General features: G+C 43.7%; 60 protein-coding genes, 2 pseudogenes and 1 riboswitch (1 of these 63 only partly in view). Of the genes and pseudogenes, 17 read left to right on the forward strand and 45 right to left on the reverse strand.

What is annotated here, in order from left to right; all coding sequences use genetic code 11:
* A partial coding sequence (locus HLM86_RS11330) for an Ig-like domain-containing protein (protein ID WP_171831452.1) occupies positions 1–1,104 on the forward strand: 1,104 nt, incomplete at its 5' end.
* Positions 1,105–1,444: 340 nt separating this feature from the next.
* Here the strand turns inward: HLM86_RS11330 and HLM86_RS11335 are convergent.
* The 9 genes from HLM86_RS11335 to HLM86_RS11375 all read right to left on the reverse strand — a co-directional run bounded on the left by HLM86_RS11335 (position 1,445) and on the right by HLM86_RS11375 (position 9,496).
* Positions 1,445–1,861 (reverse strand): hypothetical protein, encoded by a 417-nt coding sequence (locus HLM86_RS11335; protein WP_170882866.1) that lies wholly within the window; start codon positions 1,859–1,861, stop codon positions 1,445–1,447.
* Positions 1,862–1,926: 65 nt separating this feature from the next.
* Positions 1,927–3,063 (reverse strand): hypothetical protein, encoded by a 1,137-nt coding sequence (locus HLM86_RS11340; protein WP_170882867.1) that lies wholly within the window; start codon positions 3,061–3,063, stop codon positions 1,927–1,929.
* Positions 3,064–3,471: 408 nt separating this feature from the next.
* A complete protein-coding gene (locus HLM86_RS11345; RefSeq protein WP_076590784.1) occupies positions 3,472–4,011 on the reverse strand; it encodes a GNAT family N-acetyltransferase in 540 nt (179 codons plus the stop codon).
* 158 nt (positions 4,012–4,169) lie between these two features.
* Complete coding sequence (locus tag HLM86_RS11350) at positions 4,170–4,568, reverse strand: nuclear transport factor 2 family protein (RefSeq protein ID WP_076590783.1); 399 nt, start codon at positions 4,566–4,568, stop codon at positions 4,170–4,172.
* 95 nt (positions 4,569–4,663) lie between these two features.
* Positions 4,664–5,170, reverse strand: coding sequence for a peptide deformylase (def, locus tag HLM86_RS11355; protein ID WP_076590782.1), 507 nt, complete (start codon positions 5,168–5,170; stop codon positions 4,664–4,666).
* Positions 5,171–5,372: 202 nt separating this feature from the next.
* On the reverse strand, positions 5,373–5,903 hold the full coding sequence (locus tag HLM86_RS11360) for a GNAT family N-acetyltransferase (RefSeq protein ID WP_076590781.1): 531 nt from the start codon (positions 5,901–5,903) through the stop codon (positions 5,373–5,375).
* A gap of 207 nt (positions 5,904–6,110) precedes the next feature.
* Entirely contained in the window at positions 6,111–6,839 is a 729-nt protein-coding gene (locus tag HLM86_RS11365) for a substrate-binding periplasmic protein (protein WP_076590780.1), read from the reverse strand.
* A 246-nt stretch (positions 6,840–7,085) separates the two neighbouring features.
* Positions 7,086–9,014: a methyl-accepting chemotaxis protein gene (locus tag HLM86_RS11370; RefSeq protein WP_170882868.1), complete on the reverse strand. Its 1,929-nt coding sequence runs from the start codon at positions 9,012–9,014 to the stop codon at positions 7,086–7,088.
* Positions 9,011–9,496 (reverse strand): hypothetical protein, encoded by a 486-nt coding sequence (locus HLM86_RS11375; RefSeq protein ID WP_076590778.1) that lies wholly within the window; start codon positions 9,494–9,496, stop codon positions 9,011–9,013. Before HLM86_RS11375 ends, HLM86_RS11370 begins: the two co-directional genes overlap by 4 nt.
* A 221-nt stretch (positions 9,497–9,717) precedes the next feature.
* On the opposite strand from HLM86_RS11375, the gene HLM86_RS11380 reads away from it, so the two are divergent.
* A complete protein-coding gene (locus tag HLM86_RS11380) occupies positions 9,718–9,897 on the forward strand; it encodes a DUF6435 family protein (protein WP_076590777.1) in 180 nt (59 codons plus the stop codon).
* Between the two features lie 96 nt (positions 9,898–9,993).
* Positions 9,994–10,233, forward strand: a complete 240-nt coding sequence (locus HLM86_RS11385) for an RNA recognition motif domain-containing protein (RefSeq protein ID WP_076590776.1) — start codon at positions 9,994–9,996, stop codon at positions 10,231–10,233.
* Between the two features lie 266 nt (positions 10,234–10,499).
* Here the strand turns inward: HLM86_RS11385 and HLM86_RS11390 are convergent, their stop codons facing one another.
* From HLM86_RS11390 to HLM86_RS11430, 9 genes are all read right to left on the reverse strand, one after another.
* On the reverse strand, positions 10,500–10,892 hold the full coding sequence (locus HLM86_RS11390) for a TM2 domain-containing protein (protein ID WP_076590775.1): 393 nt from the start codon (positions 10,890–10,892) through the stop codon (positions 10,500–10,502).
* A complete protein-coding gene (yidD, locus tag HLM86_RS11395) occupies positions 10,892–11,116 on the reverse strand; it encodes a membrane protein insertion efficiency factor YidD (RefSeq protein WP_170882869.1) in 225 nt (74 codons plus the stop codon). The genes HLM86_RS11390 and yidD overlap by 1 nt, the downstream gene beginning before the upstream one ends.
* A 2-nt stretch (positions 11,117–11,118) precedes the next feature.
* Positions 11,119–11,334, reverse strand: a complete 216-nt coding sequence (locus HLM86_RS11400; RefSeq protein ID WP_170882870.1) for a DUF4177 domain-containing protein — start codon at positions 11,332–11,334, stop codon at positions 11,119–11,121.
* Between the two features lie 463 nt (positions 11,335–11,797).
* A complete protein-coding gene (locus tag HLM86_RS11405) occupies positions 11,798–12,133 on the reverse strand; it encodes a 5-carboxymethyl-2-hydroxymuconate Delta-isomerase (RefSeq protein WP_076590772.1) in 336 nt (111 codons plus the stop codon).
* A gap of 86 nt (positions 12,134–12,219) precedes the next feature.
* Positions 12,220–12,777 (reverse strand): GNAT family N-acetyltransferase, encoded by a 558-nt coding sequence (locus HLM86_RS11410; RefSeq protein WP_076590771.1) that lies wholly within the window; start codon positions 12,775–12,777, stop codon positions 12,220–12,222.
* A 135-nt stretch (positions 12,778–12,912) separates the two neighbouring features.
* A complete protein-coding gene (locus HLM86_RS11415; protein WP_170882871.1) occupies positions 12,913–13,389 on the reverse strand; it encodes a GNAT family N-acetyltransferase in 477 nt (158 codons plus the stop codon).
* A 105-nt stretch (positions 13,390–13,494) separates the two neighbouring features.
* Positions 13,495–13,887 (reverse strand): ribosome recycling factor family protein, encoded by a 393-nt coding sequence (locus HLM86_RS11420; RefSeq protein WP_170882872.1) that lies wholly within the window; start codon positions 13,885–13,887, stop codon positions 13,495–13,497.
* A gap of 24 nt (positions 13,888–13,911) precedes the next feature.
* Positions 13,912–14,652, reverse strand: coding sequence for a chromosome partitioning protein ParA (locus HLM86_RS11425; protein WP_076590768.1), 741 nt, complete (start codon positions 14,650–14,652; stop codon positions 13,912–13,914).
* A gap of 18 nt (positions 14,653–14,670) precedes the next feature.
* Positions 14,671–14,829 carry a hypothetical protein gene (locus HLM86_RS11430; RefSeq protein WP_170882873.1) on the reverse strand — a complete coding sequence of 53 codons (159 nt, stop codon included), beginning with the start codon at positions 14,827–14,829 and terminating at the stop codon, positions 14,671–14,673.
* A 255-nt stretch (positions 14,830–15,084) separates the two neighbouring features.
* Between HLM86_RS11430 and HLM86_RS11435 the strand changes: the two genes are divergently transcribed.
* Positions 15,085–15,423: a YggL 50S ribosome-binding family protein gene (locus HLM86_RS11435; protein ID WP_076590767.1), complete on the forward strand. Its 339-nt coding sequence runs from the start codon at positions 15,085–15,087 to the stop codon at positions 15,421–15,423.
* Positions 15,424–15,527: 104 nt separating this feature from the next.
* Here HLM86_RS11435 and HLM86_RS11440 read toward each other — a convergent pair whose 3' ends face one another.
* On the reverse strand, positions 15,528–15,770 hold the full coding sequence (locus HLM86_RS11440) for a hypothetical protein (RefSeq protein WP_076590787.1): 243 nt from the start codon (positions 15,768–15,770) through the stop codon (positions 15,528–15,530).
* 471 nt (positions 15,771–16,241) lie between these two features.
* Positions 16,242–16,348, forward strand: a riboswitch (glycine riboswitch).
* A 110-nt stretch (positions 16,349–16,458) separates the two neighbouring features.
* Between HLM86_RS11440 and HLM86_RS11445 the strand changes: the two genes are divergently transcribed.
* A complete protein-coding gene (locus HLM86_RS11445) occupies positions 16,459–17,832 on the forward strand; it encodes an alanine/glycine:cation symporter family protein (protein WP_076590766.1) in 1,374 nt (457 codons plus the stop codon).
* A gap of 48 nt (positions 17,833–17,880) precedes the next feature.
* Here HLM86_RS11445 and HLM86_RS11450 read toward each other — a convergent pair whose 3' ends face one another.
* From HLM86_RS11450 to HLM86_RS11480, 6 genes are all read right to left on the reverse strand, one after another.
* Entirely contained in the window at positions 17,881–18,498 is a 618-nt protein-coding gene (locus HLM86_RS11450; RefSeq protein WP_170882998.1) for a LysE family translocator, read from the reverse strand.
* A gap of 646 nt (positions 18,499–19,144) precedes the next feature.
* Positions 19,145–19,732 (reverse strand): TrmH family RNA methyltransferase, encoded by a 588-nt coding sequence (locus HLM86_RS11455; protein ID WP_083949396.1) that lies wholly within the window; start codon positions 19,730–19,732, stop codon positions 19,145–19,147.
* Positions 19,733–19,891: 159 nt separating this feature from the next.
* On the reverse strand, positions 19,892–20,260 hold the full coding sequence (locus HLM86_RS20445) for a zinc ribbon domain-containing protein (RefSeq protein WP_367947046.1): 369 nt from the start codon (positions 20,258–20,260) through the stop codon (positions 19,892–19,894).
* A 123-nt stretch (positions 20,261–20,383) separates the two neighbouring features.
* Positions 20,384–20,833 (reverse strand): hypothetical protein, encoded by a 450-nt coding sequence (locus HLM86_RS11470; protein ID WP_170882876.1) that lies wholly within the window; start codon positions 20,831–20,833, stop codon positions 20,384–20,386.
* A gap of 121 nt (positions 20,834–20,954) precedes the next feature.
* Positions 20,955–21,236, reverse strand: a complete 282-nt coding sequence (locus HLM86_RS11475) for a hypothetical protein (protein WP_076588893.1) — start codon at positions 21,234–21,236, stop codon at positions 20,955–20,957.
* 107 nt (positions 21,237–21,343) lie between these two features.
* Positions 21,344–21,955 carry a hypothetical protein gene (locus HLM86_RS11480; protein WP_170882877.1) on the reverse strand — a complete coding sequence of 204 codons (612 nt, stop codon included), beginning with the start codon at positions 21,953–21,955 and terminating at the stop codon, positions 21,344–21,346.
* A 359-nt stretch (positions 21,956–22,314) separates the two neighbouring features.
* Here HLM86_RS11480 and HLM86_RS11485 point away from each other — a divergent pair.
* Positions 22,315–23,270, forward strand: a pseudogene (locus HLM86_RS11485) (IS110 family RNA-guided transposase).
* A 31-nt stretch (positions 23,271–23,301) separates the two neighbouring features.
* Here HLM86_RS11485 and HLM86_RS11490 read toward each other — a convergent pair.
* The 4 genes from HLM86_RS11490 to HLM86_RS11505 form a co-directional block, all read right to left on the reverse strand.
* Positions 23,302–23,652: a cupin domain-containing protein gene (locus HLM86_RS11490; RefSeq protein ID WP_038483440.1), complete on the reverse strand. Its 351-nt coding sequence runs from the start codon at positions 23,650–23,652 to the stop codon at positions 23,302–23,304.
* Positions 23,653–23,788: 136 nt separating this feature from the next.
* A complete protein-coding gene (locus tag HLM86_RS11495) occupies positions 23,789–24,277 on the reverse strand; it encodes a GNAT family N-acetyltransferase (RefSeq protein ID WP_170882878.1) in 489 nt (162 codons plus the stop codon).
* A 447-nt stretch (positions 24,278–24,724) separates the two neighbouring features.
* Positions 24,725–25,165, reverse strand: coding sequence for a GNAT family N-acetyltransferase (locus HLM86_RS11500; RefSeq protein WP_170882879.1), 441 nt, complete (start codon positions 25,163–25,165; stop codon positions 24,725–24,727).
* Positions 25,166–25,317: 152 nt separating this feature from the next.
* Positions 25,318–25,602: a hypothetical protein gene (locus HLM86_RS11505; RefSeq protein WP_143678208.1), complete on the reverse strand. Its 285-nt coding sequence runs from the start codon at positions 25,600–25,602 to the stop codon at positions 25,318–25,320.
* A gap of 346 nt (positions 25,603–25,948) precedes the next feature.
* On the opposite strand from HLM86_RS11505, the gene HLM86_RS11515 reads away from it, so the two are divergent.
* A complete protein-coding gene (locus HLM86_RS11515; RefSeq protein WP_170882880.1) occupies positions 25,949–26,905 on the forward strand; it encodes an IS110 family RNA-guided transposase in 957 nt (318 codons plus the stop codon).
* Here HLM86_RS11515 and HLM86_RS11520 read toward each other — a convergent pair whose 3' ends face one another.
* The gene (locus HLM86_RS11520) at positions 26,906–27,757 is read right to left on the reverse strand and encodes a DUF4238 domain-containing protein (RefSeq protein WP_170882881.1); all 852 of its coding nucleotides are present in this window, start codon (positions 27,755–27,757) and stop codon (positions 26,906–26,908) included.
* Between the two features lie 220 nt (positions 27,758–27,977).
* Here HLM86_RS11520 and HLM86_RS11525 point away from each other — a divergent pair, with 220 nt between their 5' ends.
* The gene (locus tag HLM86_RS11525; protein ID WP_170882882.1) at positions 27,978–28,340 is read left to right on the forward strand and encodes a helix-turn-helix domain-containing protein; all 363 of its coding nucleotides are present in this window, start codon (positions 27,978–27,980) and stop codon (positions 28,338–28,340) included.
* 441 nt (positions 28,341–28,781) lie between these two features.
* On the opposite strand, the gene HLM86_RS11530 is transcribed toward HLM86_RS11525, so the two are convergent.
* The 3 genes from HLM86_RS11530 to HLM86_RS11540 form a co-directional block, all read right to left on the reverse strand.
* Positions 28,782–29,276, reverse strand: coding sequence for a hypothetical protein (locus HLM86_RS11530; protein WP_170882883.1), 495 nt, complete (start codon positions 29,274–29,276; stop codon positions 28,782–28,784).
* A 574-nt stretch (positions 29,277–29,850) separates the two neighbouring features.
* Positions 29,851–30,543 carry a T3SS effector IpaJ family cysteine protease gene (locus tag HLM86_RS11535; RefSeq protein WP_254868797.1) on the reverse strand — a complete coding sequence of 231 codons (693 nt, stop codon included), beginning with the start codon at positions 30,541–30,543 and terminating at the stop codon, positions 29,851–29,853.
* Positions 30,543–30,968, reverse strand: a complete 426-nt coding sequence (locus HLM86_RS11540; RefSeq protein ID WP_076586810.1) for a bifunctional diaminohydroxyphosphoribosylaminopyrimidine deaminase/5-amino-6-(5-phosphoribosylamino)uracil reductase RibD — start codon at positions 30,966–30,968, stop codon at positions 30,543–30,545. Before HLM86_RS11540 ends, HLM86_RS11535 begins: the two co-directional genes overlap by 1 nt.
* Positions 30,969–31,118: 150 nt before the next feature.
* Between HLM86_RS11540 and HLM86_RS20250 the strand changes: the two genes are divergently transcribed.
* The 3 genes from HLM86_RS20250 (at position 31,119) to HLM86_RS11555 (ending at position 32,366) form a co-directional block, all read left to right on the forward strand.
* Positions 31,119–31,361, forward strand: coding sequence for a hypothetical protein (locus tag HLM86_RS20250; protein ID WP_254868798.1), 243 nt, complete (start codon positions 31,119–31,121; stop codon positions 31,359–31,361).
* Between the two features lie 459 nt (positions 31,362–31,820).
* Entirely contained in the window at positions 31,821–32,063 is a 243-nt protein-coding gene (locus HLM86_RS11550) for a type II toxin-antitoxin system Phd/YefM family antitoxin (protein WP_076586812.1), read from the forward strand.
* A gap of 6 nt (positions 32,064–32,069) precedes the next feature.
* Positions 32,070–32,366: a type II toxin-antitoxin system RelE/ParE family toxin gene (locus HLM86_RS11555; protein ID WP_076586814.1), complete on the forward strand. Its 297-nt coding sequence runs from the start codon at positions 32,070–32,072 to the stop codon at positions 32,364–32,366.
* A gap of 698 nt (positions 32,367–33,064) precedes the next feature.
* Here the strand turns inward: HLM86_RS11555 and HLM86_RS20110 are convergent.
* Both HLM86_RS20110 and HLM86_RS11565 read right to left on the reverse strand, forming a co-directional pair.
* A complete protein-coding gene (locus HLM86_RS20110; RefSeq protein WP_217702167.1) occupies positions 33,065–33,226 on the reverse strand; it encodes a hypothetical protein in 162 nt (53 codons plus the stop codon).
* 137 nt (positions 33,227–33,363) lie between these two features.
* Positions 33,364–33,960 carry a TrmH family RNA methyltransferase gene (locus HLM86_RS11565; protein WP_170882884.1) on the reverse strand — a complete coding sequence of 199 codons (597 nt, stop codon included), beginning with the start codon at positions 33,958–33,960 and terminating at the stop codon, positions 33,364–33,366.
* 521 nt (positions 33,961–34,481) lie between these two features.
* On the opposite strand from HLM86_RS11565, the gene HLM86_RS11570 reads away from it, so the two are divergent.
* Together HLM86_RS11570 and HLM86_RS11575 are read left to right on the forward strand one after the other, a co-directional pair.
* A complete protein-coding gene (locus HLM86_RS11570) occupies positions 34,482–36,443 on the forward strand; it encodes an S-methyl thiohydantoin desulfurase domain-containing protein (protein ID WP_170882885.1) in 1,962 nt (653 codons plus the stop codon).
* A gap of 362 nt (positions 36,444–36,805) precedes the next feature.
* Positions 36,806–39,661, forward strand: coding sequence for a hypothetical protein (locus HLM86_RS11575; RefSeq protein WP_170882886.1), 2,856 nt, complete (start codon positions 36,806–36,808; stop codon positions 39,659–39,661).
* 58 nt (positions 39,662–39,719) lie between these two features.
* Here the strand turns inward: HLM86_RS11575 and HLM86_RS11580 are convergent, their stop codons facing one another.
* The 7 genes and pseudogenes from HLM86_RS11580 to HLM86_RS11610 form a co-directional block, all read right to left on the reverse strand.
* Complete coding sequence (locus HLM86_RS11580) at positions 39,720–40,265, reverse strand: thiamine phosphate synthase (protein ID WP_170882887.1); 546 nt, start codon at positions 40,263–40,265, stop codon at positions 39,720–39,722.
* A gap of 193 nt (positions 40,266–40,458) precedes the next feature.
* Entirely contained in the window at positions 40,459–41,187 is a 729-nt protein-coding gene (locus tag HLM86_RS11585; RefSeq protein ID WP_170882888.1) for a DUF3726 domain-containing protein, read from the reverse strand.
* Positions 41,184–42,920 carry a hypothetical protein gene (locus tag HLM86_RS11590; RefSeq protein ID WP_170882889.1) on the reverse strand — a complete coding sequence of 579 codons (1,737 nt, stop codon included), beginning with the start codon at positions 42,918–42,920 and terminating at the stop codon, positions 41,184–41,186. The genes HLM86_RS11585 and HLM86_RS11590 overlap by 4 nt, the downstream gene beginning before the upstream one ends.
* Positions 42,921–43,008: 88 nt before the next feature.
* Positions 43,009–44,508: pseudogene (locus HLM86_RS11595) on the reverse strand (BCCT family transporter); the annotation flags it as partial.
* 207 nt (positions 44,509–44,715) lie between these two features.
* Positions 44,716–45,705 (reverse strand): membrane dipeptidase, encoded by a 990-nt coding sequence (locus tag HLM86_RS11600; protein ID WP_076586831.1) that lies wholly within the window; start codon positions 45,703–45,705, stop codon positions 44,716–44,718.
* Between the two features lie 49 nt (positions 45,706–45,754).
* Positions 45,755–47,215 (reverse strand): aldehyde dehydrogenase family protein, encoded by a 1,461-nt coding sequence (locus tag HLM86_RS11605; RefSeq protein ID WP_076586833.1) that lies wholly within the window; start codon positions 47,213–47,215, stop codon positions 45,755–45,757.
* Between the two features lie 77 nt (positions 47,216–47,292).
* A complete protein-coding gene (locus HLM86_RS11610) occupies positions 47,293–47,691 on the reverse strand; it encodes a RidA family protein (RefSeq protein ID WP_076586836.1) in 399 nt (132 codons plus the stop codon).
* A 155-nt stretch (positions 47,692–47,846) separates the two neighbouring features.
* Here HLM86_RS11610 and HLM86_RS11615 point away from each other — a divergent pair, with 155 nt between their 5' ends.
* Complete coding sequence (locus HLM86_RS11615) at positions 47,847–48,719, forward strand: LysR family transcriptional regulator (RefSeq protein ID WP_170882891.1); 873 nt, start codon at positions 47,847–47,849, stop codon at positions 48,717–48,719.
* A gap of 61 nt (positions 48,720–48,780) precedes the next feature.
* Here the strand turns inward: HLM86_RS11615 and HLM86_RS11620 are convergent, their stop codons facing one another.
* Positions 48,781–50,031 carry a sensor histidine kinase gene (locus HLM86_RS11620; RefSeq protein WP_170882892.1) on the reverse strand — a complete coding sequence of 417 codons (1,251 nt, stop codon included), beginning with the start codon at positions 50,029–50,031 and terminating at the stop codon, positions 48,781–48,783.
* On the reverse strand, positions 50,028–50,717 hold the full coding sequence (locus HLM86_RS11625) for a response regulator transcription factor (protein WP_076586843.1): 690 nt from the start codon (positions 50,715–50,717) through the stop codon (positions 50,028–50,030). Before HLM86_RS11625 ends, HLM86_RS11620 begins: the two co-directional genes overlap by 4 nt.
* Before the next feature lie 441 nt (positions 50,718–51,158).
* On the opposite strand from HLM86_RS11625, the gene HLM86_RS11630 reads away from it, so the two are divergent.
* Both HLM86_RS11630 and dld read left to right on the forward strand, forming a co-directional pair.
* Positions 51,159–53,525: a hybrid sensor histidine kinase/response regulator gene (locus HLM86_RS11630; protein ID WP_170882893.1), complete on the forward strand. Its 2,367-nt coding sequence runs from the start codon at positions 51,159–51,161 to the stop codon at positions 53,523–53,525.
* A gap of 307 nt (positions 53,526–53,832) precedes the next feature.
* Positions 53,833–55,542, forward strand: a complete 1,710-nt coding sequence (dld, locus tag HLM86_RS11635; RefSeq protein WP_170882894.1) for a D-lactate dehydrogenase — start codon at positions 53,833–53,835, stop codon at positions 55,540–55,542.
* A 77-nt stretch (positions 55,543–55,619) separates the two neighbouring features.
* On the opposite strand, the gene HLM86_RS11640 is transcribed toward dld, so the two are convergent.
* The gene (locus tag HLM86_RS11640; RefSeq protein WP_076586849.1) at positions 55,620–56,588 is read right to left on the reverse strand and encodes a LysR family transcriptional regulator; all 969 of its coding nucleotides are present in this window, start codon (positions 56,586–56,588) and stop codon (positions 55,620–55,622) included.
* 102 nt (positions 56,589–56,690) lie between these two features.
* Between HLM86_RS11640 and HLM86_RS11645 the strand changes: the two genes are divergently transcribed.
* Positions 56,691–57,192, forward strand: partial view of an MATE family efflux transporter gene (locus tag HLM86_RS11645; protein WP_076587564.1) — the 5' end (the start) only. 839 nt of this gene lie beyond the right edge of the window; 502 of the gene's 1,341 nt are visible here — the first part of the coding sequence; its start codon is at positions 56,691–56,693; the stop codon falls past the right edge of the window.

The raw sequence follows: 57,192 nt of genomic DNA on the forward strand, positions 1-57,192 counted from the left end.
TCCCCCTCCACCGCCAACGTCACGCCAACGGGCTTGATCTCCGGTGGTAACGTCGGTATTACAACAATCACCGCCACCAAAGACGGCGTGCCGAGCAACACCGTCAACGTCCACGTAACCATCGCCGTGATTGATGATATTACCATCACGCCAGCGAATGTTTCTGTTGCCAAAGGGCAGACCCAACCGTTAACCGCAATGGCCACCTACAGTGATGGCACCACCTCCGATGTGACCAGCTCTGTCGCGTGGTCTGTGAGTAGACCCACAACCACGAGCGTAGCTACAGTGACGTCTGGGGGTCTGGTCTCCGGCGTGGATATGGGCGTTGTCACCGTCACCGCCATGAAAGATGGCGTACCCAGCAATGATGTGGATATCAATGTGACCGCGGCCGTGATTGATGCGATTAACATCACGCCTGCGAGGCTTTCTGTCATCATGAAAGGGAGCAGCAAACCGTTAACCGCAATGGCGACCTACAGTGACGGCACCACCTCTGATGTGACCAGCTCTGTCGCGTGGCAGTCTTACCCCACCGCCACCGCTAACGTAACACCAACAGGTTTGGTGTCCGGCGTGAAAGTAGGCACTGCTAGCGTTTCCGCCACAAAAGACGGCGTGTCGAGTAACACGATAACGGTGGAGGTATGTACCTTAGCGGATGCGTGTATTGATGTGTTCGACACAGGTAGCGGGAAACTCTTTACCCATTCCCCCTCCGTCAATTACTTATACAGTATTGGTGGTAGTCCAACGGATGGGTTCTTCACCGAAACTGGGTCATCTGGCCCTGCTGGAAAATTCTATCGGTTTAACTGGAGCAATGCGGGGTTACTGTGTGCTAAATATAATACGGAGAGTCTCTCGGGGCGAACCAATTGGCGTTTACCAACAAAGGACGAACTTAAAGTTGAGCTATACGATAAGTCCGGTAACATGTTTACCGCGCGCAGTTGGCCGAGCTCCTTCCAATACTGGTCGGCAACAACTAATACAGGATCTACTTCTACGAGCTATTACACGGTGGGTCTTAAAAACGGCCAAACGAGCTTCGACTACCCAACTTATGCATACTACGTCTCCTGCGTCTCAACGCCTTAGCAGGTAACGTGTAGAGTTTAACGTTGTCCATTTTAAGCGCCAGAATAATGACTGGCGCTTTTTTAACAAATCAACACTTTGTATTGGCCATTAGAATATTCCCCCACGGCGAGACAACGCTCCCTTAGTTTTTTAAATTGTTGGGGTCACAAAATGGTTCCCAGTTTGTTTTTGGGTATAACCACCACTCGCAATGCAGCGACACCTCCAAAGCGGTCGAAACACCAATACCAAAAGTGCAGTGGCAGAGTGAATTTGGCCACCGGATTAGAGGTGTGAATGAGCCATTTTACGATGGCTCACAATAAATGTCCTATTTAAGGACGCGCTACGGCTCTTTTTAGATTTTTACCTCAACTCGCACCTGATTATCCTTAGGGCTTTCTTTAACTGTCATTCCCTTATTTTCAGCTAATTGGCTGAAGGCTTCCATGACATCCTTTTTTTGTTCTGGATTGACTCTGATCAAAACATCGGTTCCATTGACTGAAAGAGTGCCACACCCACTTATTTGGTTCCTTGAGATAACATTTTTGATAGCGCGAAGGCGTGTATGCTGTCCTACCTCTGATGTCCAATTTGTGGTTCTTACTGCTTTTTTTGAAACCAGTTCAGGCGTAGGAATCATGATTCTCAACTCATCCTTTCTGAATCCATTTTCAACCTGTAGCCCCTTAGCGCTTTTTGTGACCTCTTCAAGCGCCTGCTTTGTTTGTCGCAAATTAGAGGGGTTGTCAACTCGCAGTAAAGCGTACATACCGTTTACCGAAACGAGACGACATCCTGCTAGGGCATTATTTTTTAGTAAGGCTTCAACAAAGGTTAACCGGCCTTGTCCGTCTTTACTTTTAAAGGCCTCCGTCCGTTGCAATTTCTTAGATGCGCTATTTTCATCCTGTCTGCTTGAGGTGAATGAACGTGGGTTCTTTGTTTCATTGTAGTTGTGCAGTATTTTTTCTTTTGTTCCAAATTCTCTCTATTCACAACCACTAAAGCGTTTTTGAAGTCCTTACGTTGTTCTGGAGCCATTCCAATTTGATCCTGATCCACAATGACAGGTCCTGCCATACTCACGGTATAGCCCGTGATTTTTTCTAGCCGTTTGAGCGGACTCTCGCTGACTGACTTCAGATCAGCATGTCTCACTTGCCCTAGTGCAACAAAACCTTCCGTGTTTTTTTCAAACTTCCCGGGAAGCGTGTTTTTGAGGTTATGTCCGCCCATGCCAATCGAAACGCTGTTTGCTTTCTCATTGTTGTTTAGCAGAGAAATGGCTTGAGCCAAGATCAGGTTTTTGAGGTCTTTGGGGCTATATTGGCTGATACCATGGTTATCAATCATTGCAATGGTGCCAATACAAAAGTCGCCCTTGTTGTCCTTCCAAAGATTGTAATGGCCGACATAGTTATTAGAATCATTAAATATTTTTACAGAAGTACCTTGAGTAGATAAATATTCAGCCACAGGATAATTGCCGCCCACAGCACCTGGAAAGTCACAATGTTTAGTTTTGCAACTTAGAAAAAAAGGCGCGCCTTTCGCATAGTCTTGTGCATCAAGAGGTTCGGTCTTCAGTTTACCCGCGGTAACCTTTTCTACCTCAAAATCAATCGTCTTTTGACCTACTGAGTCAGTGATTTCTTTTGCCAGTGCCAGAAACCTTCCTTTATCCATAAGGGTTTCTTCTTTACTGTAGAGGTCGGTAAACACCGTATCTTGATGGTGGCTTGTGATTTTTTCTAGCCCCTTCAAATCAAGTTCACTCACTGCAAATCTATCTGGGGTGAGATAATCTTTTTGAAGAGAAACACCATTTTTCTGCAAAGTGCTCAGTATTCCTTGCATATTTTTTTCATAGGCACCGTGGTTACTGGCCACTTTACCACTCTGTCGTTTGGTCCCACCCGTTAGTTTGTCACTAGAATCTAAAGGTTGGTTAAATTGAACGGCATTAATCATTAGTACGCTTCCATCTTACTCATTTTAAATTGAGATCAATGTTAGATAGCCATTGAATTATCTTCATCAGAATTAAAAAGAAATGAATTGAGAAACTGTTGCTAAAAGCTTATTTGATGAGAGAAAAGTTCGACGTTGCGTTATCACTAACTCACAGGGTTTGGCACATTTAGTCAATTAATTTCATTGTGCTTGGAAGAATGGGGTAGACCAACTGAACACCTCTCCACAGCTGAGTGTAACGGTCGTTTTAAACGATTTTTTCGTTGTCTGGGCGCTGCTGTTTTTTCTCCTATGACCAGCCACTTTGTCGCTGCCGAGAAGACCAAAACGTTCGATTTTCTATGCTCGGTTGAAAGGCCCACATTCGGGTTCACCGTTTCTGGAACCTAAAACCGGCACACTGTCTTATGACTTGGTTATGAGCGTCATCGAGATTTCTGATAAGGACTGTCCATCAACCCTATAAAAGTCTTTGACCTCGCCTATCACGCTAAAACCACATTTTAAATAAAGCTGCTGAGCGGGTGTATTGTTTGAAAGAACATTCAGATCAAGCCAGTCAATCGCAGGGCTTTGATGACAAAATTTAATGATGGTTTCCATCAAGCTCAAGCCCACGCCTTGCTGTCGGCACCAACTCGCGACCCCCATACCCAATAGGACTCGGTGAAAACTGTATTGCTCACTGTGATGTCTAAGATCAACGTGCCCACAAATCGCACCGGAATCGTCTTTAGCCAGCCACAATTTTCGCCAAGAAGCGGCCCCCAGAGGCGATTCAAATCCCATTCTGAACTTGCTACGCAGGGACTCCGAGACATGATTGTGTTCCTTAGCAAGAGGTTGAAAAAGCACACCACTCTCCGCCACATTTTCAACCAGCTGTCTATCTAGGTAATTGAAAAAAGAGGTCAAGTCGGTGGGGCTAGCGGTTACTATATTCATGTTTTTTCCTCGTTGTGCCCCCCTACTTTTATGTCGTCAACACCATCTGAAATGAGGAGGCGCTATAAAGTGGTCTTACGACTCAGAGAGAAGTCATACATGATGATCAAATCCTAGAACCCTTGTCCACAGCGGATAAGTGGGTTTCCCAAGTACCGTTATTGACACGCTTCCATAGCAGGTAACACCCTCACCCATTGAGAACGCCACTCTAGCGCCTCCATATCATCGGGCCAGTATTCTTTTTGTCGAGTAATGAGACCATTCACCACCGTATGAAATGTCACTGCTCTTGCGGTTTGCAATCCGTCGGTTACCGTCACATCAGTGACGACCGTTTCATTTTCACACACAATAGAATGCAGGGTAAATTGCCAACGGCCAGTCGTCGGGTAGTGAGTATTGATCTTAACAAAATTATCTCGGCCAACAATAAGCTCTTGAGATTGTGGCCAGTACCCTTCAAAGTCCGTACTAAGCCACTGACTCGCTTTAGCAAAATCATTGGCTTGCATTGCGTCCCAAAAACCGAGGACGACGTCTTTCGTGGTATTCATTGATCTTTCCTTATGAAACTTTTACGTGAAGACACCATGCGAAACACTTTCCAGTAGCCAGCGTTCGACCCATAGTGACACATTGCCAACCTGACTTAACTCATTATGGCTTTATTTTGCTTCTTTACTTTTTTGAGTGCTAGGCGTTGTTTTAACGGTGACAGGTAGTCAATAAACAGCTGACCATCTAAGTGGTCAATTTCATGCTGCATAACAATGGCAAGAAATGCCTCACTTTCTATACAAATGGCGTTACCCTCGCGATCTAAGGCTTCCACCACCACCGAAGTATAACGCGCAACATCCGCGTAATAACCGGGAACGGACAAACAACCTTCCTGCCCGAGAGACTTATTTTTTCCATTAACCACTTTTGGATTAATCATAATAAGGGGTTTATCGCGACTTTCTGATACATCGATGACCACGATGGCCTCTTTTCGGCCAACCTGAGTAGCCGCAAGCCCAATGCCATCTTGAGTCGAGTACAAGGTGTCCAACATGTCATTGATCAACGTCTGCACGGCCTTAATATCCGTCACGGTCTCAGCCTTGACCCGAAGCTTTGGATCTGGAGCGGTCAGTATTTTTAATAGCGCCATATTGCTCTCTTTTCATTCATTTAGTCTGATGACACAGAAACTAAAATAATCAGCACACCATTGATATTTAGAGAAAATTAGATTCAAATTGAGAAAGTAACGTGGCGATATTCAGCCATAGAAGGCTTATCAGTGAACTTTTCAATCTATTGGCCCCTTCTTTCAAATAGGCTCAATATCTCAGTAGATCCTGTCGAACAGGTTATGGTTGGCTTTCCCACTCCGAACGAAGCACCCCATACTTGAGCGAGTCGTAATACTCATTTTTATAGTAACGGACTTTTCTGAGACGAGCTTCCTGCTTGAAGCCCAGCTTGAGAGCGCATGCCATCATACGAGGATTACCTGACCAAGTCGTTAACCCTACCCGCTCAATTTCAAAAGCAGAAAAAAGGTAGGTGATCCACATTGGCAACGCGATACGCGCAATGCCTTGTCCCCAATACTCGGTGTCGTAAATCACAATACCGGCCTCTAGCCACCTCGTTTCTTCGCACTCCCAATAACAACTTACTGTGCCTATCGGTACACCATCAAGGACAATCAATTGCGTAGCTTTCCCTTCAACCAATCGCGAAAATCCGCCGCGGCGGAACGTTTCTTTACTGGGGTGTTCGTAAGGGAAATAAGGGCCATTGAACTGAGTCCACGCCTGATGCAAGGTAATCATACTGTAAATTCTATCAAGTTCATCAGGTTGGGCCGGTCTTATGATGATATTTGCTCTGTCCATTCTCTTTCCTGTTTGGTGAATGTTCTCTCTTGTCGAAAGGGATTAAGCTTATGAATAATATGAAATAAACATCATAATGTCATCCATTTTGGAGCAATCATTGAGTCAACTGTGAACAAACCAACAAACTTCGAAAAGGGGTCGTCTAATGAGCGGCGAAAAAAATCGGCCCGAGCGGACCGATTGTAAAAGCACTCACTGGCATGGTTAATAGCTATTTTTTATTGCATCGAGTTTACCCGATTGAGTGATCATATCTAAGCCTTTCTGTAGCTTCTCGACATGTTCATCAGGGGTATCCGGACTTAAACTATAGAAAAGCTGCCCTGAACTCAGCGTGTAAACAACCTTCAGTTTGGATGGGTCAATATTGCTCGCTTTCATTAAATAGGAGGCAACGGTTTCTTCATAGGCCAACATATCAATACGTCCAGCATCAATTTGCTTAACCAAAAGGTCGGCTCGGGGAGACACTTTCAGGGAAGATGACTTGACGCCCTGCTGTTGTAAAAGCTGCTCACCAATGTCATCACGAACCACGCCTATCCGGTAGTTATTTAGCTCCGACGCATCCTTAATGACGACATCTTTTGCTGAAAATACCACCACTTTGGTATCGATAATTGGGCCCACCCACTTAAATTTGGGTTCGCGTTCTTTTGTTTTTGTGGTTGAAAATAATACAACATTAGGACCAGACAACGCCGACGCATATCCCCTGGCCCACGCCTGTAACTTAACATCCTTGCGCCCAACAGGATCACCGACCGCTTCAGTTGCTGCCTCTAAAACATCGATCGCAATACCTTTGAGTTGCCCCCCTTCTTCATAGTTGAAGGGAGGATAAGATTCGGTAATATACGTCAGTTCTTCCAATTTATTAGCCCAAACAGACGCTGACAGTAAAAGACAAAACACGCTTACCAGCAGTTTCATACTCTATTCCCCATATTTGTTGACATAACCTTACATAGTGTAGAAGGTCTGGAGACTCTCGGTTAGTTGAACACTGTATATTCGCAAAATGGCCGCCTTCAATCTTCTGCCATCATCAAGTCAAATCAACGTCATTCCATTAGACACTGACTGCAAATCCGTTATTCGTTGGCATCTGATCAGGCCCTGGCCGCTGGACACAGCAAGATCGTTAGCTACGCCAACCTCACAAACGTTCTCAACAAATTAACCTGTCTTGAAATGACTCAATTTGGTTTGTTGTTGCTCCGAGAGCGTCGAGAGATAAGAGGCCGTTTCGCTGCTTTGTTTTGCGTAAACCGCAGACTCACTCAGATTATCGTTCATATTGTGGATGTTCTCATTGACCGATGTTAACGCTCGACTTTGCTCTTTGGCCGCCAATGCCATTTCACTGTTCTGGTCCAGCATTTTAGTAATACCGTGGTGCAAGGTACTCATGTCCTGTTCGCTTTCCTCAGCAAGTTGGGCATTCTCTGCCACTTTATCCAGACAAACCGTCACAGATTTCAGCATCTTTTGTGCACCAGATTGCAGCTCATCCACGAGTTCCTGAATCGATGCCGTATTATCCGACGCTTTTTTCGCAAGGACTCGCACCTCACTCGCCACAACGGAAAAACCACGGCCAGCATTCCCAGCTCGTGAAGCTTCAACCGCAGCGTTGAGCGCAAGTAAATTGGTTCGCTCTGCGACCTCTTGAATCAATATCACAAAACCTGTCACTTTTGCAGACATCATTGCCAAATGCTCGGCAGTCGATAACGTTACCTTAAGCCGCTCAATCAGCTCTTCGGAAAAACGACGCCGTTGCTGTGCTGATGTGACTCCTTCGTTCACGATAATAAGCCCTTTCGTCGCATAGCTTTCCGCTTCGGTTGCAACTTGAGTGACCTGATCAGCGCTGCTGATCAGTTGAGTACTGGCCGAGGCAATTCTTTCTATCTGCTTATTTTGTTCACGAGTATTCGTTTCCATTTTATCCATTACCGCCACCAACGCCTTAGCGGATGACATCACTTTTACATCGAGCTGGCTGAGCTCGTTCACGGTCTTTTGCAACCACACCGCCATGTCATCAGCCTGAGAGCATAAACGCCCAATTTCGTTTTCCCCAATCGTATTCGTAGTTTTGGTTAAGTCTCCTTGCCGCATGCTCATCATGACTCGGCTTAACGGCTCAAGATCGCGTTTTATGTGCTCCGCGACCCAAACTGCCAGCATGATGGAGAACACCGACACCAAAACCACCGCAGCAATAAGAAACTCGCTTATGTCCTCAAATTTAGACCATCCAGATGCCATTGAAGCTTGACTTTGTTGCTCAACCTCACCAGATATCTCAGCCAACAGTTGCCTTAGTTTCAGCCCCTGCCGACTGATGAGCACGCGATCTTCTTTAATCAATCGTGAATGCCCTTTCATTTCTGACAAGGCTTCCCCATATTGTGCAAACGTTGCCATTACTCGATTGTTTATGTTCGGTGGCAGTGACGGGACTTCTTTTTCAATGGCCTTTATGTTGAACCTAAGCGTATCGAGTACTGAAGGATTGTAACCCTCCCTAAGCACGACAAGGTATCCGTTAATTTGGCTAAACACTTCATAAAGATTGGCGATGGTTGACAGCCCCGCTGCTCGGTTGTCGTCGCTAAGATAAACGCTGAATGCCGGCCCTTTTGAAAAAGGGGCCAAACTCAGTAACGGCAATGACTTAGAGCGTTCATCCAGCTGGCCAATACTCAGCGCTAGACGAGACTGAGTGCGACCATAGCGTTCCAACACGTCTATAAATCTGGCGATCTTATCTTGTTGAAGCTGGGACTCACTCGCCAAAACTACGTTTAATAGTTGCGACTCTATTATTGGCTGACGTTGTTTATATTCCCTCTGCGCCTTTTCCCAAGCCGTTTTGCGATACGATTCATTAGCTGAGGCTAAAAGCAACTCGGCCACCTGATGTTGCACCAATAATAATGATGCAAGATCTTGCGATTTTCTTTCACTGACCTGAACTTGAATCAGTAAATCACGTAGCTGTTTCTGTGAAAAAAGAATCGATGCCACAAACAGCACAATTGATATCACAACCGGAACTAATAATTGACCTCGAATGGTTAGGTTTTGAATGTTCATTCCAACCACCATTGAGCTTTGTTACTTTCGAGCATCAGTTGAGTTTCTTTAGCCATCACCGCCATGAGCATGAACAATGGCCCATGATGCTTTATTTTGTTGAGACTCGGCACTAGCGAGTGCAAACGCTCCTGAAGCGTTTGGAGTATTTGAATGACATCCTTTGATCGCTGCTGAGGACTTAATGCGATGGCATGCCCCACTATCAACTTGGAATACTGCAACTCCCAAACCGCCGATACAAGTTCTTTGGTTTCCGCATCGAGGACACTTGGTAGGGCCTCATTGAGACATTGCCTGACGACTTGACATGATTCACAGCAACATACTGCGTTTCTATTGAGGGTGCATCTAGCGCTGATTCTATTATCAAAGTCAACCGAGATAACACTGTCAACGACATTAAGGTTTTCTTGTTCGACGATCTTTTTATGGTCTGTGCTGGCACAGTTAAATGCCCGCAAAACGTTATCTTCGCTCATACTATCACCTTGGTTTTTTGACGTATGAGTTATAGCTAGCTCGACTAAGCTCAGAATCACAAGTTAATAATGTATAAATTAAAGCTAAAATGCCTACGAAACTGTTCTTTGTTATGCAGTAAACATGATCGGCATGTTTATGGCTTAATTCAGTCAGGCGAGTAATCCGTTGCTCAATTTGTCTCGTATCAATGTTGATACTTCTTACCAAAGGACATGTTATGTTGTCATTTTTCAAGTCAAACCCATCAAAAAAACTCAGAAAACAGCACTCACTGAAATTGGAACAAGCGATGCTGGCCCAACGTAAAGGCGATATCCGCTCCTACTCTCAATTAACGGCCGATGCAGACGCGCTTTATCAACTGATTCAGGAAATAGAAGAGAAAGAGCGCTCTTAACATTGGCGATCCGTCTTTCATTGGATCAAACTTTGCTTGGTTTGTGAGGCAATAACTGCGACAATTCGAGCGTAATCATTAATTTTTTGGATGTATATGAAACTGTTAGTTCGTAATCTTGCTCGCTCTACGACGGAACACGAAATTCGTACCTTATTTTCGGCTCATGGACGCGTCACAGAGTGCTCGCTAGTCTTAGATCAAGAAACGGGGAAATCGAAAGGGTTTGCTTTTTTGGAAATGCCGGACACCGATGAAGCCAAAACTGCGTTGTCGAAACTCAATATGGCGATGGTTGCTAGCAACAAAATACGAGTAAAAAAAGCCGACAGCTAACATTTATGGCCGCGACCTAATGAGTGTTGGGGCGGCCAATTCGTTGATGATAGGTACAAATAAAGATTTACAGCTCAGCAAGGCCCGTTATAACACAGTTAGTTTGTGTATCATCAACAACGTATTTTAGACGTAATCCGCGAGCTTTTGCTGATAATGCATACGAGTACTGCGCTTTGTTAAATTCAGTGCCACCTTAGAAGAGCGCCTATTCCTTGAATGAATAACTCACTTTCAAGCCCTTACTCTGAAAGTCACGCCAGCGACTACACTTCTTTTCTTACCTCGTTAAATACCTCACATGACAACTGATAATTGTGCTGTCTAGCGATTTTCTGCGCGAAGAACAACTGAGGCAACTCATACAAGGCAATCGCTGCCAAAATTAAACCTGCGCTATAATGACCGTTAGCCAACCCGACAATACCAAGGATAAGAAGGAAAAACTCTATCAGGAACAAGGTGTATTTACCTAAATAACAATGGTGAAAGCCTCCGAAGAAAAACCAATTCAAAGCGGCATAGGTGTCAGGATCTTTTATTTTTTTTGACTGCCTACTGAAATACGCCATCTTTTGTTTTTCTGGTAACGCATTAACTTGTTGCCGAAGTACATTTTCCTTTTGCTCAATTTCATCCAACGATTCAAATATTTTCATTATGGCACCTCATCATAAATTTTTTCAATTATATCCGGTTGGTTACAGCGTTTTATTCGAGACAAACCCAAACGCCACCCCTTAACGGCACCATATTTAACAATACACTGCTTCGTATATTCTGAACAAGTCGGTTCAAAGTTGCATTCAATATTCAACAACTTTTTTGATCCACCGCTCGATTGGTAGCAGTGGATCAGTTTAAGTGAAAACCACCTAATCAAGCTTAACGACCTAAAGTAATGATCACAGCTTCACGTGTCCAAAATAGCATGAAGCGTTTTTTTTCTACCACTTGGAAAACCACTTGCCAACCATCTTGTGCATATTTGTTGATTTCTGCTTCCATTTTTTGTATTGGTAGTCCACTTGCTCCCAGTAATACTGTCCCACAGCCACCTTCGACTACATGGGTGACTTTATATTCTGTAAATTTTGTCATTATTCAACTCTTCTTTATTAATAAAAAACGAACTTTACAACATAAAAACCAATGCATCAACACGGACATAAGAATAAATTAACCATTATTTTTCTAAAATGGGTAACGCTGTACAACACACATTATCAGGAGAGAATGGGCACCCAGCTTATAGAGTTCTGAACAATAGCATCTCCGATTAAACGTCATTATAAGGCCAAGATTTCCCTTTAATTTATATCGTGAATGCCTGTATGGTCGGCATCTCGATACAAAACCAACTGAATTCAATCTAGAGCACTGGTTAATATATCACCTCTTTCTTACTCAGAGAAAGCATCATATTCAGTTCTATCTAGAAGCCGAAATTGACTATTTCATCTCATTAGTAACCTTAAATGACACTATTACTTCTATGTAGAATGAGAAGCAACACTTACACCTTATCAGCTTACATGATCTCTGAAACGCCGCGAAACCTTGATTAAACAACCCTTTTTCTGTAACTGATGCTCTCAATATCGATGACTTCAACCGTTAGTGATACTTCCGTCAATTCAAGGCTGAGCAATTCTGATAATACCGCGTGAGATAGCGCCGCTTTCTGCGACGTGCTGCGACCAGAAAGAATTCTCAATGTCACGTGAACAAAATCGAGTTTATTGATGCCCGTTTGATAATGTTGAAATGAATGACTACGAACTTTTATATCTGCACCATCTGGCTCAAATAAATTGGATGCTTTTACACCCCAAAAGACTTTTTGATTGAGCACGTCACCCTCTAAAGACGATGAATGTTCAACGACACAATGTGGCACATTGACTCCTTTTAAAATAACAAGGCACGCTTAATAAGCAATAAAGATAGACATATAACCATATGTTTTACAAAGCTTAAGAAAGATCAACCTGCCACTTTCATCCACTGATTTTTGGTGATTGAATAGAGGCAATGCCGTTCTAGGATATGACCACGTGTAAGTTTGGGATGGTTAAAGTCGGCGTCAGTATTGAGCATATTAATCTTTGACATCACACGCTGAGATGGCTTATTGAGTGAGGCAGTAAAGGCATAAACACAAGGCGCTGATAGATGTTCAAAAGCAAATTCCAACGCTTTCTTTGCGGCTTCAGTAGCGTAGCCTTTACCCCAAAACTCAGACGCTAATCGCCAGCCTACCTCAATAAATGGCGTAAAAGGAATACCACTGGCTTGATCCTGATGATGCAGGCCAACAAAACCAATAAACTGCCCCGTTGCTTTTAATTCAACAGCCCAAAATCCCCATCCGCGCTCCGAAATTAGTTCAGATATTATATTGGCTTGTTGATTGCTTTCATCTTCATCAAGCGTTGTCGGAAAATATTTCATCACTTCAGGGTCAGCATTTAATTTTGCATAATGTGGATAGTCCTCATCCCGCCATTGTCTGAGGATGAGTCTCTCGGTCTTAATGTTCATCTTTCACCTTATTGATTATCGTCTTTTTAATAAAAAGCCTATAAGGACCAGAATGCTCTCAATAGATGTTGGCTATACGTGTATAGAAGCTGGCAAACATTATAGGAAGGTCGTGGATTTAAATAACGTCATGTACTAGGAAGCGATCGATTTTGACATATTAAACCCAGTAATAATAAAACCAACCTCCTTGTACAATTTCAATGCTCGTTCATTGTTAAACGCCACTCTCAGCTTTATTTGATGAATTCCCATCGGTTTTACTTGTTTTTCCAAAGCAGAAATTGCGAGAGTACCAAGACCAAGGCCTCGATGTTCGCTAGAAATAAAAAAGTCATAAATAAAAGTAGAATTATCCGAAAGATTAACCGAGTGCCATAAGTAACCCACCAAACACAGTTCCCCCCCAACTTCTGTATCTATACACAATAAGGTATGCTCGCTCGTTTCTAATCCATTGGGGAAACAGCGGTTCAGCGCCTTTTGCGCCAGTTCGTTAGCCGTTTCGATAGAATAAGCTTGGTTTTGGACAATGTCTTTACTGTATTCATTAATAAAGTACTGACAATAAACGGGGTATTCCTCTTGACTCATTTCTCTCAGCACGATCATTATAACGCCCTTGGTTCAAATAACATGGGCTTAAATAGTACGGCTTTAAGGCTCAAACACAAGTTAAACCCGTTTATTTTGTCATCACGGCAATTAGACTCCTGTCTATTCCATCATTTCACAATCAAAGCGAATCCGTCTTGCCTGCTGCAATGAACAACCGGTTTTGGCTATTAATTCGCCTAACGTCATACTAGGGTTGTTATTCAATAATAACTTTAGATGGTCTTCGAGAGGAGTGGGGTGTGAGCAAATTGTGTCATTCAAAGCGCTGATTTTATCAACAATGAAAGCCGCCTCGCGGTGTTTTTGCTTCAATCTCTTCGCAAGCGACACAAGATCGGACAAACGACCAATCAGTTGCCAATGCCTAGATCGGCGAACTCGCTTGAGTTCGCAGTGATAAATGTGAGCATCCGTTTTTATAAGTGTGACAACGTCACCACCAACACGACGCACTAGTGAAGGAAGAGCGATAATAACGAGAGCTTCAGCCATAAGATAACCCCCTCAAGCTGAATACTATAAACCTAATTCTTTCGAAAGCGCCTTCATTTGCTTGAGATCCATTTGATGGACCCTAATCATTTGGTTAACTTGGCTTAAACGTGAGTTAGACTCATCTTGTAAATCGCAGGCATTCGATCTCGCGTCCCAAGATTTGCCTTCGAGATACAAATCACACTCTTCTTTCAGGCTACTAATTTTGGGTACTAGCGCTTCACGCTCTTTAGTCAACGACTCTAATTCCTGCTTTACCTTAAGCTCTTGTTGAAAAATTTCTCTTGAACGTTCGAACATGGTCACTTGCATATCGGCCTGACGATTTAGCTGGCCATTTTCTTTGCTTGCCTTATCAATCTGTTGCTTTTGTTGAGTCACCTGCTCTTCCAGTGACATATTGACTTTTTCCAGTTCCGTCACTTGAGCGTGTATATCCGCCAATACTGCTTGGTGCTTCTCTTTCTGAATTTTGATTAATTGCTGAAGTTCCAAGACCGTGGCGCCATCTGCTTTTGCAATCAACGCTTTGTCTTCAAACTCCTGCGCCATTTGCTGCTTTTGTTCAATCAGCATCTGATACTTTGACTCTAACGCTGAATAAGCATTTTGCCATTTCCCTGTCGTCATAAAGGAACCGATAAGTCCTCCCAACGCTAAGCCTAACGCGCTTGCAATGAGGATATAAATGTAACTGCGCTTATCTCTTTCCTCGATCACCACAACATCTTCATTGCTTTCAAGATTGGGCTCGTTACTCACTGTGCTACTCCTACTGAGTTATCGGATTAACTCTGATACCACTAGCGTGGTTGTATAAATTAAAAAACCAGAAATCAGTGTTCCAGCAACGTATTTCTGCAATTTTTCGCTGGTTCGGTAACGTATCAGTACGTAGGCTAGTGCCAACAAAAACACCAACGCGATCAATTTGGTCATACCTTCTCCTCAACACTTTTGCTAATGGCCTTTACGGCCAGCTAACACGCTCATTTATACCATTTTTTCCTTGCCGTGGGTCAGAACTAAGTCTGTTTTATCGGCATTCGGTTTAATTATATACACTGTCAGGGTTCTCCCCGTGTGTTTTGACACAAATGACACAGGTAAAAAACACCAGCTTTCTACAATTAAACTTGGGGTTAACTTTATTTTGAGGTATAAGAAGCCATCCCGAACTGTCCAGGTAAAGTAATGAAACCATTTAAACTAGAGAACAAAAAACGTCGTATTCAGAAAAAGTTGTTTTTGGGCGAGTTCGCCATGATGGGTTTTGAAATCAGTTGTGAAACCACAATCAATGACTTTGAGCGCTATGATAACTTTATTGACAATTTCATTGATTATATTGAGGCACTAGGCCTTAGTTTTGGCGGTGGCGGGCTTGAACAATTTGACGGCTTCATTTGCTGTTCTGAACGTTATCATAGTGTCACCGAGGGTCAGCAAACACAAGTGCTGGAGTGGCTAGAAGCCCGTGACGAAGTCAAATCTGTACAGACCAGTGAACTGGTCGATGCCAATTACTTATAAGATCGGTCCAACACGATAAAAAGGCACGTCACAACCCGAGCCATTTTCGCAGCGCCTATAAAAATGGGCGCTGTTTTCCTCTCATTAAGCAAAACTGGGGTGAACTACCTCACTTCAAGCCCCAAATTATACTGAGCCAAGCAGCGTGTGACGTAACTCACCTTGAGAGCAGCCGCGATCACTATCGTCCCAATGTGCGCCGCTATCTGACTATTGAGGCTAAATAGATGTGCATATGGGTAGGCAATGAGCACACTCACAATCAGGGCCAAAAACGTGATAATCAGACCGATATTTGAAATCGTCAGAAGCGTGTTAAACGTTGCTTTTTTTGGTTGCGTTTGCATAGTGACCTCACCGTATTGTCTTATTTGATACTCAACTAATGCATTCTTCTTGCCATAATTTTTTATTATTATAAATCAAATGCTTAATTTAAAGAATCTCACAAAAAAGTCATAATGACCTAATGAAAATACAGTCAATATGACACCAACATTTTATTAAGACCTCATACTGAGTTGTTTATATCCAGAGCCACAACCTAGATAAGCTCACGTTGACTCTGGCTAATAGCCCTCTAAAAAATACGCGGGTGTCTAGTGTGTAAAAAATCGTTGAATTACACAAAAATAGTGATAGAGTTCGCGTGTCGGTAACACTTGGTGTCATCGACCATCTTTTGCTCTAAAAATGAGCAATTGTTCCGATGAAGACTGCAGGAGAATGGTTATTTCCCACAATTTATTATTTTGTGAGAATAACCTACCGAAGAAGTAAATCTTTCAGGTGCTGTGAATACGGCGAGGACTGTTGTTGGAGGAACCTCTGGAGAGAACCGTTTAATCGGTCGCCGAAGGAGCAAGCTTTGTATTGGCTTATCAAACAAAGTGAAACTCTCAGGCAAAAGGACAGAGGAGTGAAAAGAACCACCCCGCGATCAAAGCATACACGCGCTTAACGCGAGGGAGAGATACTGCATCTTTACCCTTTCACTCTTCTCCTTAGTAATGTGTTATCCATTAAGGGGAAATCATGGAATACCTATATTATTTACTCAACACCATAGACCGTATTGTCTGGGGTCCACCATTATTAATTCTATTGGTTGGCACGGGGGTCTATTACACCGTACGTTTGGGCTTTATTCAGTTTCGACATCTACCTACCGCCCTCAGAATGGTGTTCAGCAAAGACGATAATCAAAAACAGGGCGACGTCTCGAGCTTTGCCGCGTTGTGCACTGCCTTGTCCGCGACCATCGGCACCGGAAATATTGTTGGGGTTGCTACCGCGATAAAACTAGGTGGCCCAGGCGCATTGTTGTGGATGTGGCTTGCTGCTCTATTTGGGATGGCGACAAAATACGCCGAGTGTTTATTGGCGGTCAAATACCGACAGGTTGATAACAAAGGACAAATGCTCGGCGGCCCGATGTACTATCTGCAATATGGGGTAGGCTCAAGATTGCTTGCCGTGTTATTTGCGATATTTGCCTTAGGTGTCGCCTGTTTTGGTATCGGTACTTTTCCTCAGGTCAATGCTATTTTGGACGCAAGCCAGATTTCATTTGGTGTTCCACGTGAAATATCCGCCGTCGTCCTGACCCTTTTGGTGGCGATAGTCACGCTAGGCGGAATTCAGTCAATCGCCAAAGTCGCGGGTAAAGTCGTCCCATCTATGGCGATATTTTACGTGTTGGCTTGTTTAAGCATTCTCATTCTTAATGCTGCTCATCTCACTGAAGCCATCCAGCTCGTTATAGTGTCAGCCTTCACTCAAACAGCCGCCGCTGGGGGCTTCCTTGGCGCAAGTATTATGTTGGCCATTCAATCTGGTATTGCGCGAGGGGTTTTCTCCAATGAATCGGGGCTCGGCAGCGCTCCGATGGCAGCAGCAGCGGCTAAAACAGATTCTTGTGTGCGTCAAGGTCTTATCTCAATGACAGGCACTTTTTTTGACACCATTATCATTTGTACAATGACAGGGTTAGCTCTGATTTTGACGGGCGCGTGGCAAAGTGACTTCGCAGGTGCAGCGATGACAACCCATGCGTTTTCAATTGGGCTGAATCACAGCACACTCGGGCCATTATTGGTGTCCGTCGGTTTGATTTTCTTTGCTTTTACCACCATTCTTGGCTGGAACTACTATGGTGAGCGATGTGTCGTGTTCCTATTTGGGGTCAAAGCAATCTTACCTTATAAGCTGATTTTCATAGCGCTTGTGGCCTCAGGCGCCTTTCTTCATTTGGACATGATTTGGCTCATTGCTGACATCGTCAATGGCTTGATGGCAGTACCTAATCTGATTGGCTTGATCTTACTTCGGCACGTCGTTTTCGATGAAACCAAACACTATTTTTCAGCCAAGATTAAGCGTTCCAAGTCCCCACAACCGCAATACTAACCTTAGCAAGAACAGCGGTCTGGACGACCGCTGTTTCTTTACTTAAGGTTACGCTTCTTCCAGCAAGAGCTTTGTGCCCAGACCAATCAACACTAAGCCGGTTGTCACCTCCATTCTGCGCATGAATGTTGGGCTATTAAGTAACCGCTTTGTAGCGACCAATGTTTGAGCCAACCCACACTGCCAAATCATCGCAATAATAAAATGGATAGATGCCATCGCACCTGATTGCAGCAACGCCGAGCCCTTTGGGTCAATAAACTGTGGTAAAAACGCCAAATAAAACACCGCCGTTTTGGGGTTGAGTATGTTGGAAAGAAACCCTTCTCGCAGGGAACGCGTTATCTCTATGTCTGGCTGACGTATTTCAGAGCCAGAGACCATTGCTTTGGCTTTCCATGCTTTTTTCAGTGTCGATATCCCCAGCCAAATAAGATAACCCGCACCGACCATTTTTATTAGATTAAACCACTCTGCCGACTGGGCCAAAATCGCAGAAATCCCTATTGCGGATAACGCCGCATGAACAAATAAACCCAGACAAATACCAAAACTGGTCGCAAACCCGTCTACTCTCCCTCCTCGGGAAGCGTTACGAATCACTAGCGCCGTATCCAAGCCTGGGGTTAACGTTAAAATAGTAATTGCGATAACAAAGGCTTCCATATTATTGATCACATCCGTGCCCTCCTAGCAACTTAACTTACAGCATTCAATGCCCGTAGATGTCACTTCTATCATCAATTAGCCACCGAATAAACAGCACTGTGCTTTTTTTCAATAGTCATAATATCTACTTGTAAACACTTATTTGGGTATATGTACTCGTAAACGTTCATTGGACTATCAACTTCGTCGGCTATATAAGCGACATCGCTAGCTAACGAGAGGTTTAATTGTTGGGCTACACTACCATCTATTTCACGAGTGAGCTTTATTGCCCCTCTAAGTCACTCGCTTCTTTTTTAGTAAGATTCCTAATATAGTCTTGCAGCGAAGATACTGTAACATTTTCCTTCCGAACGATTAGTTCTTTATCTATCGCATCCGCAACTTCGTTATAAAAATTATATAAACCAACAATACTGACATCGGTTGTATTTAGTTCCAACCATCAGTTTCACTTAAAAGAGCCTCTCTGGGAACAAGTAAAAGAAGTAATACTAATTTCTCCTTACATAGGCTAACGCCCTGCTAAGTGGCTGACAACATACCACGATACACAAACAAACCACCGTAAAAACAGAGCAAACTTTGAACTACATTCGCCGAGCGTTGGCAGTCCGCATTAAGCAGTTTATTAGGTGTGGTATTAGCACCGGCCATATTTTTGATTTTGAAATTCTCGCCGTTGTTTCGTCACTTCATACAACACTATTCCACTTGAAGTGGCTAAATTTAAGCTTTCGATGATACCAAACATAGGAATACTGACACAAAACTCGGATGATGTTATTACATGTTCACTTAAGCCTTTTGATTCATTACCAAACCATATAGCCAAGCGTTTTTGCGTAAAATCACCGTTGCTAAGCTCAACGTTAACCTTACCCTGTATATGAGGAGAAGTTGCAACAGAACAAAACTTATTCGTTTCCAAATGGTCTAGACAAGACTGTGTTGAATCGAACCTTTTTACAAAACTCCACTTAACCGCAGAAACAGATGGCCTTACGAGTGGGTTCCAGTGGCGCATATCCTGCCAATCATCTGGCAAATATCGATTTTCGTCTACGATATAAACTTTCTCTGCACCCAATGCATTTACATTACGTACGACTGAGCCAATATTTTTCAAAGACTTAGGGTTTTCCAGAACTACAATAAGATTTTTACATCTAAAATCTTTTATTTCATCAGCTCTCTTTCGTAGAGCACTCTTATTACTTTGTTCTTTCACTATCTTTCTCCTCAACACATAACGCCCAATTAAGGGGTGAGCAACGCAATACCGATGCCGCCGCATACAACCTTAAACACTAAACGCAACGCAACGCAACGCAAAGTAAAAATGCCACGCGTTGCAAATCCCTCTTGAACAGTTTGTATTATGCCTATGCTAACCACCCAGAAAATCTAGTATTTTTTGTCCAGTACCTAGACCTCGTTTGTAAAACTCGGTGTGACCACAAGTACTGCATGATAAAAAATAAAAACGGTGTTTGTTGTAATTGAAAAATGTACTCCAAAATCCACCACTGGCTCTTAATTCACCAACCTCATATGACTCTGAACCACATTTATCACAGCAGTTGTATTCAAACTCCGATTTCATTTTGTCATTCCCCAAGAGGTGGTTTGCCATCTGCTTATTCGCAAGCTCTTTGCCTAAAGCTCCGCACTTTTCACACTTCACTGATGAGTGTTCATTGCTATGCCCGCACCCAAAGCACTCCCATTTACTATCCATATTTCCTCTTATAGGCATAACGCCCTGCTAAGTGGCTGACAACATACCACAAAACGTAAGCAAGCCACCGTAATCACAGAGCAAATTTTGAAGTAAATTCGCCGAACGTTGGCAGTCCGTCTTAAGCAGTTTGTAAGAAGATTATCTACGCTGTTCTCTGGAAGGGTTATGTGGATAAACATACCCTCCTTCAGTCGCTTCAAAGGTTAAGCCAGAATCAGTAATAATTTTAACAACTACTATATACCGCTTTCCTAGAGACTGTCGCCATAAATGGTAGTTACGGTCATAAGCTGGGTTAAACTGAAATCTAACACATACTGAGCCAACCCACTCAAGCGGTACTTCTTGCGCCTTTACTAACCTTATAAATTCATGGAGCATTGAGTCTGACAAATCTTTTAGTACACCAGAGCAACTTTGATTACTCTGGCTTCCAAACAATTCGAAGACCAAAGTATTTTCCTCACGTTCTTCGGCCAATAAAGAGAGATGACCCACAGCCCAATATCCGGAGTAGTCGTGATTTCGACCATTTAAATACTTGCAGTAATTGATGGCGATTCCTTTAAACTCTTTCCGGCGAGCCATATATCTTTCCTTAATCTTCTAACGCCGCATTAAGCGGACAAAAATAATGGGTTAAAATGTGTAGCGAAGCGAAATGTAACCCACTATTTTTGTTACATTTAAATGCCTTGTTATAACTACGTTACTCTGAACCACGCCATTTAGTAAGCGCAGGAACTACATTGTATTGATCTTTGAAGTTTACTATTTGTCTTTCTGTAAAAGAATCTGGTCTAAATCGAATACTGTTTGCAAGTTCGTTAATATAACTTTTGCCACTAGCTTTATATTGAGAAATTTCGGCATGAGACAGCTCAATTTCAAGCATAAACACGCCTACAGTCCCACAAACAACAGAAAGTAAATAGTCTTCCCTACTCTGAAAAAGTAACCAAGACATATATTCTTCATCTAAAACAACCACATTAGCTCCAGTAGTTATAACGCCTTGCTAAGCGACAATAAAATTGTTGGCTAAAATAGCGAGGAACGAGCAAAAGCCAACTGTTTTTTGTCCGTTTAAGCAACTTGTTAGCAATTTTGTTCAAGCTCACCTATACAACGCATTAGTTCTTTACCTTTAGTCGTGATAAACCATTTCCCTGACACATCATCAATTAACCCCAAGTCTGATAAGTACACATGGTGAAAAGACTTTGGATCGCGAGAAATACCAAGTGTATATGCTGAAGATAGGGTTTTAAACAACATTTTAGTTACGGAAGAGTTTTCAGCATATAACTCAGTTAAAACCATTAAATCAGGGGCTGTTAATTTTGCAAATAATCGAACAATTTCCGGGTGTACACTACCTTCACTGAGTTCTCTAGCTGTAACATTTGCCCACAGGGATCTGATGAAGTCATCACTTTGGCTATCGGAATTTTCTAATACGGTGTAAATAACTTGTGGCTTTACAACAACATTTGTAAAATCAGACTTATTAGCTTTCGAAATTTTATCGGCAGCCTCTCGCAATGTTTGCTCTGCAATTAATTTTTGAACGTCATTTAAAGTAGAGAATTTCTGTTCTATTAGTTTACCAATACCAACCGTAGTAGCGGTTATTGGGTAAATTAATTTGTTGATAACTTCAACCGATGCTCCCCAAACTTCCTTTGGGATTTCTTTTAAAAATTCCATTTATACTCCAGTGTTCGAAATTACGATTAATTGCTAACGCCGCGTTAAGTAGTGAGCAACGCTACCACTGAACCTAACCATACCACCGTAAACACAAAACCCAACGATGGAATGAAAAATGCCAAGCGTTGGGAATCCGTCTTAAACGCTTTGTATGGATAATAAGCACTCCAATCGGGTAAGGTGAGACCCAGACTTTAGCTGCAACTAAAGTTCTTCTATCTGATAGTTCGATTAAATGATGGCTCCTCTATCGAGAGACCGATAACAAGTACGAACGTCAGATAGAACTCCAAGCACCACACTCGAATAGTCTTCTGGGTCTCGAGCCCGCATTTGCAAGCAAGAGTTAGCTTATTATGAATACAAACACACTTCAAAACATTAATGTTGGCGTTGATACAGGTAAGTCACAATTAGACATCTATATCCGTCCACTCGATATTTACTTCACCGTACCAAACACCGATAAAGGCATCAGCGATGCCATCAAAACCATTAAGAAACACAAGCCTCAACGCGTCGTCATCGAAGCTACAGGTCGATTAGAAATGCCATTCATACTTTCCTGTGACAAAGCCAAATTACCTTATGTTGTTGCCAACCCACTACGTATTAAAAGGTTTGCTGAGGCTATTGGGCAACGTGCTAAGAATGACCGCTTAGATGCCGCGCTCATCGCACATTATGCCGAAAGAGTTCAACCCGAACTGACTAAGCTAAAAAGCGAAAACATACGCCTTATGAGTGACTTAGTCACGAGGCGGAACCAACTACTCACCATGCAAACCATGGAAAGAAACCGACTACAAATATTACCTAAAAATATATCATCGACCATTACCCCTATTCTGACCGCTCTAAAAAATCAGCTTGAAAAAGTAGAGGCAAAGATAGAAAAACTGATTGAGAGCAGTCATGAGTATCAAGCTAAGAGCACCATTCTTCAAAGCATGCCAGGCGTTGGAAAAGTCCTAGCCGCCTCCCTAATTAGCAATGTACCCGAACTCGGTTTTATCACTAACAAGCAAGCTTCTTCTCTCATTGGCGTCGCACCTATAGCAAGAGAAAGTGGACGCTTTAAAGGCAAACGGATGATAAAAGGAGGTCGACCTCAAGTTAGAACCGTTATGTATATGGCAATGATGTCTGCCATCCAATGTAACCCTGTTTTTAAGGCTACATATAAAAGATTACTTGCGGCGGGTAAACCAAAAAAATCGCAATCGTTGCCTGCATGAGAAAGATGGTTGTCATACTTAATTCAATGATAAGAGACGGTGTAATGTGGGATAAGAATAGCGCCCCAAATTAGCTATTGACGCCATAGTCTCTTGTATGGCGATTTACTTTAGACTTGCTTGGATTATCAGTAACTCAATTTCATTGTCCGATGTATTAACCAAGCCATGGGTGCCAAAACGTTTATTAACTATCATATCTCCTGAAGCCACTTTTCTATCCTCGCCTTCAATGGTCATAGTGCCTTCACCTTTCAAAATGATATACATTTCTTCGTCATCTCCGTGAGTATGTTCACCCATAGAACTTCCAGGTGGCATAACGACACGGATGGCAAAATCCCAAGCACCATCGAAATCTTTACGTCTGAATGCACGATAGATATCTATTGAACCTTCTCCATCATGGCTATTTTCGTCGACTTCTTTATCACAAGTGTAGAAATTACGTATCATATTTTCCGAATTCCTCTTTGATTATTTTCCGCAGATCTACTGAGCGCCATAACGCTGCACTAAGCTGCCGCAAACATGTGGCTACACTTTTGCGAAGCAAAAATGCCACGTGTTGGAGGTCAGTTTGAGTGCCTTGTTATGTGTGTAGTTCCAGTGTGTAGGTCTGCTCTTCACGCTCACTGCCCCAAAGTACCACCACTTTGCTTGATGTAAGCTTAAAACCAAGATCTTCATAGATACTTAGAGCTAACCCTAAATTACTTTCCGTCCATAATTGAACCTTTGAATAACCTGCTTGTTTGGCAAAACTAATAGACGTTGATAGCAATTTACTACCTATACCTTTACCTCGAAGTTGAGGGGCTAGAATAAACCACCTTAGTTGAGCTATTGAATCCGTATTTTGGCAAATAGCGATTGAACCTAAAACCTGACCTTTGCATTCAACAAGCCAAATTTTCTCTCTATCATTTTGATTCAGCACAAATTGTGATAACGGCTCAGCTACATATGCTTCAAAGGTAAAATCATACCCGTTTTCAACCGCTGCATATTTACCATGTAAAAAGATGACAGATCCTATATCTCCACATAGCATGTTACTCCGAATTACGATGTCATCCATGATAGTTACCTTTTGGTGAAAACACATAACATTCTTAATAACAGGCAGTCTCGTTTTTCTGTCTGCCTGACTTACCATCAACCTATCATAAGCCACTAAAAATTAAAGTAAATGTATCAAACTATACATTCTGTCATCATATAAAAACGAGCGTGTGTGTTATCACTTTACCCATGCGCGTTATCTTAGCAAGAACAGCGTAAATTTCTTTAATAACAATGGCTTATAATACCTTCTAACAGCTAAATGAGACTGGACTGTCGGAAAAACAAGCCAGACTGCAATAAGAGATCTTCAATATGTGTTTGTCGTAAGCCATGCTTAATGACCGAAATGACAAAGCGAAGTAGATAACTTTGTTGTTCGAAGAGCATTGGCTGCTCGCGCAGCCAATAGGATATTATTGCCTATTGACAGGCAGAAGGCTCATATGTGTTAGGCTTCGAGTTAAAGGGATAGAAGCAACTCTATTTCACGCCCTTCAACTAATTGACCTGTTGATACAAAACCACAACTTTCGTAGAAACCTTGAGGACTATCTGAACCTGTAACAACACTTGTGTATAGAGCCGATATTCCGAACTCATTAACCAATGCTGATTTCAACAAATCAATAGCGATACGCCCATAACCCTTTGACTGTTCAGATTTATCGAGCATAAACCGCCAAAGTTCAAACTTACCTGAAACTGTGTCCGCATTTACTAAAACAAAGCCAATTGGATTATTGTCAGAATAGATACCTTTGAACCAAGGAAAGCTCATAAAGTTTGCTTCAGCCAATGAAATCGCATTGCTTTCAACATGATCTAGCTGATTTTGAGCTACCCGTAGTTGGCAAATCTCATAGAAGTTCGCTTTGTCTATACTTCTTAACTCGATGCTCATACTATCAATTTCCTACGAAAACATAACGCCAAATTAAGTAGGAGCAACGCTCCCGCCTAAACTAAACCATTGTGCTGTAAACACTTAAGCTGATTCAAACCGAAAATGCCGAGCGTTGCGAATCTGCTTGAATTTATTGTTATGTGTTTGGTTTAACCAGTTAGCTTCGATTCCAAACTTTTGATTCTATTGGTGCATACCTTACTAAAGCAACCAAGTTCTTTTTCCCACTGTTTATTGCTTATAGGCATAACACGCAAGTCCCCTAAAGCTTTGGGATGGCACCAAGACTTCAGAGCATTCAAAGCACTTATTTGCTCGCTAATATTGTCCTGAGCATATTGATCCCTTAAGCGTTCTAATTCAAATTGCGCCTGCTCATGATTGGATTGCTTAAGTATTTGAATTAGCCCATTTAGCTTTTCGTCCAAAATCATACCCCTAGCCTTCTTAAAACACATAACGCTTTGCTAAGGTGTGAGCAAAGCAATACCTTAGCCTCCGCATAATACCTTAAACACATAAACCAACGCATAGTAAAAATGCCACGCGTTGCGAATCACTCTTAAATGCTTTGTATGGATAATAAGCACTCCAATCGGGTAAGGTGAGACCCAGACTTTAGCTGCAACTAAAGTTCTTCTATCTGATAGTTCGATTAAATGATGGCTCCTCTATCGAGAGACCGATAACAAGTACGAACGTCAGATAGAACTCCAAGCACCACACTCGAATAGTCTTCTGGGTCTCGAGCCCGCATTTGCAAGCAAGAGTTAGCTTATTATGAATACAAACACACTTCAAAACATTAATGTTGGCGTTGATACCGGTAAGTCACAATTAGACATCTATATCCGTCCACTCGACATTTACTTCACCGTACCAAACACCGATAAAGGCATCAGCGATGCCATCAAAACCATTAAGAAACACAAACCTCAACGCGTCGTCATCGAAGCTACAGGTCGATTAGAAATGCCATTCATACTTTCCTGTGACAAAGCCAAATTACCTTATGTTGTTGCCAACCCACTACGTATTAAAAGGTTTGCTGAGGCTATTGGGCAACGTGCTAAGAATGACCGCTTAGATGCCGCGCTCATCGCACATTATGCCGAAAGAGTTCAGCCCGAACTGACCAAGCTAAAAAGCGAAAACATACGCCTTATGAGTGACTTAGTCACGAGGCGGAACCAACTACTCACCATGCAAACCATGGAAAGAAACCGACTACAAATATTACCCAAAAATATCTCATCGACCATTACCCCTATTCTGACCGCTCTAAAAAATCAGCTTGAAAAAGTAGAGGCAAAGATAGCAAAATTGATTGAGAGCTGTCCTGAGTATCAAGCTAAGAGCACCATTCTTCAAAGCATGCCTGGCGTTGGGAAAGTCCTAGCCGCCTCCCTAATTAGCAATGTACCCGAACTCGGTTTTATCACTAACAAGCAAGCTTCTTCTCTCATTGGCATCGCACCTATAACAAGAGAAAGTGGACGCTTTAAAGGCAAACGGATGATAAAAGGAGGTCGACCTCAAGTTAGAACCGTTATGTATATGGCAATGATGTCTGCCATCCAATGTAACCCAGTTTTTAAGGCTACTTATGAACGATTACTTGCGGCGGGTAAACCAAAAAAAGTCGCAATCGTTGCCTGCATGAGAAAGATGGTTGTCATACTTAATTCAATGATAAGAGACGGTGTAATGTGGGATAAGAATAGCGCCCCAAATTAGCTATTGACGCCATAGTCTCTTGTTAGTGCTGATGTTGTACGTATATGCGCAGATTTCATCATCAACCAATAATATTTCTTCCGTTTTGGAGTAAAAGCGCTGGTCAGAAGATAACACTAGCTTTGTATTGGTTAAACCAACTAAATCCTTGGTTGCGGAAAAAACACCTTCTACCATTTCTTCGTTTCTGGCAAGCAGTATTGCCTTACTTGTAATCGGAACACATACCTCGATATTTGAGGTGTTCAGACCAAAGTAAAACCCTTTGCCACCTTCAGGATGGCTCAGAATAAAAGGATTATCCGAGGTTATAACATTAAGGTCATCATCTTCGATTATATGTAATTGATAAAACTTATTCGACAAGCACTCTTGCACAGTATCTATTAGTGTTAACTCTGCCACTATCAAATCAGTTTTTGAGTATTCGAATTCGGCTTTATTAGAGACATTTATATTTTGGCTCATGCTAGCAACGATTTCCTTAGTTCTCCGCATCGGTCTTTCCAAGACTTCTCTATGGGAGGGTGTTCGCAAGTAAAGTGTCGCTAGTAGCAAAATCAAATGCTTCATGTCTTCATTAGGTGGTAGGCAAGAATGAGTATTGATGTGACTAATTGCCTTACTAATATTGGGTTCTATTTGTTCTGCGTAGAAGTTTTCAACGATCAGAGAGTTCTGGTGATCTACGGTATAGTAGTCTCGTTGAGCGCATGCATCATTTGGGCTAGTAGAAAATGGCTTACCATTATTATTTGGTACAGCCCAAAATGGTGAAGAGTTTTCACCACCACTTGTAAACCCCTTCAAGTAGCACTTTGGAATGTAATGGTGTTTTGCTTTTCTGCCCATGCAACCTCCTGTAAGCACTAACGCCTGCATAACACGTTTGCTACTATGCAGATTAAGCCTAAATTTACCACTTAACTCGGTAAACCCAAAGAAATCTAGAATGCCGAATGTAGCAAATCGTGTTGATGCATTTGTTAGCTTCTTTTTAACCGAAGAATATCAATTGATAAGTGATAAGACATGTGATTTACTTTATTAAATATCTAATAAGGGTCGGGTCATGGTTTATAAAAATAAAGGTGGGCAATCACGAGAAAGAACAATGATTGCTGCGTATTCACTAGTAAAAGATTTTGGTGCTAAGCATAAAGATGTAGCTTCAGCTTTAGGTTGTACTCAAAGTACTATATCAAACTGGGTTAAAGATGTAGGCTACCAAAAAGAAATTAGTGGTTTAAAGAATGAAATCGCAGACGCACAAGATTATATTAATGAGTTGCACCATCAACTCCCGCCACCCGAGCCTGAATATATAGAACACGACGATTTCACTCCATGTGCTGAATGTCGAGATCCCGCGACGACACCACAAGGTTTTTGTAGTGATTGCGCCGATGAATTCTTCAGTAATTTAGATACCTAAAGCAATAATACTTTATTTGACAGACTGAAAAACAATAATAATTAACAGTCTGTTTGCTTTTCAAGGGGCACACTAGGAGCTAACATTCTTAATAACAGGCAGTCTCGTTTTTCTGTCTGCCTGACTTACCATCAAACTATCATAAGCCACTAAAAATTAAAGTAAATGTATCAAACTATACATTCTGTCATCATATAAAAACGAGCGTGCGTGTTATCACTTTTTAACCATGCGCGTTATCTTAGCAAGAACAGAAAAAATCCCATTAATAACAATAATTTATAAAAAATTCTAGCTGCTAAACGAGACTGAAATCTCGGAAAAACAAGCCACTTTTCATACTCAAACTGAATCTAACCCCAATAAGCTGTGTAAATGAACAGCACAAAGGCTTAAAGCGACCAGCCCACGCCAAACCTCTATGATTTCGTTGATACCCAATCAACGCGAGACAAGACTTTGCTGTGGCTTGAGCGTCGTAACGATGCATTCGAGCTGACTGTCGGTCAGCGGAAACCAACGGTTGTTCTGGATCTGCGGCTCAGACAACACCTCAAGGAGTGCATCTGGGCTGAGTTTCGCCTTCCCGTACGCCACCAGCTCAATCGGCTGTGCACACAAAGACTGCAAACGACAAATACATTGGTCCACATCTTGGGTAAAACACAAGTTGTAGGCATTTTGGCCCTGCATCTTGACTACACAAAGATCGGGAGTGTCACGAGATGGGGAGCAATGCTCGGTGAAGCGATTGAGTTGCGCTTGTCTAATAAACGCTTCGAGCCAGCTATATTTGGACGTTTGTTTAGGGTCAAATCCATTGAGCAGCGTCGATAGATCACACATATGGGAGCGCATCGACTCAGGCTCAGTGTGAATGCGATAGCAAATAGAATTGAGGACCTTCAGAACGTGATCGGCCGTGAGCTTTGGCATGGTAACCTCCAACAGGAAACATTTCCATCACCACACAGAGACCCCATAACAAAGGGTGGTGAACTGAACAAGGTTGATACTACCGCACACATGGACACGGCCAGCCGAAGCTGCCTCGCCCAGCCCACCGTAATACCGAATCAAAATGCGCATTAAGTCATGCGATTTAGATTTCTACAGATGTGCCTAGGCCGCACATGATGAAGGCTAAAAATCAGCCGGCATCAATGCGCCATGTGTAAGGTGCGGGGTATCAATCCCGACACTGGATTTTGCCAGTGCTTTTGCAGGATATCGCTGGGGTTCAGAAGAGTCAACGCTTTCATCGCGTAGGCCGATTAACTGGTCAAAAATCAGGATCTTGTAGAGGGGCGTGTTAACAATGTGTCGAGTATAGGCTGGGGTTTAGAAAAGTCTGTCACAGAAAACGGTTTCTATTATTTAAGGCAGAGAAGAGATTCAGGACACACCAAAAGGACGCAATAATTTGGCTGGGGCATCACAACGAACGTCAGGGTGAAGTGGCTCATTTATCTTTCTCTTTAATGGTTAGATCCTCATATCATTGATGTGTTCAATACTTAACTCTAATTGATACCCCTAACCAAGATGCACCCTCACGCTTATTAGCTGTAGAGTGCCAACTCTCAATGAAGTCCCACTCAGCACTAGTGCCTGCAATATCTGAGTCAAACCAGTTACCTTTAGCATCATTGAGGATGTAATGTAACGAATCATTTACCAAGATAACTGAAATCAACATTGTTTTGTCTGGCGTTGACTTACTCAACGACAACGTTTTTGTAGAAATACCTAATTTTTTAATTAATTCAAATTCGATAGGGAAAACTCGGCGTAAATATTCATTCGTTTGGGGATCTCGAATCAGAACCTCACACTCTATATCAAATTGACGAAGAACATACAGCATTGCCCCTAGTGAATTGTAGCCAGAGTGTTCAATGTAATCGGGATTCTCGCCGGGAGTAATTATTCCCGTGACTTTATAAAGCTCCAAAGCGAGGTCTTTTAATTCATCTGAAACACTAACTTCAACAGAAGACCCGGTGAATGCAACCTCTTTCGCATTATACTTGCGTAGTTCAAAAGGCGACGCGAAAGGTAACTTATTCAGCCCTTTTAAACATGCAACAATACAATAAGGCCCACAATACAAACTTCCTTCCGGTTGCCTCATATTTGGAAACATACTCACAATACCCTCTCCTCTACATTCAAAAGAACACATAACGCCAAAATATGCCATTACGACTTACCTAAATATGGCTTTAGAAAACAGGCGACTTGCTCTTCACAAAGGCCAACTTCTACTTCAATACCACTTTGTCTTAGAATAGAAATACCTTTGCCACTATTGCGCTCGTCTGGGTCAACTAATGCGACAACAACATGCTTTATACCCGACTTCACCAACGTATCTGCACAAGCAGGAGTTCGACCAACAAAAGAGCAAGGCTCTAAGGTCACATAAGCTGTCACACCATCCATTGAACCTTTGTACGCATTTAGTGCTTGGACTTCAGCGTGTTTTCCACCAATGGCTTGTGTAAAACCTTCAGATACGACGAGGTCACCTTTGACTAAGACGCAGCCAACTGGCGGATTTGGAACACAATCAGGTAATGCTTTCCTAGATACTTCCAACGCTCTAAGCATATATTTTTCTGACATTTTTCCGTATTCCTCATTCGGGCATATAACGCCCGCCTATTACGAACCCCCTCATAATTTCTATATAAAACAATGAGTAGACGCACCTCGCTCATTCTGAGCTAATGGATCTCGCCAAACACAAACCGGATTTGATAGGAAGCCCTAACGATGCTCAATGCTCAATGCTCAATGCTCAATGCTCAATGCTCAATGCTCAATGCTCAATGCTCAATGCTCAATGCTCAATGCTCAATGCTCAATGCTCAATGCTCAATGCTCAATGCTCAAATTTTACAGCAAACTCTTGAGAATCAATGCCCCGACATTCACAAAAAACGACTTAAATCTCTGATACTTGCAACCAGAACAGTACTTGATGGCTCTGACCTCACACTCACCAAAACTGGATGAGCTCTCGGCACTGATACCACGGTAAAACAGGCCATTACACGTATCGACCGATGGCTTGGTAATAGCAATCGACACCGTGAGAAAGAGTCCATATATACATAGCATGCCTCTTTGAGTACCCGTGCCAACCCTTTTCTTGTGGTCCTAGTTGATTGGTCGAATGGTCGTTGACCGATAAATGTCAATGACCCAACCGATAATGGTTGGCAGCGGAGAGACCGCAATATGTGTTTGTCGCAAGCAATGCTTAATGACCGAAATGACAAAGCGAAGTAGATAACTTTATTGTTCGAAGAACATTGGCTGCTCACGCAGCCAACAAGAGGTTATTGCCTGTTGACAGGCAGAAGGCTCATATGTGTTAGTTTACCTTTCGCACAAATCGCACGATTTAATTAAATTGACCATTTCATGCGAATAACTATAATCTTACTATGATTCCAGATTTGGAGAGTAAGCATGCGCACATTAACAGCAAATGATGCCAAACGTAATTTTGGTGAGTTACTTCTGAGCGCTCAACGTGAACCAGTGAAAATTAGCAAAAATAGCAAAGATGCCGTAGTTGTTATGTCGATTCAGGACTATGAAGAGCTAGAGGCAATGAAAACTGATTACCTGAGACATTGTTTCGAGTCAGCTAAGCAAGACTTGGCACAAGGCAATGTGGTTGATGGTGAAGACTTTTTAAACGCCTTATAACCCGTTATGCAAAAGAATAAATATAAGCTAAGTAAATTAGCACAGACTCATTTACAAAAAATCAAAAACTATACGGTCAACAATTTCTCTGAGATGCAGTGGCGAAGCTACAAAGATACCTTATTAACCGGGTTTCAAATGCTTGCTGACAACCCGGCTGTTGGTCGCCGTTGCGATGACATATACCCAAGTGGTTTTTATTTTCCAGTGGGCAAACATACCGCTTACTTTACAAAAGAAGATGGCTTCATTTTAGTTGTTGCTGTACTCGGTCAATCACAACTTCCTCAGAACCACTTGTAATTAAGGTTTCACCCTAGGATTGGATTTAGGGTGATGATCTTCACTAGTAAACTAACGCCTTGCTAACGGGCGATAACGCTATACCACCCGGCTTAAAATTTGTGCCCTAAACACTGAAGCTGATTGGTATGAAAGTGGCCAAGCGTTAGGAGTCCCTGTTAAGCGATTTGTTATGTTTGTCTTTTTCAACCAATGGAATCAATGTTATATACAACATTAAGCCAATTAGAAGAAACAGGATCAATAAGACAGGCAGTAAAACACCCAATTCATCTATAAATTGCATTAAGAAATACATTGGAATAAGGCTCACTAGCCAAAAGCATATGGATGGCCCTCGATCATAGTCCAAGGTACACCCACATTGATGACATTTCTTGTTTGTCATATTGCTGATTAGAAGTAAAGTAAGTGCTTTTTGTGGCTCATTGCACTTAGGACATTTAGACAATTTCAACTCAGTAAATCTCCTTTAAAACATAACGCACGCTTAATCGGCGTAAAATAGCAGGCTAAAACTAGCGACGAAGGAGCGCAAGCCTGCTATTTTGCGTCCTTTGGTTGAAGCGCTTGTTATATTTTCTTATTACGCTGTTGTGCTAGAAATGCAGCATACTCTGATCTAGCCTTGCTGTTTGGTTTTAAACTTCTTGATTCACACCAAACAAGTAATTTACAAATTTTAATTGATATTTTCTTCACTTGCTGGCCATCAGTTCTCTAATAACATTTTCTGCGTTTTGCCGCCACTCTTGGTAAGAGTCGTCCAGCGCCTCAGGATCTTCTACTGTTTCTTTTAACTTTTGCCATTCATCAGGTTCAAACCAAGCAAAGGAATAAACGATTTTCTGTCCACTCATACTGGACTTCTCCGTGAAATATAACGCCAGCTTAAACCGCAGACAACGCACAAAACAAGCCGCTGCATTACGCCTTAAACACTAAATTTACAGCAAACTAAAAATGCCACGCGTTGTTTGTCGGTTTGAAGCTTTTGTTAGGCCTTTTTGTATCTGTGCTTATGCTTTTTATTGAGCTGATACTCACGCCTTTGCTTTGTTACCTCATATAGCGCAATGCCTGAAGTGGTAGCTAAGTTTAGGCTTTCGATCATCCCGAACATTGGTATGGAAACGCAAAATTCACTTCTATCAACAACCGTATCGCTTACACCCCTTGATTCATTACCAAACCAAACAGCAAGCCTAGTTTGCGTATAATCAGCCTCATGCAGAACATAATTGTCTTTGCCCTTAATATGCGGTGAAGTCACGATAGAAATAAAGCGATTTTTTTCTAAGTGGTCGAGACATTCTTCTGTACTGTCGAAGCGTTTAACAAAAGTCCATTTAGATGCTGAAACTGAAATTTTTGAAATGGATTTCCGATCCCTAAGTTCTTCCCAATCATCAGGAAGCGATTTGCGGCTATCTACGACGTAAATCTTCTCGACGCCCAAGGCATTAGCATTCCTTATCACTGAACCTATATTTTTGATATCCATGGGATTTTCGAGAACAGCAACAAGGTTTTTACACTGATAGTCCTTTATCTCATCAGCTCTCTGTCGCATTGTACTTTTTGGTTTTTCCATAATTATTCCTACTAATGCCACTTCAGCCTAACATTCTTAATAACAGGCAGTCTCATTTTTCTGTCTGCCTGACTTAGCATCAACCTATCATAAGCCACTAAAAATTAAAGTAAATATATCAAACTATACATTCTGTCATCATATAAAAACGAGCGTGCGTATTATCTAAGATATGATCCTCACAAATCCCCTAATGAACAATGATTTATTAAATCCTCTCTCGACAAAGTGAGACTAAGCACTCAACAAAACAAGCCACTTCTTCGTACTCAAACCACATTCCAAGCTAATAAACGGTACGGATACACAGCGAGGGAGAGTGGAGAAGGCAAGCAAATTTTTAGAAGAAATTCGACGACACATACGAATGCGAGGTAGCGGTCAACGTTGACTCTCTTGAAACGTGAACCGACCGCTTAATCAATTTAAACAAAAGATACTGACTTGATACTGAAATGATACTGAGCTGCTATGGACAAGCCCCTATTGTTAATTTGCGCATAATTAAAAGGATTTCGACAATGGCTTTGAAAACATTAAACCGCAACGATTTATCAGACATTATCAAAGGCTCACATTTTTATGCCTGTGGCGGTGGTGGGGCTTTAAATAACGGAGAAGCTTTGCTTAAAGAAATTGATGAGATTTTTCAAGCACGTAACTCAGAGGTAACAATTGAGTACATCAACTCAAGTGACGTGAAAAATAATGATAGGCTACCGGTTATGGCGGCGATGGGCGCCCCTCAGAAGTTTCTTGAGAAAGGGTATGGTAAATCTCCGATCAGTGCCTTTGAATACCTTGAAAAGTTGACTAAGACGTCATTTTCTGCGCTCTCCCCCGTAGAAACGGGCCCCATTGCTTATGGCATGAGTTTATTGATTGCGGCAAAGAAAGGCATCCCGATTGTCAATGGTGATGGGGGCGGACGAGCTTTTCCCTGCTTACAGCTCTCTACTTTTGCCAATAACGACCTAAAACACCCTATCGACGTCTCGCCTTGTGTTATTGCGTCAGAAAAGCCGAGAGACGCAGAAGGTGGTGTCGTCGTAATAGACTGCAAATCCAGCGCTGACGTTGATGCAATGACCCGTGGTATCATCAGCAATTCCAATAGCTTTGATGATCGCGCTTCTCTTGCCGCGTTCAGTATGACGGGTACACAACTCAAACAACCTAATGCTTTCGTACCAGACATGTTGCTCAAGTCAAAAAAATTGGGGGCTCATATTCGAGAGTGCTTAGTGAATCAATGTTCCTGTTTTGACGCAATCGAAGCACTGGAGGAATCTCAGTGTGTTATGCGTGGAAAACTAGAAAATATAACGTCGTTCACAGTCAAAGGCTTTGATTGGGTGGTGCAGGAGTATGTGAACCCAAACAATTCAGAGCATTACTTTATCATTTCTCAGAACGAAAATATGCTTTTATGGTCAACGACTAAGCCGACACCGATCGCGATGGCCCCAGACCTAATTTGCTGCTTATCCAGTGACGCGTCTTTGATGAGCAATGATGAAATTCTAAACGCTTGGAACCACAATCACGCTGACCCACGGTTTGATAATATGGCGATCTTTACCCTCACGGCGCCATCGCAAATTGAGCAACCCTGGTTCCATGATAATTTTTCGACAATATTTAAACGCTTTGGTTATTTTGGCTGTTATCACCCGCCAGAGAAAGCACAACCTAGCACTAAACCAGCCGCGGCTCCCATTAAAATTAAGATTGTCATTCCTGTGAACACCGATGAATTCACTAAGCAAATATCAAAAAGCGTAGATAAGTTCAGAAGTAAAGACGTCATTATAGACTTAGAACCGATTAAGCAAGGAACACCATTTATTCAGTCCCGTATTGATCTCGCAATGAACTCGCCGTTCGTCATCGATGAGGTTATTGCCGCTGAGAAAAGTGGCTATGACGGTGTGTTTGTCACGGATATGGACATGTGTGGTGTGGAAGCCGCCAGACAAGCGGTTAAAATTCCCGTGATCGGAGGGTTCAGGCCAAGCTTTTACAACGCGATGTTGTTGGGGCAAAAAGTGTCCATTCTTACGGTGAGTAATGTAGTCGACTTGCAAAATGAGCATGTTAGAGCATTTGGCGTTACACAAAATCTGGCATCCATTCTACCCTTGCAAAAAAGTGTCAATGAATTGAAAAACCCAAACGATGCTAATAAGCAATTGATCCTTGTTGAACTCTTCGAACTCGCCAGTCAAGCCATTCAACAAGACGGTGCGGATAGTTTCATGTTTGGCTGTACTGGGTTTACCGATTTTGCGACGCCTTTAAGCACGTTACTCAGTGAACGATTTGAACAGAATATACCTGTTATGGACCCCAACTGTTGCGCAATTGGCTACCTAATCATGTTGATCAAAAACAACCTTTCACAAAGTGGGCTGAGTTATCCTTATAATCAAATGCCCGAGCTGTGTCTGGACCCTTCAAGTCTTAATTTGGTCTGTGGTTAAGCGACAATAGGCAACCTTGTCTGGTTGCCTATTGCTATTAAAATGATGGGGGGCTACGTTGACTTTGTCATTCTGATAAGAGAAAACGTATCGCAAGGGCGTTGGATTCCTTGCGCCCATCAACCACTTGTTAAGTCGATTTATATACCTGATATCACATCATTTTAAAGCCAATCATCCCCTCACTCCAATGCGTTTTTCTTTTCGATCACTACTACAACGATATTTCTCATCAGTCTCTTTTGGTATCAATTTCAAAGATTCTTGTTTTTTTTGAGTAGGTTATAATTTTCATAATATTTGCAAAATGACCATCTTTGTATAACATAAAAAACTGAGTGCATATAAAATGGAATTTCTGCATGGCAAGTAGCGTCCTAATCAACGGCATGAAATTAAAACAGCTCAGGGAACAACGGGCTTTATCTCAGGAAGGGCTTGAGTATGCTTGCAGTCAAAAAAAAGGGTGCAGTGTCTCCATTGCGACCATCAAAAGGGCCGAGCTAGGTACGCCATTAAGTCGCAGGACAGCGGCTAGGCTGGCTAACTTTTTCTCGGTCTCCATAGACGAACTGATCTCAACACCCATCAATGAACACGATGCCATGCCATCGTTTTCCGAAGAGAAAAGACAAGGAGTTGTCGTTTGGCTGCGATGCAATACAAAAGGTGCGGTGACAGAAATGGCCAACCGAATATCCCTCCTCTGTCCCTTATTTACTCAGAATTTTGGCAATACATTAGTCGCAGCCCTGCCCTATCAGACACAAGAGAGAAAAATCTATCTCTCTCTACAAAGCGCTCTTTTAGATTGGTCTCAGTTCGCCTCTACTTTTACAGCGTTGGTCTCAGTCCAACCCTTATCAACGCTTTCTGAACAGCAATGGTGCCTCGACGACCACCGCCTAAATATCTTGTCAGAATTAAGTTTGCAGATACATCGCCCCTCCGTTCTGGTGTCTGACTCGCTGATCGAGGTCAGTTCTCGATATTTTTCTTATCAGGACATCAGACACCTTTCCGGATACAAGGTACTGCTCCAGCGACAACAGCCCTTTTTTTGCACTACCGTGGCCAGAGAGCACGAACTTTCACTCTTTCGTTATGCGCTTGAACAAGTGGATCGCTATGAAAACCGTTTTCTTATCACGGTATCGGGTGACGAGGGAATGGGCAAAAGTCATATGCTCAACGAGCTCACTCATCTGGCTCAACAACAGGGCTGGCAAGCGATTGATTACGACTTTGAATGGTCACCTCATCCCTTGTTAGAACTTACTCAACAAATCACAGCAAGTCGTCAGCTTGGCCAAACAAAAAGTAGAGCAGAGACCCAATGTGATGTTGCTCTGGAATCTGATATTGCAGCACCTCAGACCCCGATCTTGATATCGATAGACAATGTACACCTGTCAGATCATACCCATATCGCCGATATTAAAAAGATTATGGAAGATCTCCAGAATAGCGCCGCCGTCATTGCTATCAGCTACTTACCGTCACACGTTGACGATGACTGTCTTGAAACGTTACGTTGTACACAGTGGTCAGAACTCCCACTCTCCCTTTCCCCGTTAAACAAACACGCGATGATAATGTTTGCACAACAGCAGGCATCAATACCCAACGAGAGAGAAGATTCATACATAGAACAATCGAACGGTAACCCGTTTTATTACCAACAACTGATCCTATTTAGGCCAAAAAATGGTATCCCTCCCTCGGTGTTTTTACGATCACAAGACATCCTGAACAACCTGCCTCCTATATCTAAACAGATACTTGCCATATTATCACTTGCATTGGCTCCGTTCACGACTGATGACTTAAAGGCAATGCTTCCTCTGTCGGGACCCAGTATTGAAACGTTACTTAACATCCACTTGATTCGTATTAGCCATGAAGACGTGGTCACCCTTTACTCTCCCTTTTTAGCAAAAGTCCTAGTAGAAAACATTGAACCTCAGGATCAATGTCGTATTTATCTTCACCTTGCCAGCCATACTAAGCAGCACGCATCCATATCAGACATCAGCAAGCAGTTGACGTTGGCAGACTATTATACGAAAGGGGAAAGTTGGCATGATGCTTCTCGGACGTTTTTACACTGTGGTCAGCATTGCTTAGAGACCGGTGATTATCCCTTGGCTCAGCACTATCTCAATATTGCACTAGAACACCAACAAAGAGCGCCCCATTTATCATCAAATGGATTGCTTTTGGACATTCGTTTGACTCTAGCAACCTTAGTTCGTGTTACTCATGGATGGGTAAGTCACAGCACTGTGGCCGCCTATCAAAGCTGCATTACCCTTGCTCAGGAACAAAAGTGTGCCAAACGGCATTGTATTTCTTTAAGTGGCTTATGGGTCACTCAATTAATGGCGATGAACTTTGAACTATCCGAAGACACGGCCAAGCAAATACTAGCGCTAGCCGAAGAGTCTGATATACCGAGTGGGAAAGCACTGGCTTACAGTTGTCTGGCCAATTCACAATATTGGCTGGCAAAACACCATCAGGCCATTACTCATGCGCAACTCGCATTTGAATATATGCAAGATAAACAACAGGACGCGATATACGATAAAGTAGGGATAAACCCTATCGCTTTAGCGGGCTGTTTTGGCAGCCTCTCTGCAACCTTATTGGGCCTCGAAGACAAAGTCATTTATTTTCAGAGTTTTAACGGCGACGACTCTATCGTCAACGAGCCCTTCAGCCAAGCAATCGCTTTGCAGGGGGAGGTTTGGGTCGCTTATCATTCCCGTCAATTTCAGCAAGTATTGCAATTGTCTGACCAACTGCTCGATTTAGCAGATACTTATCAGTTTCCTTTTTATCGTGGCATTGCCATGCTCTTTAAAGGCTGGGCGCAGTTTTTCACGTCTAAACAGCAAACTGCACCATCCTTAGCTTTAGTCGAAGAAGGTTACAACCATTGGTTAACGGCCAGTGGCGATCAAATTGCACATTCACTCTACGCGATGATCAAAGCAGAACTTTATATTAAGGTGCAACGGTTGGAGGAAGCCTTAGCATTACTCGAAGAAGGGATAGACACGGCAACACAGAGAAAAGAGTTCTGTTATTTAGCACCAATGTACGCCATGGCAGCGTCGATCCAAACCGATGGAGGTTCCTTCAATCAGATCGCAAGTCAGTTTGCCAAACAACAGGGCGCCACATTATTTATTAGCGAGTATAACTTGGATTAAAACATAGCCTTTGGCCTAGACGTCATCAAAGCTCTGATCGTATCATTAAACGAAAAACTCACCAAAAGTCCGATATTCCGGAAACGCCATAGGCACCAAAACGCTGCGCATCCGCTAACTGTTCCATACTCATTCCACCCAGCGCAAACGTCGGCATAGTGGCTAACGCTGACAGTTGCTCAAAGCGGTGCCAACCGATAGGTACTGCCTGTGGATGGCAACTAGCCACCTCAACGGGTGAGATCGTGACAAAATCACACCCAACGCTGTTCGCTCGTTCAATTTCTTCTTCATTGTGACAAGAAGCCGCTAAATACTGCATTCCTTGCTGACGCAACTCTCTGATTAAGGCGTTATCTCTCGCATCACTGGATGTGAGATGAAGACCATGAAAAGGCGCTAAGTGACTTCCGTCGTAGGACGTTGAGTTCAACAAGACAATCCCGTTAAGATGTGAACCTAATGCTTTTTTTAATGTACTCAGTGGGTGAGATTTCACCCTGACCTGACTCATATCGTTGGCTGTCTTTCGATCCATCATCTGCGCAATCACACTCAAGTTCTCTTGGACGCCAGTAATGGCATATTGTCTGGGCAAAATCATGATATTCTGTTTCTGACCTCTTTATTAGCAAATTCATTGCTTTAGAACGTATGACTTGACTTTATCAACGCCAAATCATACTCACTGATCCCCCTATGCCACCCAAACAATGTTAATGCGATAAAAATATCGCATTCTGACTGGCAACGCGGGGTATCACAAATGAGAGGGACGACACGATGATGCTCACTGTTTAAGCCAGTTCGCCTGCTCCTTTTGCAGAATGCTCATTGGTTTCAACCAGAAAATGCCGAGCTGAACGCTTTAGTTGGGACCATTGATCATCCTCGACCACAATACCATTTTGCCAAGACAACTTCTGAGCCTCATGCAATTGCTGGGCGTCAATATGAATGGAATACCCCCGAGAACTCTGGAAAAGGTCAAAATCATGTGCGGACAATTCAATGATCATCGAGCAGTCGTCTTGCTGGGTATGATTAAGTTTATCAGAAAAGAAGATATCTGGCGCGATGCACCCTCGGTTTAACACATAAAGCACACGCTTAGGGCTACTTCCGTTTACCCATTGGGCCCGACAAGCGATGCCTTTGGCCGCTAGCTTCATCAATTCACTGTATGCAAGCCAACGATTGTGACACTGCTTAAGAAGTACAGTGATCGATTTATTTTTTACCATCTGTTCGACCGAAAAATCCAATATTGCGGGAAGATGGCACGCAATACTGTTGTTGAGCTCAATCACCACACGTTCGTCACTACAAGAAATAAGAGTCACGCCACCATCGTTTTCTTGACTCAAAAACTGACTTGCCTTGTTGAAATGGGCCACACCATTTAGCCCGGCCATCTGTAAATCAGCGACCATGGTTGCGATGGCATCGGCTTCACCACAAAGACGACCTGACCCCAAAAAAGCTTTCTGGACCGCGCTAACCAATTCGTTGTGCGAAACAATCATCCTCGTTCTCCTTGCCTGCCTATTCGTTTCTGGCCTTTTTCCGCACGGTCAGATACGGGTATCAAAGGGAATATCCAGCTATCCCAACATTCCGATTTGCCAATTTCATCCAGCAGCGGTGCGCCCTGAAACAACGTGACACGTACCCATCTATCGGAACGTGGGTCAAACTTTGTCGCGCCGAACATCGCCAGCTTGCAACGCAGCAAAGACATCGGCGAAGCATCCAAGCGAAGTACATTGATTTGAATGTCGCCCATCTCACAATGGCCTAAAGTCCAAACACGCTTTGCGATGGTTCGATATTGAGGTTTCTTCAACAAGAACTCCGCTAGCGGGGTTTCTCGTTGCTGTTTTGCAACAGCGTGGAACAACTGATTGACCTGTCGGCCAATATCGAGTGGCAACGCTTTTTCTTCACCAACATCAAGGCCTCGAATTCCTAATCGCGGCTCTTCTTTATCTTGCGACCGATACCAAAACCAATAATTATTATCCGGCAAAGTATAGTCGGTCTCGATAGCCCACCGGTACTTACACGTCAAGACATCTAGCAAGTCCCCGACACATTGACCCGCAGAAATCGACAGCATTTCTTCGCCATTAATCTGATCTTGAAATCTATCCACCTGATGTGGATACATCTCCATTAAACAGGAAAGGAAAACTTCTTGAGCTTCCAACGACATACTATTGGTCTTTTGTACCACGTGTTGCCAGTCGAGGCATTCATCCATCCATTCAGATAACTGATGCTTCACTGCTGCAATATCCACGATCGCTTGTTGATTGAGATGACTTTGTTTTTCATTGATCGTTTTTGCCTGCTCCAAATGAAGAGCGGCTTTATCCAGAAGCTGTCTGAGGGGTTGATAAAACTGGGCATCACATGGCATGGCAAGGACTCGAGAGAGGGCTCTTTCGCGTGTCGTCATCCATTGATCAACGATCCGAGGGTGGTTGATCAGAAACGGAGCCATCCCCAGTCCAGTGGCGTTGCCAACGCCAAGATAACGTTGTAAACCGAGATCCAATTTAACCGCCTTGCTTCCCCCTTTTTGCTCCGCCAGATAGTGGACCCAGTCCAAACTAAATTGACGTAACAAATAGACCGCACACATTTGTGCACGAAATGAAAAACGAAAGTCCGGATTGCCTTCCAGTTGTTTAAAATCCGCAATACCAAATTTTCCATTGCCATAAACCGCAGTAGTGCGAAGGATGTAACCCACGTCCACCAACTCTTTCGAATTGGGCTGGCAACCTTGAGATAACGCGTTGATAAGGTGTTCGAATATTCGGACACTCTTGTTTGCCCGAGCTAACACCAAGACATTATTGGGATTACGCCCAGCTTCCTGCAAGGGAACATTGGCCCTTAGTCTTTCGAGCAAGGCCACATCAACCATTCCCTGAACCAGCGCAAACGTCACATCCCACTTTTGTGCAATCACCCGATCATTGCGCTGTTCACTGTTTAACTGGTCACAAAAAACAATCAGATGATAGGTCTGTTCAATCGTCTTAAGCTGATAGATGACATGACCATAGCCTTGCGGACACAGTTGCCACTCATGTTGGTTAACTTGCCACTTTTCAGTAGCCATTTTGCGAATCAGACTTCGAACAAAACTGATTCGATTTTGATGCATAGCCCCTAGCCTTTCTGGTGCCATAACCCTATCTGCGTCTCGCAGTTGTCCGCTGGTGTGGGTCGAACGATGTGCATCCATTTTGCTCACCACCTTTATCATTATAAGAATGGGGGTTACCGGTGTTTTACCGATGTACGTTTGACGTTGTTGACATTGTATTTTTTAATTAACAGCCTTGTTCTTTTGCCATTTTTATGGCTATTTGAGGCGCATTCCAAAGCGATGGCAGCAGAATAAGGGATACGGGCACCGCTGTAATAACGATGAATGATTGCAGCGCTGAGATCCCTCCTGCCCCCAGTGAAATAAGTATCACTGCAGTAAAGCCCATCATTACTCCCCAAAAGATTCTTATCATCGCATTCGGTTCTTTTTCCCCGCTAATCACCACACTGATGGTGTAGGTCATGGAATCTCCGGTCGTCACAATAAAAATCGTGGTCAAGACCAGAAACAAAATAGAAATGAGCATGGGGAAAGGCAGTTGTTGAGTCACCGCTAGCAGCGCACCTGGCAAATTGAATCCCGCAAATGCTTGGCTGATACTTCCTGGTGTGTTGATCTCAAACGCCAACCCTGTCCCACCGACGATGGTGAACCAGAAGCAAGTGGTCAGTGGCGCGATCACACTGATCGTAGTAATGATCTGACGAATGTTGCGCCCTCTGGAGATCCGAGCAATGAAAATCGCCATCATTGGACCATAGCCTAAAAACCAGCCCCAAAAAAATACTGTCCACCAACTTAGCCAAGCTTCATCGCCGCGATATGTCGCCATGGGAATGAATGTGTCCAACATGGTGCCAACACCTTGGATATATCCGTTGAAGATAAAATTCGTCGGTCCACAAACCAATATGTAAATCATCAGTGCAACAGCCAGCGTGACGTTGTAACGACTAAGCATTTGCATACCTCGATTTAGGCCGCTGAGTGCCGACAAGGTATAGAGGGTGATGGCAAACAGAATGATCATTAATTGAGTCGTAAAACCGTCTGGAATATTGAACAATTCGTTGAGCGCATAGCTAATCTGTAAGCCAAGAAAACCGATGGGACCTATGGTTCCTGCCGCCACCGCAACAATGCAACAAGCATCAATCAAGGCGCCAATATGACCTTGCAGCGCTCGTTGACCTAACACCGGATACAGAAGAATACGTGGCTTCAGTGGTAAACCCTTATCATAATGAAGGTGCATGACCACAATCGATGTCAGGCTACCGACAATCGCCCACGCGAGAAAACCCCAATGCATGAAAGCTTGTGACAACGCATTAACTGCCTTTTGCTCAGGTGAGGCTCCATCCGCATACAAAGGGGGTGGGTTAACATAATGGGCGATGGGTTCAGCCGCTGCCCAGAACACACCTCCACCTGCCAACAATGTGCAAAAAATGATCGCCATCCAGCGAAATCCGCCCATTTCCGGCGTATCGACACCACCAAGCACAACCTTGCCTGTTCGGCCAAAAGCAAGCGCTAAGCCAACAAGAAAAGTAAAGAGCAGTAGCACCTGCCAGTAAGGCCCAAAAACATTGACAGACCAATCAAAACCACTATCGACCAACTCTGTAAGTAGCTCACGGTCATACAGTGCGATGGCCACAAAAAGCGCAATAAACCCGCCACTATACCAAAAAGCAGGGTTACACAGACCCAGCCTTTCCAGAGATAAGAAGGGTTGATCACGATGGTTCGATTGAGAGGGTCCCACCGTTGACGTCTTCGATCTATTGGTTAACTCAGACATATACTGACTCCAGCAAATTTCTTTTGAACGGCCAAAGAGCTCGCTATAAGGATTTTTATTTTATCTGCCCACTGACTCGCCGCGATAATGCTGATAGGTGGGCATCGTTTGAGGTTTCATCTACGAAAGCGGCGCTAGGCCTTGCTCTAGGAATGCCAACCAATTGCCTCCGAGGACTTCACCAGCCTCTGATTCACTAAAGCCAAAACGCTGTAAACCGTGATAGATATTTTCCATGCCTGCGCTGCCATTAAACCAAGGCAAAGCCTCTGGCCATCCCGAATTGGTTGACGAGCCTTCACCGTAGTCCATTGCTTTCGACCAACGGCCATTTCGCATCCACTCTAATATTTGTTGAGGTTGATTGAGACACAGATCGCTGCCAATACCTAAGTGTTCAACACCAAATTTATCAGCCGCTGTGGCAACCATCTGACAGAAGTCATTGAGGGTACATTGACTGCCATTAGGCAAATGAAAAGGATACAAACTGAAGCCAATTAGCCCACCCCGCGCGGTCAAGGCTTGAATCACAGCGTTCGATTTGTTGCGCAATGCATCACGCGCAAAAGAAGGATTGGCGTGGCTGATACAAATAGGTCGGGAAGACAGGTCAATCGCTTCTAAGGTTGAACGCTCAGCACTATGGGACATATCAATGACCATTCCCACTCGATTCATTTCTTGGATCGCTTGTTGACCAAACCGAGTAATACCAGTGTCTTGGCTTTCATAACATCCCGTTGCAAGGAGACTCTGGTTGTTGTAGGTCAGTTGCATAATCAGCAGCCCCTGACGGCGCATGATTTCAATGAGCCCAATCTCATCATCAATAGGAGAGCAGTTTTGAGCCCCCAAAAAGATCCCAACTTTGCCCTCTTGTTTGGCCAATTCCACGTCCTGTGCGCAGTGCACGGGACGGATCAAATCGGCGTTCTGTTCAAATCTACGATTCCATTCAGAGAATCTCGTCAACGTTTCTCGCGCATTCTCGTGGTAGGCAATCGTGGCATGGACGGCCGTCACACCGCTCGCCTTTAACATTTGGAAATATTCTCTATCCCAATGACAGTACTGTAAGCCATCAATAATGATTCTTTGCTGATACATAACCACTCCTCCATGCAGCAGCATCTTCAACAATGCTGCTGGCTCTGTGTTAGTAAGGTCGCTGATAAGCGGTTTTAACAACGGTGTAGAATTCTTTGGCGTACTGCCCTTGTTCACGAGGGCCAAAACTTGATTGTTTACGACCACCAAATGGAACATGGTAATCGGTCCCTGCCGTAGGAAGGTTGACCATGACACACCCTGTTTGAGCATGTTGTTTAAACACGGCGCTGGTGCGTAGGCTCTGAGTAATGATCCCGCTCGTCAACCCAAAACGAGTATCGTTCGTCACATCAATCGCCTCGTCCAAATCAGCGACACGTATGACACTCGCCATGGGTGCAAATACCTCCTCTTGGTTCACTTCCCATTGGCTTCTCGTGTTGAGAAACAAGGTGGGTGACATGTAGTAGCCTTCATGCTGAAGGCTTAAACGTTCGCCTCCAAACGCAAGCTCTGCACCTTGTTGGCGGGCGTTTTCAATCCATGTAAAATTGGCATCCAACTGATTACCATCCACCACAGGCCCCATGAAAACGCCCTCTTGAAGTGCGTGACCGACTTTCAGTTCACTCATCCGTCGAATCAGCGCTTCAACATACTGGTCATGAATAGCATCCATCACAACCAAACGCGATGAGGCCGTACACTTTTGTCCGGTGCCTGAGAAAGAGCCGGCAATCGTCGCTTCAACGGCAATTTGAATGTCCGCATCTTCGGCAACCACTAAGGCATTCTTGCTGCCCATTTCTAACTGACAGCGAACAAAATTAGGGGCCGTCGCCATCGCGACTTTACGCCCAGTATCAACGGAGCCCGTGAAACTAACACCGTTAATGTCCCGTGAATTGATCAGGGCTTCTCCTACCTGAGAACCACTACCTAGAATAAGGTTAAACGTCCCTTCGGGCAGACCCTGACGATGAATAATCTCTGCGAGCGCCACAGCACTTGCAGGGGTCAAGTTCGCGGGTTTCCAGACAACACTGTTACCAAATGCCAATGCTGGGGCAATTTTCCACGCCGCTGTAGCGGTCGGAAAGTTCCACGGGGAAACAATGGCAATAACCCCAGCCGCTTCACGCGTCACGTCCACCGACACTCCGGGCCTGACTGAAGCCGCGTTATCACCAATCTGGCGTAAGACCTCAGCGGCAAAGTATTGGAAAAATTGTCCTGAGCGATAGATTTCACCACGCCCTTCTACGAATGGCTTCCCCTCTTCACGAGAGAGCAAGTTGCCAAGTTCGTCACAACGCGCGATCAGTTCATCACCTATCGCCTGCAATACGGCTTGCTTACGTTCCAGCGGTGTCTTTTCCCAAACTGGCTGTGCTTGTTTGGCCGCCGCTATCGCTTGCTTGACTTGCTCTTCGCTCGCTTGAGAAAAATCGCCGAGATGATCGCTGATGTCCGATGGATTGATATTCTCAACCGTGGTCACGCCCGGTTGCCACTCTCCACCGATATAAAGTGATTTTTGGGGTTGAAAACGATTCATTGCAGTCATATTTCTTCCTTGCTGTTTATAAGAAGTCTGTTAAAAATTAATCGATTAGGGTTTCGGTTAAACTGAATCAGCGCTCATCAATTAGGCTGCGAAACCGCGGCATACACAACAAACTCCACCAACATTTCTTCTCGTGCTAGTCCCGCAACGACGATCGCTGCTCTGTTAGGGTACGGCGCACTAAAATACTCAGAGTAAATCCGATTGACAGTCTGTAGGCTGTCTCGGTCCGTGACATAAATCAGGACTTGTACCACTGAATTCATCGATGTCCCAGCGCACTCTAATGTATGGGCTAAGTTGTTAAATGTTTGCCGTGTTTGCGCTTCAATTCCACCCGCAACAACGGCGCCTTCTGCATCGATAGGAATTTGAGCCGTGTAAAGCGTCCCATTACTCACAATGGCCCACTCTAACGGGGCTTTAGATTGGTACAATGCGGTTTTTACTGGGTGTTTTTTGGAATTTTCTTTCACGTCTCGCTCAACCTTTGTAACTAAAATGTTTCTCAATGGTTAAACTTTGCCTGTTGACACGCGATAAATCTAACGGTAAATATATAACATTCGATAAGAAATATTTATCACTATCCAAGAGATAAGGTAAATAAAGGACGCAACGCGAGACGAAAATGAGCCTCAAACTCCAACAGCTAAGACATTTTGTGATGGTGGTAGAAGAAGGAGGGTTCCGCGCCGCTTCAAATCGGGCTAACCGATCTCAAGCCGCACTCTCCACCTCGATAAAAGAATTGGAAAAGATCCTCGGACAAGCCCTTTTCGAAGCAGGCAATAAATCAACCTTGACGCCATTTGGGGAAATATGCCTACCAAAAATTGTCCAATTTCTCAATATTTACACTGCATTGGACAATGACTTACGTGCAGCAGCTGCAGGGCAACAGGGAAGAGTCAACATCGCCAGTGTCCCTTCTGTGGCGGCCAAACTTATTCCAAAGGTGCTTGGCGTCTTTTGTGAGCGGTACCCTAATGTTGAAGTCAGCTTAATTGATGATAACGCCGCAGGTGTCGAGGAAAGGCTGCTTTGCGGCGAAGTCGACTTAGCTTTAGGTAACCCTTCGCACCTCGGAGCTGAGAACATCGTCTTCACTCCCCTGCTCTCTGACCCAATTGGCGTGGTGTGTTTAAATGACAATCCACTGGCCCAGCAACCCAATGGTATCGCATGGCAAACCTTGCTCAAGCAACCCTTTATCCGCAACGGAACTTGTCGTTTGCTTGACGCCACTCCTGCGAGAGCATTGAGCCAAAATGCCTTATATTCGGTTGAAAATATTACTTCTCTGTTCTCTGTACTAGAGCTGGGTATTGGCGTGACCACGTTGCCTAAGCTGGCTTTCCCAATGCATGATACACCACTCGTTTGGATACCTTTGATTGACCCTCCCCTCGAAAGACAGATCGGTATTTTTTCCTTGAATGAACGCACCATTTCACCTCAAGCAAGCGCTTTTCATGATTTATGCCTTGAGTATCTCTGCTAACCTCACAACGCCTTTTTAGACACTCTTGTTCTATTTTTACTTAACGTGATCTCACGGACATCTATGACGTGCTCGCAAACCTCACTTCTACGCGCCAACCACCTGCAACAACGTGATGACAGTAATACCCACCATATTGATCCAATAATCGCTTAGTGAGCTCCAACCCCAGCCCAAAACCCAACGCTTCGTCACTGTGGCGCTCACAAAAGTTTTTATTCATGATCACGAGGGTATCTGCCTTTTGCTGGACAATCACTTCTCCTTGATAAGTGTGCTGAAACGCATTTCTCATCAGGTTGGCAATGATAATACGGCATAGCCCTTGAGGAGCCACCAGTGTGGAGCGATCCTTTACACACTTGACCACCACTGACTTCTCTCTTAATAGATACTGAAGTTCCTTATGGATCTCTGTCACCAAATCTCCCAGCGCCAGCTGGCTATTCGGCAATGCATGATCTTGACGATTGAGCCACAAAAGAGTCTCGGTTAAATCTGTCATGTTATACCCTGCCCTTTCGATTCGTTCGACAACCTCCAACTGCTTGAGTGGATCTAACTGTTTAGCGAGCATCTTTTTTAGTAATTCTGTATTGGCTCGAACAACAGCGATTGGGGTTCTCAATTCATGGCTGGCATAACCAAGAAATTGCTGCTCATTATCTAAACTCTCCTGCCTACGCGAGATACTTGACTGAATGATCAGTGCCAATGAATTGAGTTCGCTATAACCAAATTCTGGAATTGTTTGTATCCGTGTTCCCTTATCGAGTGATGTCGCCCACTTTCGTAACGCCTCGACCGGTGACGAAACCTGCTGGATAAGAGCAATAAGAGTACCTGTAAACAGAATAATGGCCCCAATAGCAGCGCAAACAATGTACGAAAAGTGTGGTATTTCTTGAGGAGAAAACGCATGGTCAAGCACTAAAACTGAGGCGTATCGAACATTCCCATCATGTTCCATTTTCATCGCAAAATAGCTTGTCTTAGGAGGGGAAAATAACGGAATACCCTCAATCTTTTTTTCAAGTTTGTTCATGACCATATTGTCTGGGTTGAAACTATCTTGAATCGGTTGTGGTAAATCTTTCCAACGCTTTGCCACGGTAAGGTCATTCACTTTTACGGGCTTGTTATCACTCATTTCAAACTGAAACGCATGAGTTCGCATAAAACCACTCATTGCTACGTCTAACCCAAAAAAGAAGTAACGAACAGCAATCAGAGACATGGCCACAATCATGATGGTGGCACTGATCAGGACAACAGACATCAAATACAGTCTTAGGCTGCGTTTGATCTTCATTCTGACACGTCACATTTTAAAGCAAATCCACGGCTGGTAACGGTACGTATCAGTTTGTTATCAAAATCCTTATCAATCACTTTGCGCAAATGAAAAATATGCACTTTGAGGCTATTGCTGTCTGGCGGTTCATCGCCCCATACCGCTTGTATTAGTTTTTCACGCGACACCACGTTTGGGCTCGCTCTCATCAACGTTTCCAATAATGTGAACCCTATTGGGGAGAGCTGAAGTACTTTCCCTGAACGATTAACCTGTTGAGCACTTAAGTTGATATTAAGATCGCAGCAAGTGAGCTGCTCTGTCTGACCACTGCGCCTGCGGGACAGCACCTTGGCACGAGCGATCAACTCCTCCATAGCAAATGGTTTGACTAAGTAGTCATCAGCACCACAGGAGAATCCGTTGAGTTTATCATCCAATGTATCTCTAGCCGTCAGCATTAGAACAGGGACATCAATGCCTTTGCGGCGCAGTTTGGTGCAGACGTCAAGTCCATTTAGCTTCGGTAAATTCAGGTCAAGCACAAGCAAATCATAGTGCCCCTGCTCAACGAGGGTTAACCCAGACAAACCATTGGAAGCATGATCACATTCAATCTCTTCTAGCATCAAATATTCAATCATTGCTTTGGCTAAATCAAGGTCATCTTCAACAAGTAATAACCGTCGTTTATGTAAATACATTGCCACTCCTTCTGACACCACCACCTCATCCTAAGCGCACTAATATGGGGTGTTAACACCGACGGTTAAAATACCAATAGCAGGGTTAAAATGTGGTTAAACCAAGATCCACTCCAAAAGAAAACACAAGGTTATGGGAAATTTGTCATAGGATATTGCTCGCGCCAAAATATGCAACTAAGTTTACAATTGATACGTCCTCAAATAGAGGCAAAAAACCATAGAAAAGTCACTGTCTATGTATTAATAAACGTTGCTTGAATTTAGGATGCCGTAGACCTCATTTAAGCTTTATCTGTGCGACTGTTCGACTCTTGGGTCAACACGTCTGCGTATAGGTACGTTCCACAATATGGCGTCACCGAGCAGACATCATAGAAAGCACTATCTAGGCAACAAAAAGACTGTTTTGTTGCATCAGGCCTTCTAAGGAAAGTTAAAATGGATAGAATTAAACTGACATTTGTCGGATTTACCATCATCACAACCTTGCTCTTTAGCTATATAGCTTTGACGTATGGAGAGCTTAAAAAAATCAACAATTACAACCAGATTGTTCGTCAGATCGGTCATCAAACCATAGAAATGAGAGACCAAATCATTCGGTCTTCGCTCCATGGCCTCTCTGAAACTAAAGCCCTTAACCGTGACCTAGTCGAGCTAGAGTATGAACTTCAGCGCCTTCCTCCCCTCGCTCCAATACACTCTCTGCTGTTTCAAGATCTTCCGACAAATAGCCTGTTAAGTACTTTTCGACACTCAGCACTCGAAGTCACTCAATCCCTTGATCAGTATATCAACCTTCAAACTCAGAAAACGTCAGCTTTTCAGTCATTTGAAAGTCGAATCAGGGCAGATAAGTCCACCGCTGTTGATGCTCTCTCTTTAGAACAAATCATGGCTCAATTATCCGTGCCAAGGTCGCCAACAAGTGGCAGTGACGTACAAGAATTGGCCAATAGCTTTATCCGTATCAGTGGGCAAAGTGAACAAGTGCTCTCGGGTTTATTGGCCCACGACAGAATGGCCTTCTTAGAACAGACAGAGCATGACTTAGCGCTCATCGCCAACTCTCTCAACGGAAAGATTTCAAATACCCTGCTCACATTCACGGTGTTATCGATCGCGGTGATAGCCATTTTCTTTGCACAGAAACTCACCACACTTCGCCGTGACAATGAGGGTTACCAACGTGAAACCGAAGCCGCTGAAAAAGCCAACCTCGCAAAATCCAATTTTCTCGCAACGATGAGCCACGAACTGCGCACACCCATGAATGGTGTGCTCGGTATTGCCCAAATCATCAAAGATGAATCACGAGAACTCGACACAAAAAAACAAGCTCAAATCATCATAGATTCGGGCCAACACTTGACCACCATACTCAATGACATTCTTGATTTCTCTAAAGTAGAGCAAGGGAAATTGGAACTTGAGGTTCAACCGTTTTTAGTCACTGATGTCATGTCTAGTATGGAAAAAACGCTGGGCCCACAAGCGAAGAGTAAAGGGCTTCAGTTCGTTATCAACAATGACATTCCGCACAACATTGAACTGCATGGTGATCCTGCCCGTACCCGACAAATCTTATTCAATCTGGTAGGGAATGCGATTAAATTTACGAGCTCAGGAAAAATTGAAATTCATTGTCAGCTCGATAAAGAAATGACCCCTCCACATGTTTGTTTGTCCGTCACAGACAGCGGGATTGGTATAGAGCAAGATAAACTCGCATCAATTTTTACTCCTTTTGAACAAGCGGAGCTTTCAACCACCAGAAAGTTTGGCGGTACGGGGTTGGGGCTGTCCATTGTTAAACGCTTAATTGAGTTGATGAATGGGGACATTTCCGTCACCAGCCAACCCTCCGTTGGGACTCGTTTCTCCGCTAGGATTCCTTTCACCCTAAAAGAAATCGAGAATGTTAAGACGGAAAGTAATCCCCTGCAAGAAGGCGACATATTAGATAACTTTACCGTTTTACTTGTGGAGGACAATCGCATCAATGCCTTGGTGGCAGAAAAATTCTGTGAGTCGATGAATTTAAGAGTGGACCATGCCCATGACGGTGTCGAAGCCATCAGCAAATTGGAACATACAAGCTATGACCTCATCATAATGGATAATCATATGCCCAATATGAATGGCTTGGACACCATAGAGCACATACGGAACAAAATGAAATTAAACACGGTTGTTTTTGCTTGTACGGCGGACGTATTTAAAGAAGCACACGATGAATTTCTTCGCAGAGGGGCAAACTTTATTCTGACCAAACCAATGCAAAAATCCAGCCTAAAAAAAGCTTTGCATCAATTTTCTAATGACTTTACGGTCAACAGAAGGCATATTGAAATGCTGGGTTCGTTACCGCAGGAGTCCGGCTATAACATTTCGATTCTGACCCGTTACCCAGCCGATACACTGCCACTGACTGAAGAGGAAATTTCTCAAAGCCCTCTATTTGACCAACTCGATCTCCATGGCGTTGACAAAATTGAGTTGCTGCAAGTGCTTGTCATCGATTTGGATGCAAAAGCTGACTCATTAATTGAGCTCTACTCGAATACACAAGCCAGTACTACAACGACCGAAATGCACGCTATTCTCCATTCACTCAAAGGCGTTGCGCTGGAGTATTCCATGGCTGAGGTGATAAGCCTCACCAAGCAAGCAGAGGATATGGCAAGAAATGGCAAAGTGCCCGACATCGACTTACTGCAGAAATTAGTCAACCGACTGATCGTCAATTGCCATGAGGCAAGAAGAATCATCAGCAGACTGAGTGGTCAGCAAAAAACGGGATAACGCCAGTTTCAATTTAAAAGACCCTGACTTGATCTAAAAAAGAGTGATTGATCACTCTTTTTCTCATATAAGGACACGCTACATTTCACTGATTATATCAAATCTGGAAAAATACAATTGGGAGTTTTCCGATAGTCTCTCAACAAGAAGACCTCTATCTCCATGATATTTATTACAAAAAAATATCATAGCTAATATCATCGCTCTTCAGCACAACACTCTCCACTTTCCACTAGTGGTGTCGCGTTCATTTCGAATTTACACTAGGAAGTGCCAAAATAAGTGAAATAGGAATTGAGTCATCGCTATGAATAATCAAACGTTAGTCGAAAGGTTCATCGACATTGTCGGCCAACAGCACGTGATCACGGAACATTCAAAAACGGAATATTATCGCTCTGGGTACCGTTCCGGCAGAGGCCAAGCACTGGCGGTGGTGTTTCCCGGTTCATTAGTTGAACAGTGGCGTCTACTTCAGGCCGCAGTCGAAGCGAACTGTATTGTGATCATGCAAGCCGCCAAAACCGGTCTGACCGAAGGCTCTGCACCAAGTGGTGACGATTACGACCGAGAAGTTGTGGTGATCAGTATCATGCGCATCAATTCGCTGCATTTGATTGAAAACGGTGAGCAGATCATCAGTTTACCGGGCGTGAGCCTTCATCAACTCGAGAAAAAACTCAAGTCCGTTAATCGTGCGCCTCATTCCGTGATTGGTTCTTCTTCAATTGGGGCGACCGTTGTTGGCGGTATTGCCAACAACTCCGGTGGTGCGTTGGTCAAACGCGGCCCCGCGTATACGGAATTAGCACTGTTTGGTCAGGTCACCCAAGAAGGCAAACTGGAGCTTGTGAACCATTTGGGCATAGACGGCCTTGGTGACACGCCAGAAGAGATTCTGGCTAATGTTGAAAAGGGTAATTTTGACCCGTCTAAGATTGTCCGTAGTGATGCCATGGCATCAGACAAAGAGTACGAGGCGCGCGTTCGTGACGTCGACGCTGAAACGCCTTCGCGTTTTAATGCCGACTCCAGACGTCTGTTTGAAGCCAGTGGCTGTGCAGGCAAGCTCGCAGTGTTTGCAGTCCGTGTCGATACCAACCCCGTCGCTGAAAAAGAGCAGCTTTTCTACATCGGCTGTAACAACCCAGAGAAGATGACGACGCTGCGCCGTGACATACTTAGTGGCTTTAAACACCTGCCAGAAATGGGCGAATACATGCATCGTGATATTTTCAATCTGGCAGAAACTTACGGCAAAGATGTCTTCCTGTCGATTCATTACCTAGGCACTGACAAGTTACCCAAGTTCTTTGCGCTAAAAGCAAAAGTTGAGTCGATTCTAAAACGCATTCCGTTTGTATCAAAAGATTTGCCTGATACCACACTCTACTGGCTGAGCAAACTGTTCCCGCAGCACCTTCCTAAGCGCATGTTGGAATTCAGAGACAAGTACAAACACCATCTGATCCTAAAAATGAGTGATGGCGGCATCGATGAAGCGAAAGCTTACCTAGAGAACGTTTGGTCTAAGCAGGACGGATGTGAATACTTTGTTTGTAATGCCGATGAAGGCAAGAAAGCCTTGCTCCACCGCTTTGCGGCTGCGGGTGCAGCTATACGCTACGAAACCATCCACTCCAACGAAGTCGAAGACATTCTGGCGCTGGATATTGCTCTACGCCGAAACGACATTAACTGGGTAGAGCAGCTACCAGAAGAGATCACCAAGGACTTAGTAATGGGTCTCTACTACGGTCACTTTATGTGTCATGTCTTTCATCAGGATTACATCTTCAAAAAAGGGGCGGATACAAAGAAGATCAAACAGAAAATGCTTGAGCTTCTCACTCAGAAAGGCGCCAAATACCCAGCAGAGCATAACGTAGGCCACCTTTATGAAGCGGAAAAGCAGCTTCAGGAGTTCTATCACTCATTGGATCCGACCAATACCTTTAATCCGGGTATCGGCAAGATGAGTAAGTACAAACGTAATTGCAGTTGCTGTGGCGGTTAAAAGCCCTAATGCTACCATCAAACGTACTCTGAGCTTTTTCAGTTCTTAATTCAAAGAGCTCAGAGGCCTTTTCACGATCACAGTGCAGCCTCACCCAAAGCCACATTATTCTGACTCCAACCAAATTTTTCGCACAGTACATTAAGTTGGTTCAGCTCATTTTGAGTCTGTTCGACCAACCAATTAAGGATTTCACTGATCATAGGCGAGTGATTGCGCTGACAACAATAGTACTGCCAGTCGCTATGTTGAAGTGAAAGCTGTTCAGGGCATTTGAGAAACTCACGCTTGAGTTCAGGTAATACCAACAGCAGATCTGTCACTGTCACTCCCTGACCGGACAAACAAGCACTTAGCGCTAAATCCAAGCTGAAAAACACCGTATCCCTGCCCTTTTTAGCTCCTTTCAGATCAACGTTGTTTAACCAGTTTTTCCAGTCCTGATGATCGAGGGTGGCGTGCAGATGTGGCAACGTCAGAACGTCACTTAACTGAATATGCTGCTTAGATAAGGATTCAGCGTAGACTGGTGCCATAAACTCATCTCGCAAAAAAGTCACATCCGAACGATTCTGGTATCGCTCACGTTTTCGCGTGTTAACGATCAGCAGATCGCAGTCTTCAGAATCCAGTGGCGGGTCTTCTTCAATCGATGGGATGATGACAATCTCGTGCTCAGGGTATCGCTCATTGAGCATCGCAACCTTCGGCATCAGAATGCGTGTGGCATAACTGAGGGCACTTTTTATCACAATACGCTTCTTATTCGGCAGCGCCCACTGAGTAATCAAGCCATCCAATGCAATGTAGTTTTTACGTAGCACTTCATAGAGGTCTTTCCCTTGCGTCGTTAACTCAATCGCTCGATGTTTTCGGTTCACTAGGGATGCTTTTAGCTCATCTTCGAGCTGTTTTATTTGACGACTGACTGCACTTTGAGTGACGTTAAGCTCATCAGCCGCTTTGGTAAAGCTCATAAGGCGTGCTACAGATTCAAAGACTTTCAATCCGTTGTGTGAATAAGGAAGATGGCGATAAGGGGACATAATTCACTTGCATGATCTGAACTCATGTAAGAATGGCATAAATGTCATTTGAAGGCCAGAGAGTAAACTCGTACCTTATTGTGATAAAGATCACGAGGCACAATGAAAAAAATTCTCTCTCTGGCATTTCCACTGATAATTTCGCAGCTCATCGCTATGGCACTGGTTCTGACTGATGTTGGGATGATGTCGCGACTCAGTGTGTCTGCGCTGGCAGCAGGAGGATTGGGGGCATCCATCTACAGTTTCGTCTTTATTGTGGCGAGCAGCACCGTGGGTTGTGTGGCGAACTTAATTGCGATTGCTTATGGTCAACGTATTGCGAGGCCGGAATACGGCAATCAGCAGATCCGCTTAGCGGTAAAAGGGGCCGTGCTACTGACGGTGATCCTGTCTGCGATATTGACCTTATGTTTTGCTTACGCGCCGCAACTACTGGTACTGGCGAAGCAGCCTCAGGAGCTCGCTGGCCCAGCAATGGAATACCTAGATGCGTTAAAATGGGCCATGCTGCCATCTCTGATGTTACTGGTGTTGCGCGGCTTAACCAGCGCGCTTGGCAATGTGCGCTCAATCATGGTGATGTCATTACTGACCGTTGCGC

Origin of the sequence: Vibrio ostreicida (genome assembly GCF_013074385.2) — a bacterium.
Taxonomy (GTDB): Bacteria; Pseudomonadota; Gammaproteobacteria; order Enterobacterales; family Vibrionaceae; genus Vibrio; species Vibrio ostreicida.

What these genes read in the sequence shown, in the direction of transcription:
- HLM86_RS11335 (WP_170882866.1), bottom strand. Translation starts at nt 1,861, where the DNA reads ATGTACGCTTTACTGCGAGTTGACAACCCCTCTAATTTGCGACAAACA.
- HLM86_RS11340 (WP_170882867.1), bottom strand. Translation starts at nt 3,063, where the DNA reads ATGATTAATGCCGTTCAATTTAACCAACCTTTAGATTCTAGTGACAAA.
- HLM86_RS11345 (WP_076590784.1), bottom strand. Translation starts at nt 4,011, where the DNA reads ATGAATATAGTAACCGCTAGCCCCACCGACTTGACCTCTTTTTTCAAT.
- HLM86_RS11350 (WP_076590783.1), bottom strand. Translation starts at nt 4,568, where the DNA reads ATGAATACCACGAAAGACGTCGTCCTCGGTTTTTGGGACGCAATGCAA.
- def (WP_076590782.1), bottom strand. Translation starts at nt 5,170, where the DNA reads ATGGCGCTATTAAAAATACTGACCGCTCCAGATCCAAAGCTTCGGGTC.
- HLM86_RS11360 (WP_076590781.1), bottom strand. Translation starts at nt 5,903, where the DNA reads ATGGACAGAGCAAATATCATCATAAGACCGGCCCAACCTGATGAACTT.
- HLM86_RS11365 (WP_076590780.1), bottom strand. Translation starts at nt 6,839, where the DNA reads ATGAAACTGCTGGTAAGCGTGTTTTGTCTTTTACTGTCAGCGTCTGTT.
- HLM86_RS11370 (WP_170882868.1), bottom strand. Translation starts at nt 9,014, where the DNA reads ATGAACATTCAAAACCTAACCATTCGAGGTCAATTATTAGTTCCGGTT.
- HLM86_RS11375 (WP_076590778.1), bottom strand. Translation starts at nt 9,496, where the DNA reads ATGAGCGAAGATAACGTTTTGCGGGCATTTAACTGTGCCAGCACAGAC.
- HLM86_RS11380 (WP_076590777.1), top strand. Translation starts at nt 9,718, where the DNA reads ATGTTGTCATTTTTCAAGTCAAACCCATCAAAAAAACTCAGAAAACAG.
- HLM86_RS11385 (WP_076590776.1), top strand. Translation starts at nt 9,994, where the DNA reads ATGAAACTGTTAGTTCGTAATCTTGCTCGCTCTACGACGGAACACGAA.
- HLM86_RS11390 (WP_076590775.1), bottom strand. Translation starts at nt 10,892, where the DNA reads ATGAAAATATTTGAATCGTTGGATGAAATTGAGCAAAAGGAAAATGTA.
- HLM86_RS11400 (WP_170882870.1), bottom strand. Translation starts at nt 11,334, where the DNA reads ATGACAAAATTTACAGAATATAAAGTCACCCATGTAGTCGAAGGTGGC.
- HLM86_RS11410 (WP_076590771.1), bottom strand. Translation starts at nt 12,777, where the DNA reads ATGAACATTAAGACCGAGAGACTCATCCTCAGACAATGGCGGGATGAG.
- HLM86_RS11415 (WP_170882871.1), bottom strand. Translation starts at nt 13,389, where the DNA reads ATGATCGTGCTGAGAGAAATGAGTCAAGAGGAATACCCCGTTTATTGT.
- HLM86_RS11420 (WP_170882872.1), bottom strand. Translation starts at nt 13,887, where the DNA reads ATGGCTGAAGCTCTCGTTATTATCGCTCTTCCTTCACTAGTGCGTCGT.
- HLM86_RS11430 (WP_170882873.1), bottom strand. Translation starts at nt 14,829, where the DNA reads ATGACCAAATTGATCGCGTTGGTGTTTTTGTTGGCACTAGCCTACGTA.
- HLM86_RS11435 (WP_076590767.1), top strand. Translation starts at nt 15,085, where the DNA reads ATGAAACCATTTAAACTAGAGAACAAAAAACGTCGTATTCAGAAAAAG.
- HLM86_RS11440 (WP_076590787.1), bottom strand. Translation starts at nt 15,770, where the DNA reads ATGCAAACGCAACCAAAAAAAGCAACGTTTAACACGCTTCTGACGATT.
- HLM86_RS11445 (WP_076590766.1), top strand. Translation starts at nt 16,459, where the DNA reads ATGGAATACCTATATTATTTACTCAACACCATAGACCGTATTGTCTGG.
- HLM86_RS11450 (WP_170882998.1), bottom strand. Translation starts at nt 18,498, where the DNA reads ATGGAAGCCTTTGTTATCGCAATTACTATTTTAACGTTAACCCCAGGC.
- HLM86_RS20445 (WP_367947046.1), bottom strand. Translation starts at nt 20,260, where the DNA reads ATGCCTATAAGAGGAAATATGGATAGTAAATGGGAGTGCTTTGGGTGC.
- HLM86_RS11470 (WP_170882876.1), bottom strand. Translation starts at nt 20,833, where the DNA reads ATGGCTCGCCGGAAAGAGTTTAAAGGAATCGCCATCAATTACTGCAAG.
- HLM86_RS11480 (WP_170882877.1), bottom strand. Translation starts at nt 21,955, where the DNA reads ATGGAATTTTTAAAAGAAATCCCAAAGGAAGTTTGGGGAGCATCGGTT.
- HLM86_RS11490 (WP_038483440.1), bottom strand. Translation starts at nt 23,652, where the DNA reads ATGATACGTAATTTCTACACTTGTGATAAAGAAGTCGACGAAAATAGC.
- HLM86_RS11495 (WP_170882878.1), bottom strand. Translation starts at nt 24,277, where the DNA reads ATGGATGACATCGTAATTCGGAGTAACATGCTATGTGGAGATATAGGA.
- HLM86_RS11500 (WP_170882879.1), bottom strand. Translation starts at nt 25,165, where the DNA reads ATGAGCATCGAGTTAAGAAGTATAGACAAAGCGAACTTCTATGAGATT.
- HLM86_RS11505 (WP_143678208.1), bottom strand. Translation starts at nt 25,602, where the DNA reads ATGATTTTGGACGAAAAGCTAAATGGGCTAATTCAAATACTTAAGCAA.
- HLM86_RS11515 (WP_170882880.1), top strand. Translation starts at nt 25,949, where the DNA reads ATGAATACAAACACACTTCAAAACATTAATGTTGGCGTTGATACCGGT.
- HLM86_RS11520 (WP_170882881.1), bottom strand. Translation starts at nt 27,757, where the DNA reads ATGGGCAGAAAAGCAAAACACCATTACATTCCAAAGTGCTACTTGAAG.
- HLM86_RS11525 (WP_170882882.1), top strand. Translation starts at nt 27,978, where the DNA reads ATGGTTTATAAAAATAAAGGTGGGCAATCACGAGAAAGAACAATGATT.
- HLM86_RS11530 (WP_170882883.1), bottom strand. Translation starts at nt 29,276, where the DNA reads ATGCCAAAGCTCACGGCCGATCACGTTCTGAAGGTCCTCAATTCTATT.
- HLM86_RS11535 (WP_254868797.1), bottom strand. Translation starts at nt 30,543, where the DNA reads ATGGCATATTTTGGCGTTATGTGTTCTTTTGAATGTAGAGGAGAGGGT.
- HLM86_RS11540 (WP_076586810.1), bottom strand. Translation starts at nt 30,968, where the DNA reads ATGTCAGAAAAATATATGCTTAGAGCGTTGGAAGTATCTAGGAAAGCA.
- HLM86_RS20250 (WP_254868798.1), top strand. Translation starts at nt 31,119, where the DNA reads ATGCTCAATGCTCAATGCTCAATGCTCAATGCTCAATGCTCAATGCTC.
- HLM86_RS11550 (WP_076586812.1), top strand. Translation starts at nt 31,821, where the DNA reads ATGCGCACATTAACAGCAAATGATGCCAAACGTAATTTTGGTGAGTTA.
- HLM86_RS11555 (WP_076586814.1), top strand. Translation starts at nt 32,070, where the DNA reads ATGCAAAAGAATAAATATAAGCTAAGTAAATTAGCACAGACTCATTTA.
- HLM86_RS20110 (WP_217702167.1), bottom strand. Translation starts at nt 33,226, where the DNA reads ATGAGTGGACAGAAAATCGTTTATTCCTTTGCTTGGTTTGAACCTGAT.
- HLM86_RS11565 (WP_170882884.1), bottom strand. Translation starts at nt 33,960, where the DNA reads ATGGAAAAACCAAAAAGTACAATGCGACAGAGAGCTGATGAGATAAAG.
- HLM86_RS11570 (WP_170882885.1), top strand. Translation starts at nt 34,482, where the DNA reads ATGGCTTTGAAAACATTAAACCGCAACGATTTATCAGACATTATCAAA.
- HLM86_RS11575 (WP_170882886.1), top strand. Translation starts at nt 36,806, where the DNA reads ATGGCAAGTAGCGTCCTAATCAACGGCATGAAATTAAAACAGCTCAGG.
- HLM86_RS11580 (WP_170882887.1), bottom strand. Translation starts at nt 40,265, where the DNA reads ATGATTTTGCCCAGACAATATGCCATTACTGGCGTCCAAGAGAACTTG.
- HLM86_RS11585 (WP_170882888.1), bottom strand. Translation starts at nt 41,187, where the DNA reads ATGATTGTTTCGCACAACGAATTGGTTAGCGCGGTCCAGAAAGCTTTT.
- HLM86_RS11590 (WP_170882889.1), bottom strand. Translation starts at nt 42,920, where the DNA reads ATGGATGCACATCGTTCGACCCACACCAGCGGACAACTGCGAGACGCA.
- HLM86_RS11600 (WP_076586831.1), bottom strand. Translation starts at nt 45,705, where the DNA reads ATGTATCAGCAAAGAATCATTATTGATGGCTTACAGTACTGTCATTGG.
- HLM86_RS11605 (WP_076586833.1), bottom strand. Translation starts at nt 47,215, where the DNA reads ATGACTGCAATGAATCGTTTTCAACCCCAAAAATCACTTTATATCGGT.
- HLM86_RS11615 (WP_170882891.1), top strand. Translation starts at nt 47,847, where the DNA reads ATGAGCCTCAAACTCCAACAGCTAAGACATTTTGTGATGGTGGTAGAA.
- HLM86_RS11620 (WP_170882892.1), bottom strand. Translation starts at nt 50,031, where the DNA reads ATGAAGATCAAACGCAGCCTAAGACTGTATTTGATGTCTGTTGTCCTG.
- HLM86_RS11625 (WP_076586843.1), bottom strand. Translation starts at nt 50,717, where the DNA reads ATGTATTTACATAAACGACGGTTATTACTTGTTGAAGATGACCTTGAT.
- HLM86_RS11630 (WP_170882893.1), top strand. Translation starts at nt 51,159, where the DNA reads ATGGATAGAATTAAACTGACATTTGTCGGATTTACCATCATCACAACC.
- dld (WP_170882894.1), top strand. Translation starts at nt 53,833, where the DNA reads ATGAATAATCAAACGTTAGTCGAAAGGTTCATCGACATTGTCGGCCAA.
- HLM86_RS11640 (WP_076586849.1), bottom strand. Translation starts at nt 56,588, where the DNA reads ATGTCCCCTTATCGCCATCTTCCTTATTCACACAACGGATTGAAAGTC.